The organism is Nocardia sp. NPDC059195, assembly GCF_042754695.1.
Lineage (GTDB): Bacteria > Actinomycetota > Actinomycetes > Mycobacteriales > Mycobacteriaceae > Nocardia.
This window is the reverse complement of sequence record NZ_JBHZBG010000010.1, coordinates 1-55,236: the sequence shown is the minus strand read 5'-3', so window position 1 is coordinate 55,236 and position 55,236 is coordinate 1. Positions and strand designations below refer to the sequence as shown.

Here is a 55,236-nt window from a genome sequence, read left to right as displayed (position 1 = left end):
CACGCCCGACGGCAAGGCACAAGCAACCGAGATGTTCGTCGCCCATCGCAATCTGCTGTTCACCGTCGCCTACGAGATGCTCGGCTCGGCCGCCGACGCCGAGGACGTCCTGCAGGAAACATGGCTGCGATGGGTACGCGTCGACCTCGACACGGTTCTGGACCAGCGCGCCTACCTGGTCAGAATCACGACCCGTCAGTCGCTGGACCGGCTGCGCACGCTCGGTCGGCGCAGGGAATCCTATGTCGGCCCCTGGCTACCCGAACCGCTGCTGACCACCCCGGACGTGGCCGAGGACGTCGAACTGGCCGAGAGCGTCTCGATGGCGATGCTGCTGGTCTTGGAAACACTCACCCCGATCGAGCGAGCGGTGTTCGTACTCCGCGAAGTATTCGACCTGGACTACGACGAAATCGCCGACGCCGTCGACAAAACCCCAGCCGCTGTCCGCCAACTGGCCTACCGAGCTCGTGCCCACGTCGCAGCCCGCCGACCACGCGGAATCGTGTCCCCGAACGAGTCCCGCGACGCGCTCGCCGCCTTCCAGCGGGCGATCGAAACCGGCGACCTACAGCATTTGCTCGACCTACTGGCCCCTGATGTCGTCTTCCTCGGCGACGGCGGCGGAATCAAGCAGGCCGCCCTGTCCCCCATCATCGGAGCCGACCTGGTCGCCGCGTTGCTGACAGCCGGGCTGCCCAGAATCGGCGCCGAGATGACCGTCGAACCGGCCCAGCTCAACGGCCACCCGGCACTGATTCTGCGCCTCGACGGCACGATCGACACCGTAGTCGCGGTACGCATCGACGACGGACTCATCACCGGGCTCTACTCCGTGCGCAATCCCGACAAGCTGTCGCGAACGGAGACGGAGACCGCGCTACGGCGCTGAGCCCGATCGACGTTCCCTCCCGATGTCAGGACATGCGGCGGCGGAGTTCGGGGAGCCCGCCACCGGTGAGGTCGTCGAGCGCGACGGTGCGGCCGACCACGGCCAGGGCGATGGCCTCGCCCGGGCCGCGAACTTCCGGGCCGTCGCCCGAGGACCAGTCGATATCGGTGGCGACGAAACGCAGGCCCTTGGTGAATCTGCCGGGTAAGGCGAACGGGTCGGGGTAGTCGAGGACCGCGGTGAGACGGTCGGCGGGGATCGTCCGCGGGCGGGCGAGCGGGCGTCGGATGTCCTGGTGGTGGACTACGAGGTCGGAGAGCATGAGCCGGGGCGAGTACTTCGAAAGACGACCCGACTCCTTGTCGAGTTTGTCCACCAGCTGCCCGGTCGTCAGCCCCGAGAATGACTGCGCGAGTGCGTTATTGGTGCGCTCCACCGAGCCGCGACTCTTCACCACGACCGCCGCATAGCTCAGTGGACTCAGCGTGTCCTGCAGCAGGTGCCCCACCACATCGCGAACCCGCCACCCCGCGCACAGCGACGGCGTCTCCCATTCCTGCTCACTCAAACCCCGCAGCAGTTCGACAAGTTCGGCCCGTTCGTCGAGCAACATCCCCCGATAACTCATACCACCACCCTAGTCGCACCGACCGCCGTCCGAAATCATTCCACGGTCGGATTCTCGTGGGCGAGCATCGATTACATAATCCGCTATCCACCCGGCTCGGCTGACCTGCTCCGACCCTTCGAAGTCGAACGAACGACCGTGCCGCCCCGCTGCGACAATGGACGCCGCGAACTTCTCGCCGCTGCCCACCCCATCGCAGGGCAGCGCCTCCACGAACAGGATCGGCACACCTTGGCCAAGCAGAATCGTCGGCGTCGCACCGGTCGCAAGCCGGCGGCCGCTCCCGGACTTCCGGTCGATGCCGCGTTGTCGGGTGACCCGTCGCAGGTCGCCGATGCGATCGCGACCGTCGCCTTCCTCGCCGCACAGGGCGACAAGAACGCGATCGAGCGGTTCGCCGAACAGGTAGCGGCAGCGGAGCCGGGTACGGGGGTTGCGCTCGCCGCTGCGCGAATCATCGCCCGCGCCTTCGAGTTCGGCTGGTTGCCGAGCGACATACACGAGGCCGCGCGCAGGCGGTTGGACGAATTCGCGATCGGGTATCTGACGGACCTGATCGCCGGCCACCGCGCCGACTTCGCACCCGAATCCGTCGACGAGATCTGGCAGACGCAACTGAACGAACTGGGCGCCACGGTGTGGTGGACCTCCGATCGGCCGCACCTCGAGCAGTGGGCCGACCGCGCGCTACTCACCGACGAAGAGGCCCTCACCGCGGCCCTCACCGCGCTCGCCCTGCTCATCCAACTCCCGAAACTCGAGCAGATCGTGCCGCTTCCAGGCACCCGCGGACAGACCGCCACCCACCACCACGTCGACGAGAAGACCCTCGGCCGAGTCCGCGGCCTCCTCGCCAAGGCTGAGTCGACGTCCTTCGCCGAGGAAGCCGAGACCCTGTCCGCCAAGGCGCAGGAACTCATGACCAAGTACGCGATCGACCGCGCCCTGATCGATGCCGAGCGCACCGACCGCGATCTCCCCGCCGCCCGCCGAATCTGGCTCGAAACCCCCTACACCGACGCCAAAGCCCTGCTCATCGACATGGTCACCCGAGCCAACCGCGCCCGCGCGATCTTCGTCGCCGACTGGGGTTTCGTCACGATCGTCGGCGACGACCCCGACCTCGACGCCGTGGAAATCCTGTCCACCTCACTCCTGGTCCAAGCCACCCGCACCATGATCGACAACGCCACCACCGAGGAATCCCGCTCCCGCCATTACCGCAAGGCCTTCCTCACCGCCTACGCCTCGAGGATCGGCGAACGCCTCGCCGAGGCCGCCGAAGCGACGATCGCCGACTCCCCCGACCGCGCCCACCTACTCCCGGTCCTGGCCAGCCACCAGCAACGAGTAGACAAAGCCTTCGACACCTACTTCGCCACCGTCCGCACCCGAGGTATCACCATCCGCTCCGCCGAAGGCTGGACCGCGGGCACCGAAGCCGCCGACCGAGCCGACGTCGACAACCCCTGACCCGATCGTCCCGTTGCCAGGCCGACAACAACACTCGTACGCTCAGCAGATGCGGCCGATCATGTCCGAACGGGAGCTGGATGTCGGCTGGGACCTGGCGCGGTCGACCGGATCGGCCATGGCGGGCGTCGTGCTGGCGGGGTTTCGCGATCGCGCCGCGACGGGGTGCGATATGCGAATCTTCGCTCGGCCTGAGGTCACTGTGGTGATCCAATTCGGGGATAGCCGGTTGACTGTGGAGGGTTCCACGTTCGATGGCCTGGTCGCCGGCCTCACCCCGGGAATTCGCCATGTTCAGGCCGCGCGGGTCGAATGTGTCGAATTGCGGATGTCGCCCATCGCCGCGTTCGGCCTGCTCGGTGTCGCACCGGCCGACCTGAACGGCACGATGATCGGGCTGGACGATATCTGGGGTTCGGCGGCACCATTGCTGCGCGAGCAGCTGTCCGAAACAGCAACGTGGGCGGACAGATTCGCGGTGACAGCGAAATTTCTCACCGCACGGGAAACGCCGAAGAGGACGGCAGATCCCGAGGTCGCCGCGTGCTGGGAGCGAATCGTCGCGGACAAAGGCGCCGTGCGGGTGTGGGAGCTGGCCGACCTCACCGGGTGGAGTCGTCAGCGCCTGTGGTCGAAGTTCACCGCTCAGGTCGGCGTGACACCCAAACGAGCAGCGATGGTGGTCCGATTCCGATGCGCGTTCGACCTGCTGACGGCAGGCCGCTCCGCCGCCGAAGTCGCTGTGACATGCGGCTATTCGGACCAATCGCACCTCCACCGCGATATGTCGGCCTTCGCCGGAATCACGCCGGGCGCACTCACGGCGCCCTGACGCCGAACATTCGTCCAAGACTGCGACGGCACCCACACCCGACAGTGGTTGCATGAGCAATTCCCAGGGACTCGAGCTGCGGATCCGCGCGGCCGAACAACGCGTGGCCGACACCTACGGGCTGACGATCACCGAACACACACTCACATTGAGCGCTCCTTCGGTGCAGGTGCGCGTTCTGACAGCAGGCGAGGGTGAGCCGCTGGTCCACATCAACGGCATCTCCGCGCCTGCCATGGGCATGGCACCGCTGATCGCCGGGTTGCCCGGCTTCCGCCATATCCTGATCGACCTGCCCGGCCACAGCCTCGCGCCGCCGTATAGGTGGCAGGAGCGGACCGTCCGCGAGCTGGCGGTCGGCGTACTTACCGGAACTCTCGACGCACTCGAATTCGACCGGGCCGCGTTTGCCTGCAGCTCCCTCGGCGGCTTGCTCACGCTCTGGGCGATGCTCGACGCACCCGACCGAGTGTCGCGAGCAGCGCTTGTCGGCACCCCCGCCACAGCCCTACCGGGATCGCGAGGCATCGCCGAGATGGAATCCTTGACGTCCCCGATCCGGGGAAGGCTCGACCAGAGCCTCATGCAACTACCGTCGCCTCGGTTCGTCGCGCGTTTCGCCCTCACGGAGGCACTCGGAGTGAATGCGACGCGCGCGATGTCGGACGACCTTCTCGACCTGCACCGCCTGCCACTGCGCCTACCAGGACAAGCCGCGTCCTACCGGGCCCTCCTGTGCCGACTGATGCAGGGCCGCACTCCACGCCCGGAGAACGTCCTGACCGACGACGAGCTCGCACGGATCAGCACCCCGACCCTGTTCGTCTGGGGTGAGCACGACGTATTCAGCTCACCCGACCAGGCACGACCGTCCGTAACGAAGATCCCCGGCGCGCATCTCGCCGTCGTACCCGGCGGCCACAACCCGTGGTTCGACGACGCACCTCGCTGCGCGGCCCTGGTCCGCGACTTCCTGGCCGCCGAACCGGTCCGCTCCACGACGGAGGAGCGGAACCACCGGACGTAGTCACGGCCTCGACACCGAAGAACCCGCGCACCGCCTGAACTACAGCGATCCGATCCAGTTGCGCAGCAACTGCGCACCCGCGTCCCCGGACTTCTCCGGGTGGAACTGAGTCGCCGACAACGGCCCGTTCTCGACGGCGGCCAGGAACGGCACACCGTGCTCGGCCCAGGTGAGCTTCGGGGGTGCGATGTGCTCGTTCGCGGGCAGCTCCCACTGCTGGGCCGCGTAGGAGTGGACGAAGTAGAAGCGGGTGTCGGCGTCCATGCCGGCGAACAGGGTGCTGTCGGCAGGCGCCTTGACCGTGTTCCAGCCCATGTGCGGCAGGACGGGCGCGTCCAGGCCTGCGACCGTGCCGGGCCATTCTCCGCAGCCTTCGGTCTCGATACCGAACTCGACGCCGCGGTCGAACATGATCTGCATGCCGACGCAGATGCCGAGCACGGGACGACCACCTGCGAGGCGCTGCCCGATGATGCGTTCACCGCGCACCTCGCGCAGGCCCGCCATGCATGCGGCGAACGCGCCGACACCGGGGACGACAAGTCCGTCAGCGGCCAGCGCGGCCTCGGGATCGGCGGTGACCTCCACCTGCGCACCGGCACGCACCAGCGCGCGCTCGGCGGAGTGCAGGTTGCCGGAACCGTAGTCGAGCAGAACGACGGATTTCACAGCACACCCTTCGTGGACGGCACACCACTGACCCGGGGGTCGATTTCGACGGCGGCGCGCAAAGCCCGTGCGACAGCCTTGAATTCGGCCTCGGTGATGTGGTGCTGGTCGCGGCCGTAGAGCACCCGCACGTGCAGGGCGATGCGGGCGTTCTGCGCGATCGACTCGAAGACGTGCTTGTTGAGCACGGTCGAGTACGAGGCGCCGGGGCCCGCGCTGGGAATGATGGTGTGCATCAGGTGTTCCGGCTCGCCGGTGAACACGCAGTACGGCCGGCCGGACACGTCGACGGCGGCGTGCGCGAGGGTTTCGTCCATCGGGATGAACGCGTCGCCGAAGCGGCGGATGCCCTTCTTGTCGCCCAGCGCCTGCCCGAGTGCCTGGCCCAGCACGATGGCGGTGTCCTCGACCGTGTGGTGCGCTTCGATCTCGATATCGCCCTCGGCCCGCACGACCAGGTCGAATCCGGCGTGCGCGCCGAGTGCGGTCAGCATGTGGTCGTAGAACGGCACCCCGGTGGAGATCTCGGTCTGCCCGGTGCCGTCGAGGTTCAGCTCCACCAGAATCGAGGACTCTTTGGTGACGCGTTCCACCCGCGCTGTTCTGCTCATGATGTGTTCCTGCTTCCTACTCAGCGCTCAGAGTCGAGCATTCGGATATTTCGCTCTCCGCACGCACACAGTGACGTGCTGGAGCCCTGGACCGGCAGTCTGGTCCGATGGCGATCGGTCCGATCCTGGAGGATCTGCTTCACCAGCGTGTGCTTGGTGTGCAGGGAGATGTCGGGATCGCCGTCTCGCTCCTGGATGTTGATCGCTGCGGCGTGGTCTGCTTGCCATACCGCCCTGCACTCGGTGCAGTGAAGCCGGTCCCCTTTGCGAACACCAAGGATATTCGTGAAGGGAACGACCTGAGAGGTATAGGCAGCGTTGACCAGCCGCACCGCAGAACCTCTGCGGTCCGACACGGCCTGAAGTGCTTCCGCGGTGACACCCTTGGTCCACGCGGCAAGCCTTCGGTTCGTGTTCTTCCCCAGCTTCTTGCGGCCGGCGAAAGTCTTGGTGAGGTCTTCGGCCACGATCACCGCTGCTTTGTCGGCGACTTTGTGGACGGCTTGGAAGGTGATGTCGCGGACCCGGCACTGCCAGGCGTTCGAACGCCGCTCACGCTTGCGGGTACCGAGGTTGTTACCACGGATACGCTGGGCCTTCGCCAGGTCGCCGCGTTGCTCGGCCTTCTCCGCGACGCTGCGGAGCTTGGCGCGCCGGGCGTTGTTGGTTTTGCGATGGTCGGACTCGGCTGTCAGCAGATCACCCAACTCGGGTCCGTGATGCTCGCCGTCGGAGTCGGTGAGGACTTCGGTGTATCCCTTGTCGACGCCGACCGTGCGGTCGCCGACCGGCCGATTCGAAGACTTCATCGCCTCGGCGTCGACCTGGTAATGCACTTCGACCCGGTTGCTGCGCAGGATCAGCCGCAGCGTGCCGGTGGGCGCTACGGTGGTGTTCAGCGGGATACGCACGAGCTCTCGGCGTTCCAAACCTGGCACGGCCAGCCAGAGGTTGCCGCCCTCAGCGAGGGTGAACGTTTTGTAGTGATCGGCGCGGACCACGATCTGATTCGTCGTCCTGTTCCGGCCGCGCCGCCAGTGCCGACGCATGAGCCTGGACAGGTACGGGTCTCTGACCCAGGTGTCGCGCTTCAGGGCGGTGTACAGGCGCTTGCGCTCGGTCTCGTTGTCGGTGCGCCGGTTGATCGCCCGGCGTACGTTGACTTTTGCAGCCTCGCGGTTCGCGGTGATATCGGCGACCGCGTCGCGCACTGTCTCTTTCCAGGCGTTGGCCAGCACGTCGAAGGATTGCGCGGTGCCGTCGACGATCCACACATCGCGAATCTGCCGATCCGACCACGCCAGACCCTGGATCGAACCGAACTGCCGCCACACCAGCGACCGCACCACACCAAGACGCCGGGCCTGCTCTTGAAGCTGCCCATACTTTCCGTCGTTGAGGTGGCTGCTGTACGCGATTCGGGTGACCTTCACGCGCCGCCGCCGGTCAGCTCGATCTTCAACGCCTCCTCGTAGCGGCGCAGACCGGATAGACGACAGGAAAAGGTGTGCACGATCGCGAGAAGGTCCTCGACCATCTCTGCCTGCGGCGACAACGATTCCTGGTTCGCCACTACGGTGGTGCAGCCGTTCTTCTCGGTTACGTGGGCCAGGTAGAGCCACTAGACCTCGCCTCCACGGGTAGATTCAGTGAGTAAGGTCGGTGCCCGCGATGTCGCGGCTCACGCGCAGGAATTCGTCGTTCTCGGCGGCGAGGCCGATGGTGGCGCGCAGGTAACCGGGGATGCCGACGTCGCGGATCAGCACGCCCGCGTCGAGGTAGTGCTGCCACGCGGCGCCCGCATCGGTGAACCGGCCGAACAGCACGAAGTTGGCGTCGCTGGGGATCACGTCGAAGCCGAGCGCAGCCAACGCGGCGGCGACCCGATCACGCTGGGCCGCCAATTCCGCGACGCTGCCGAGGGTTTCGTCGGCATGGCGCAGCGCGGCACGCGCGGCGGCCTGGGTGACGACCGACAGGTGATACGGCAACCGCACCAACAGAATCGCGTCGATCACCGCGGGCGAGGCGGCCAGGTAACCCAGGCGCCCACCCGCGAAGGCGAACGCCTTGCTCATGGTCCGAGTGACCACGAGTTTGGTCGGGAACCGGTCGATCAAGGTGATCGCACTCGGGGCCGCCGAGAACTCGCCGTACGCCTCGTCCACAACGACGATGCCGGGCGCGGCATCGAGAATCCGCTCGAGCTCATCGATCGGGATGCTGTGCCCGGTCGGATTGTTCGGACTCGTCACGAACACCACATCGGGGCGACGTTCGACGATCTGCGCCACCGCGTAGTCGATATCCAGGGAGAAGTCACCGCTGCGCTTGGCCTCGACCCACTCGGTATCGATGCCCTCGGAAATGATCGGGTGCATCGAGTACGACGGCACGAAACCCAGTGCGCTGCGGCCCGGTCCGCCGAACGCCTGCAACAGCTGCTGCAGAATCTCGTTGGAGCCGTTGGCCGCCCACACATTCGCGGTGTCGACAGCGACACCGGTCTGGCGGGTCAGGTACTCGGCCAGGTCGTGACGCAGTGCGACGGCATCGCGATCCGGGTACCGATGCAGGTCCGCGGCGGCGGCACGCACCGATTCGGCGACGTCGTCGATCAGTGCCTTGCTCGGCGGGTGCGGGTTCTCGTTGGTGTTGAGCTGCACCGGCACCGTCAATTGCGGTGCGCCATACGGTGATTTGCCCCGCAGGTTGTCGCGCAGGGGAAGTTGGTCCAGGGTCGCCGAGGCGCCGGGCACGGTGGGTGTACTCATGCCTCCGCCTCGCTGGCGCTCGGCTGCGGCATGCGCACCGCGCGCTGGCACATGATTCGCTCGCTGCGCTCGCTCATGACAGCGCCTCGAAACGCGCCTGCACAGCCTGCCCGTGTGCGGGCAGATCCTCCGCATTGGCAAGGGCGACAACGTGTCCGGCGACATCCTTCAACGCCGCCTCGGTGTACTCCACGATGTGGATGCCACGCAGGAACGTCTGCACGCTCAGCCCCGAGGAGTGCCGCGCGCAACCCGCGGTCGGCAGCACGTGATTGGAGCCCGCGCAGTAGTCACCCAGGCTGACCGGCGCCCACGGCCCGACGAAGATCGCGCCCGCACTGCGCACGCGCGCGGCCACCGCGGCGGCGTCGACGGTCTGGATCTCGAGGTGCTCGGCGGCATAGGCGTCGACGACGCGCAGACCCTGCGCGATGTCGTCGACGAGCACGATCCCGGACTGCTTGCCGCTCAATGCTTCCCGCACTCGATCGTGGTGCTTGACCACGGCGAGTTGCGCGTTCAGCGCAGCGTCGACCGCATCGGCCAGCGCGACGGAATCGGTGACCAGCACACTGGCGGCGAGCACATCGTGCTCGGCCTGGCTGATCAGATCAGCGGCCACATGCCCCGGATCGGCCGTGGCATCGGCCAGCACCGCGATCTCGGTCGGGCCCGCCTCGGCATCGATGCCGACCAGCCCACGGCACAACCGCTTGGCCGCGGTGACATAGATATTGCCCGGCCCGGTGATCAGGTCGACAGGCTCGAGCGCGCCGCCATCGGTATCGGTACCGCCATAGGACAGCAGCGCCACCGCCTGCGCGCCACCGACAGCCCACACCTCGTCGACACCGAGCATCGCGGCGGCCGCCATGATCGTCGGGTGCGGCAGCCCACCGAACTGCGCCTGCGGCGGCGAGGCCACCACCAGCGACTCGACACCCGCGGCCTGCGCCGGGACCACATTCATCACGACCGAGGACGGATACACGGCATTGCCACCGGGCACATACAGCCCGACCCGCTCGACCGGCAGCCACTTCTCGGTCACGGTGCCGCCCGGCACGACCTCGGTCACCGTGTCGGTGCGCCGCTGATCGGCGTGCACCTTCCTGGTCCGCTCGATCGCCACCTCGAGCGCGGCGCGCACGGCCGGGTCCAGCTCGGCGAGAGCCTTGGTCAGCTCGGCAACGGGCACCCGCACCACGGCGGGACGAACACCGTCGAACTTCTCGCTGTATTCCAGCGCCGCCTCGGCTCCGCGGTCACGAATGTCCTCGACGACCGGCCGCACATGATGCAGCACCGAGTCCACGTCGACCCCTCCGCGCGGCAGCGCGGTGCGCAGCTCGGCAGCGGAAGGAGTACGACCGCGCAGATCGACGCGGGCGAGCTCGATGCGGGAAGTCATATCGGGGTACGGTCCTGTTCTGTGCTGGGGCTCAGGTCAGGTACCAGCCTAATGGTCGCCTGCCATCGGTTTTCCAGCGCTCCTCCCCCGCCCCGTCTTGCGGTCTCCCTGCGCATCGGTCACCGACCCAGCCCCACACGCAGGCAGCGGACTCGGCATGATCACCGAGTCCGCTGCCGGGTGGCTCATTCCGCGACGAGCCGATCGATCACCATGGGTTCGGCGAGCACCAGCTCGAGCACCGCCGACACGTGACGGAAGTGCGGTGTCGCGAAGTGCGCGTCGAGCGCGTCGGGTCCGGTCCACTGTTCGATCACCACCATGGTCGCGGCGTCGTTGGGATCGGCGAAGGGCTGGTAGGACAGGCACCCCGACTCGGCCAGACTCGGCTCGATCATCGCCTCGAGCGCCGTACGCAGCCGGTCTTCCCGGCCCGATTCCGCGCGCAGCCGAGCGATCACATGCAGCGTCATGCCGACAGCACCCGCGCAGGACCGACACCCGCACCGGTCGCGACAATCGCGGCGGCGATATCAACGAGATCCTCATCGGTCAGCACGCGCGCACCGGCGCCGATCCAGCCATCGATCTGCGCGGGAGTGCGCGCACCGACGATGGCACCGGTGACGCCCGGCCAGGCGATGTTCCACGCCAGCGCGACCTCCGCGACCGACATACCGCGGCGGGCCGCGATCGGCCGCAGCGCCGCGACGAGAGCCAGGTTGGCGGTCAATCCGGTGGTGAAGTCGGCACTGCTCGAGCGCCAGTCGTCAGCCCCGAGCGCCGCCGCACGTTCGGCGGTGAACGCACCGGTCAGCAGCCCCGACTGCAGCGGCGAGAACGTGATCACGCCGGAGCCGTTGGCGTGAGCCCAGGCGATCTCGGGCGCGGCCGAACGGTTGATCGCCGAGAACGGCGGCTGGATGGCGTCTACATGGGCGACCTGCTCGGCTTCGGCGAGCTGAGCCACGTCGTGGTTGGACAACCCGATCGACCTGACCTTTCCTTCCTTCTTCAAGTCGGCCATCACCTGCCAGTACTCGGCTAGCGGGGTCGCGGCATCGGTCGCCTCGCCCTGCTCGCCGTAGACGAACGCGGCGCCGGTGTCCGGCCAATGCACCTGGTACAGATCGACGTGGTCGACATTCAGTCGCCGCAGCGATCCCTCCAACTCCTTGCGCACGCTCTCCGGGCGCATGATCCGACGCGGCGGCCCCGTCGGATCGTCGCCTTCTTCCCAGATCAGCCCCACCTTGGTGAACAGATACGGGCGATCAGCGGCAGGCAACCCGGCCAGCGCGCGACCGACCAGTTCCTCGGCATGCCCGTGCCCATAGGCGGGGGCGGTGTCGATCCAGTTCAGGCCGCCCGTGACGGCATGTTCGATGGCAGCGACCGAGTCCGCGTCGTCGGTCGCACCCCAGGAGTACTGCCAGCCGAGGCCGGAGATCACCCAGGTGCCGAAGCCGAGCGGAGTGAGGTCCATACCGGTGTCGCCGAAGGGGCGAGTGGTGTTTGTCATGACCACTACTTTTCGTCGCCGCGGCAATCGGCGACAGTGCGCGCGATGCCTGGGCACGGCGTGCCCACCCTCGCCCCGCCGAGCCCGGCGATACTGGACAGGTGACCTTGGATCGACGCGCCGAACTCGGCGAATTTCTGCGCTCCCGCAGGGCCAGACTCAACCCGACAGAAGTCGGCCTGACCGATTTCGGCGGGCACAGGCGCGTGCCCGGTTTGCGCCGTGAGGAGCTGGCGATGGTCGCCGGGGTGAGCGTCGACCACTATGTGCGCCTGGAGCAAGGCCGCACATTGCATTTCTCGGAGTCCGTTCTGGACGCGGTCGCCCAGGCGCTGCGCCTGAACCCACTCGAACGAGATCACCTGTATCGCCTCGCCAGACCGTGGTCGGGTCCCGAACCGCAGCCGACGCAACATGTTCGTCCCGGCCTGCGCCGCCTGCTCGACTCGGCGTCCGATGTTCCGGCTTACATCGTCGGCCGCGGCACCGATGTGCTGGCGTGGAACGCGCTGGCCGCCGCACTGATCACCGACTTCTCCGCGCTCGCACCCTCACAGCGCAATCTGGCCAGGCTGGTGTTCCTCGACGAGGGCATGCGCGAGCTCTACGAGGACTGGCAGGCCAAGGCCGATGATGTCGTGGCGTACTTGCGTCTGGATGCCGCCCGCAATCCCGGTGATGCCGGGATCGCCGCGCTCATCGACGAACTCGCCACTGCCTCACCCGAATTCGGCGAGCTGTGGGCTCGGCACGAACTGCGCGACAAGACCCACGGACGCTACGTGTACCTGCACCCGGTGGTCGGGCGCCTCGATCTCGGCTATGAGACGCTGCGCCTGCCCGACGACCCCGATCAGGCGCTCATCGCGCACACGGCGGAACCGGGCTCCCCCACCACCACTGCCCTGCGACTACTGGCGACCTGGGCGGCGGGTAGCCGGGCGAGCCGCTGACCGGGCTCGCCCGCCTCCCACTAGCGGGTATCCCCGTCGATGCGCAGACTGCCGCCCGAGCTCACCACGCGCATGACCATGGCCTTGGTCGAGCCGTTGATGGTGATGCTGGCCAGGCGCATATTCGTGGAACCGTCGGCATTGTTGCCGCTCACCGCGGTGATGCTGGCGAAGGTGTCGACGGTGCGGGCGTTCCAGTACTCACGGAACGCGGATTCACTGCCGTAGACCTGCTGTGCGGCGGGGGTGAGCAGCGACCACGAGCCGGCCGGGTTACTGAAGAAGTCCTCGACCAGCAGACCGGCCGATCCGATATCGACGGTGCCGACATTGCTGGCCTGCCCGAGCGGGGGAACAGCCGCGCTCGGCTTGGGAGCCGCCGAGGCCTGCACCGAAGTCTGCGGACCGGCCTGCACCTTCGGCGAGTCCGAGTCGGAGGTGCTCAGCGCGCTGACGGCGACGGCGATCGCCGCCACTACCGCGCCGACACCGGACCCGATCAGCACCGCGCGTCCCTTGCCTGCCTGCTTGCGCGGGGCGGGCATGGGCTGGGCCTGGGTGCGCGGGTGCGCGGCCGTGTCCTGACGGACCTGTGGACGCGGGTTCGAGCGGATCTGGCGGGTGGTGGCCGTGGACGCGCCCGCATGCGAGGCCCGGCGACCGGACTGCCGGATCACCTGGGTGGTCGCCGCGGAGTTGCGGCGATTGAAAGCCTCACTGGCAGGCACGAATCCGGCGGGGACCGCGTTCTCGTCGTCGGCGAAGGCGGCCAGCGCGTCGCGGGCCTCGGTCATCGTCGGACGGTCGAGTGGGTCCGGGCTGAGCAGGTCGAGCAGGAAGTCGGTGGCCGGGCCCGCGTTGTGGGGCTCGCGCACCTGCCCGTTGGCGGCGGCGTAGAGCACCGCTAGGGGGTTGGCGTTGGCGCCGTAGGGCGGTTCACCTTCCAGCGCGTGGAAAAGCGTTGCGCCGAGGGCGAATACGTCGGCGGCGGGCGTCGGATCGGAGCCGCGCGCCACCTCGGGTGCCAGGTAGGCGGCGGTACCGCAGATCAGGCCGGTCTCGGTGAGCGTCACGTCGCCTGCCGCGCGGGAGATGCCGAAGTCGGTGATCTTCACCTCACCGTGGTCGCCGAGCAGGATATTGCCCGGTTTCACGTCGCGGTGCACCAGGCCGGCCTGGTGGGCGGCGATCAGGGAGGAGGCCACCTTCTCGCCGATGCGGGCGACCTCGAGCAGCGGCAGCGGGCCCTTCTGGCCCAGCTCGCCCGCGAGGCTGACCGACTTGAGGTACTCCATCACCAGGCACGGATCACCGTTGTGCTCGGTGATGTCGAATACCACGATGGCGTTGGGATGCTGGAAGCGTGCCGCGTTGCGGGCTTCCCGAATCGCGCGCTGGCGCAACACATCCCGCTCGCCCTCGGGCAAGCTGGGTTTGATGTGGATCTGCTTCACTGCCACGGAGCGTTGGAGGCGTTCGTCGACAGCACGCCATACAACGCCTGTGCCGCCGCTACCAATACGCTCGACCAGGCGGTAATGCTCCGCGATCTTCTGACCGGTATCGATGGCGCCTACTCCGAACCTTCTCGAAATTGTGACATCCCGCGTATTGACCATGGGTATGGTCCGCCGCCGAGTGTAGCTGGCTGGGTGATGACCGCGTGCGGCAGCGGGGGGATTGCTCGCCTGCGGGGGGTAAGACGACTCATGGTGTCACACGTAGCATCCGTCCCGCTGCCTCGACCGCCGGTCCGGAGCTGCCGGCGTCCGCGACGAACACCGCGAACGCCAGGTCGTCCTTGATGCCGACGAACCACCCGTGGGCGTGGGTGTCGTCGAGGTACTCGGCGGTACCGGTCTTGCCGAGCAGACCGGGGATATCGCGTAGCGCGGTGGCTGTGCCCGCACTCACCGTCTCCCCCATCATGGTCTCTAGCTGCGACGTCACCGTCGCGGGCACCGGCGCCGACGGCCGATCCGGGGTGCCGGGACGGCCCCGGATAACGCTCGGCGCGGGCGCGGAACCGTGCGCGAGGGAGGCCGCGACGAGCGCCATCCCGAACGGCGAGGCGGTCACCGTGCCCTGTCCGATGCTCGATTCGACCCGTTGCGCGGGATTTTCAGCGGATGGAACTTTCCCTGTGACAGTCGTCAAGCCGGGTGTCACATAGTCCACCCCGAGACCCAGCTGTTGGGCGGCCGCGGTCAATCCATCGGCGGGCAACTTCACTCCCAACTCGGCCATCGTGGTGTTGCAAGAGCGCGCGAACGCAGTGTGCAGGGGCACCATACCCAGGTCGAAGCCGTTGTCGTTGGGAATCGTGCGGCCCTCGATGGTGGCGCGGCCGGGGCAGGGCAGCACGGTGTCCGGCGTGACGCCGCCCGCTTGCAGTGCCGCCGAGACCGTGACGGTCTTGAACGTGGATCCCGGCGGGTAGAGCCCGGTCAGCGCGATCGGGCCCTGGGCATCGGCGGGCGCGTTCTGCGCCACGGCCAGCACCTCGCCGGTCGAGGGGCGCAGTGCGACGATGGCGGACGGGGTGGCGATCGGGGTGAGCGCGTCCTCCGCGGCGTGCTGTAGGTCGATGTCGATGGTGCTGGCGATGTCAGTGGTCGGCAACGCGGCGGGTCCGGCGATGCGCTGGGTGCCTTCGGCGGTCTGGGCGCGGATCGCCCAGCCCGCGGCGGCGTCGGCCTGCTCCTGCCAGATCTCGGCAAGGCCCCCGATCGTGGGTCCGGCGAGGGTTTTGTCGACGGTGAGCAGCCGGGTCTGTGGCGCGAGCGTCACCCCGCGCACGCCGGTCAGCGCCTGCTGCACGGGCGCGATGTCGGCATCGCGCAGGGCGATGGCGGTGATCGGTTTACCCTGTGCCGCAGCCAGATCCGTACGCAGGGTGGCCTCGGCGATGCCCTGTGGCGCGAGCAGCGCGGCGACGGCGGACAGGTCGGCATCGGGGGCGACGTTCACCAGCGTGACCACCTGCTGGGTCATCAGGTCACCACCGGAGGCATCGAGGACTCTGGCCGGTTTCGCGGCGACCGGGCTGTAGCTGAGCGCGCCGAGGTCGAGGCCGGGCGCGACGGTGGTCGGCTGCCAGGCGATCTTCCACTCATCGTCGCCGGTGGTGGTTCCGGCACTCGAGTAGGTCCACGCGTTGCGGCCGTCGGGGCCGAATTTCCAGGTGGATTCCAGCGTGAAGGACTTGTCGTCGGTGGACGACACCCGGACCGTGTCGTTCTTGCCGAGGTTGTCGAACAGCGCGGTCAGAACCGGGCGGGCTTGCTCCGGTGCGTCGGTGAGTGCGGCGGCGGCGGACGCGTCTCCGCTGGTCAGCGCGGCGGCGAAGGACTCGGCGACGGTCTGCGGTTGGTCGGGTCCCGACGAGCAGGCCAGCGGCAGCGCAGCGAGCGCGACGAGCAGGACCGATGCCTTCCGTGGTGTGCGCACGGGTCCGAGACTAGCTCGATCCGTGGTGCCGGTGGGGTTATCGTTTCTGCTGTGACGAGCCCGTCCGCTACCACCACCCGGTGATCGCCCCGATCTGGCGGCCGAGTTCGGGAGCGAGCGAGCGAGCGTAGCTGGCAGTCAGGTGGTGCTCGTCGCGATAGATGAGCACATTGCCCTCGACCACCCGGCAGCGCTGCGGTCGGCAGACGGCGTCGGACAGGTCGAGCGGATGCACATTCGGGTAGCCGGCCGCCGGTTCCTCGGCGGGATCTTGCGGGTCGAGGACGTCGGCGCGATCGAGTCCGCAGCTGTCGGGGTCGCCGCGGTGGGCGAGGCAATCGGTCGCGCGGTAGAGGACACCGTCGCGGCGCAGCCGTGGTGTGTCACGCAGCGCGAGCACATTGAACCCCCGGTCCTGCATCGCCGTCCACACCTCGAGGTATTCGGCGGGCACCTCGTCGCCCAGACCGTTCATGCGGTAGCGGGTGGACAGGGTCAGCACCCAGTTCGGTGGCTCGGCGGAGAGCCGGTCGAGCACCTCGACGGACCATTCGTGGCATTCGGGGAACGGCCACTCCGCGTAGGACGGCTGATCGGCGAGCACGACCGGACAGCCTTCCTTGAGATAGGAGACCACCCGGAACCCGTGTTCGACGGCGAGCGGTTCCAGCGCGGGCAGCCAGTGCTCGGAGTGCGAGCCGCCGACCAGCGCGATCGAGCGGGTGGCGGTGGGGTCGCCGTAGGTACAGACGCGCACTTCGCGGTTGGGCGTGATGCAGCCGTCGGTGGTCGGCGGTGGGGTGTCGGCGTGTCCTTCGAAGATCGTGGGGCGCATGGGTTCCGGTGAGTATTCGGCGCCGGAGAACAGGGCCGCGGCGCCCGGATAGCGGTGGTTGTCCAGTGCCCGCGGCGGCGCCGCCGGGTTCGCCACCAGCACCACCTGCCATCCCAGCGAGGCGATCAGCACCGCGACCGCCGTGGCGGTGACCAGAGTGCCGGTCACCTTGCGGTTTTCCGCTCGCTGACCGCGAGGCGGCATCCGCAGGGGCGTCTCGATCAGGCGGGCGGTCGCATACGCCAGGACCAGCGAGACGCCGATCACCACCAGCCCGTCGACGACCCCGGCATTCGCACGCCCGGTCTCGCCCAGATAGAAGATCAGGATCGGCCAGTGCCACAGGTACAGCGGATAGGCCAGCGCGCCCAGTTCGGTGCAGAACCGTCCGGCCAGCAGCTGGTTCGGCCACGCCTGCGTCGCAGCCGCGAACCCCGAGGCGATCACCAGGCAGGCGGCCGCCACCGGCCACAGTGCCGCGACACCGGGAAACTGATTCGCGCCGTCGAACAGCGGCCCGCACGAGGCAACCATGGCCAGCCCGAGCGCGGCCGCGAGCCCACGCAGCCGGTTCGGCATCCGCAACCAGGGTGCCGCGACGGCCAGAATCGCACCGGCCAGCAACTCCCAGCCGCGCGCGACACTGTCGTAATAGGTCCACGCCTGGTGCTGCGCGCTGCCCGATGCCGCGTACCAGAACGACAGCGACGCCAGTCCGGCCAGCACGATCACCAAGGTGCGGCGCCCCGCCGTTCCGCGCCTGCGCAACCAGGCCCACCCCGCCAGGAGCGCGAAGATCACCAGGTAGAACTGCCCCTGCACCGACATCGACCACAGATGCTGCAACGGGCTCACCGACGGATCGGGTGAGAGATAGTCGAGTTCGGCGGTGGCCAGATACCAGTTCTGGCCGTAGAACATCGAGGCCAACGTCTGCGCGGCGGCCTCGCCCAGCTGGGTATACGGCCGCAACACCACTGTGGCCAGCAGAACTGCCGCTAACACCACGACCAACGACGGCATCAACCTGCGTACGGTCCGTCGCGCCGTCTCCCTCGTCGACACCCCGCCACTGCGCTCCACCCCGCGCACCACAGCGCCGGTGAAGAAGAACCCCGACAGCACCAGAAAAACGTCGACACCGCCGGATACGCGGCCCGCCCACACGTGGAACGCCACCACGAGCGCGATCGCTACCCCACGCAGCCCGTCCAGATCCTGCCGCCGTTCGGCGGTGCCACGGACCGCCGCACCCGGTACAACCGGCGATGCGGTCCGAACATTCGGCACCAACGACCCCACAGAATCGGCCCCCACAAAGGAATTGTTTCCCGGCAAGTAACCATCAATTTGCCGTAGGGACATCCAGGAAGCAAACCGCCGTGCCGTGGGGTGCGGGTGCTATCCCGTTCGCCAGGGCATGGTCGCGAGGGTGGTGGCGTCGGTTTCGGCCAGGTCGATATCGAACACTTCGGCCAGCACCTTGGTCAGCTCGGTGGGATCGATGTCACGCGAAGTGGCGGTGCCGTCGGGATATTCCGAGCTGAGCGTCAGGTCGTCGAGGACGTGGTGGACCTCGGGCAGGAATCGCTGGAGAAACGGTCGAGTGGTGAACGGCGAGCGTGGCGATGTCGACACGTAGTGGTTGCCGACCGCGTAGTCGATGCGGAACTGTGGGTTCTCGGTGAAGGTGTAGCGGTCGATCCAGCCGTCGCGGCCGAACTGGAACAGCACCCACAGATCACCGGCCCGGTGCTCCAGCCGGTAGCGCCAGTCGCCGAGCGCGAATTCGCCGCCGCTGTCCACCAATTCGAACGGCTCCAGTGGTCCGAAACCGAAACCGACATCGCAGATCCAGACGCGATCGTCGTCAGGAGTGCGCACGCGAAGCAGGGCATGGGTCGCGGGCCGCAGCGCGCCGGTGTCGGCCACACCGTAGGTGACCCGGCCGCTGAGTCCGGTGACACCGAACCCGAACCGTTCGAGCGCGGCGGCGAAGACTCCGACATTCTCGTAGCAGTAGCCACCGCGACGGTGACCGATCATCTTGTCCTGCAAGGAATTCAGGTCCAGCGCGATGCCACGGCCGAGGATGATCTCGAGATTCTCGAACGGGATCGTGGTGGTATGGGCACGCACCAGTGCGCGCAGGGTGTCGACCGAGGCGGTGCGCGGCCCGTCATAGCCGATCCGCGCCAGATAGGCGTCCAGATCGAGCTCGCCACCCTGCCAGCCGTGATCGTCGGGCACTACGTCGGTCATCGCATCCTCGTTCCGGTCGGTGTCCCTCGCACAACCCCCGTTCGGCAAACGTTGTTCCCACGCCCTCAGGCCGCGCACTTCGCGCCCGCGGGCGCCGGGGGCGCCGTCACCAGGCCGTGCCCGACATCGACGACATAGTCACTGACCTGCGGCGCGAGCGGCTCGGTCCCCGCGAGCAGCCGCAACACCACGCACCCGCCCTCGAACAGCGCGGGCCCGACCGAGTGATCGCCGGGGACGATCGCGCCGGTGAGGTCGCGCCCGCTGACCACGGTGTAGAAGGAGAACGGTTTGCCCGCCGCGGTCAGCGCCGCGCGCAATTCCACGCTGGTGACGAAGGGCACGACGGCATCGGCGGTGCCGTGGATCAGGAAGGCCCTGCGCATGCTCATCCGGTCGGCGAGCAGCGCGGGCGAGCGTTCGATGTAGGCGAGCGGGCAGATCATCGGCGTACAGCCGCCCGCGTCACGTTCGATCTGGCGCGGCAGTGCCGGATTCACCGACCCACTGGCCGCCCACATGGTGAAATCGTCGGCGGGACCGTAATTGTCGACCCAGTAGTCGAACAGTCCGGGCGGCCCGTGTGCCACCGCGAGCCCGCTGGTGATGCCGCCCTGACTCCATCCCCACAGGACGGTGGACGCGATACCGGGATGCTCGCCGCGATACCACTGCGTCGCCGCCACCAGGTCGTGCCAGCCCGCCCACAGATTCCAGTCACCGGTGCGCCACGGTCCGTCGGCGTCGCGCAGGTCCATGAGCAGAATCGGCGATCCGCCCGTCGCCGCGAGCGAGGTCATGTACGGCGCGAAATCGGCCGACGACCCACCGTGCCCGTGCACGGCGACCACCAACTTCGTCGCCGAGATATCGCCCGGGACACAGTGATACGGCTCGTACACGCGCCCGGTCGCCCGCTCGCCGTCCACCGTGATCGCGACCTGGCGCAGGTCGACACCCGCGGTGCACACCGGTTGCGCACGCGAGCCGGGCCCGACCCCGGCCGGCACGGCGAACAGCAACGCGCACACCGCCACGACGAACCCGACCCGTTTCATGTCGCGATTGTCCCCGCACCATGGGCGGGGGTCCAGCACATCCTCGCGCGTTCCATCGCCCACATGACACGGTCCTCGCAGCCCCTACCGTCGCAGGGGTCGCGAGGACCGTCGGAACCACGTGTCGGCGCGGGTCCGTCCGAGGCGTCAGCGCAGCGCGACCTCCGACCCGCGATGCAGCTGCACCGGCGCCGTTTTGCTCGCGGTGTCGGCGTTGATCCCCTTGGCGGCCGGATTCGCCTGTTCCAGTTGGGGTTTGCGATCCAGCAGCGTCTCGGTGAGCACGCAGGCCAGATTCGCGTCGAGGTCCTCACGCACGACGAGCAGGTTGGGCACCACGATGGTCGGCGCGTCGGCGGTCAGGCCGTAGGTGGCGGCCGGGATCGACCCCGTCTCGTAGACCGGGTTGATCTCCTTCAGTTTCGGCAGCACCCCGGTGATGTCGAGGAAGCGGACCTTGTCCTTGGCGGTGGTGAACAGGTCGGTGATGCCCGGCGTCGGCAGGCCACCGGACCAGAACATGGCGTCGATGGACCCTTCCTTGAGCCCGTCGACGGTCTTGGTCAGGTCGAGGCGCTGCGCGGCGACGTCGCTGTCGGGGTCGAGGCCGGCGGCTTGCAGGACGCGCTGGGCGATCACCTCGGTGCCCGATTTGGGCGAGCCGGTGGAGACCCGTTTGCCGCGCAGGTCGGCGAGGGAGTTGATACCGGCGTCGGTGCGCACGATGACCTGGGTGTAGTTGTCGTAGAGCCGGGCCAGTGCGCGAATCGGCTGCGCGCTGGTGAAGCTGCCCTTGCCCGCGACCGCGTCGGCCGCGGAGTCGGCGAGCGAGAAGCCGACCTGATAGGTGCCGCCGACAACCTGCCCGATGTTCTGCACCGAGGCGCCGGTCTCGGCCGCGGTCGCCTTCACGGTGCCACCGGTGGCGGCGGAGATCTGCTCGGCGTAGGCGTTGCCCAGCGCGAAGTACACGCCGGTGGCGTTGCCGGTGGCGATGCCGATCCTGGTGTCCTGCTTCACTTCACAGGTCACCTCACCACCCGCGTCGGCCGTCGGGGTGTCCTGCCTGCCACCGCAGCCGGTGAGCAACGCGGCGGCCGCGACCACGGCGACAATTGTTCTGACCATGAGGTTCCCTTCCGTCGACGGCCGGGCCGCCTGCCGATTCCCGCGGATCACGGTGTGTCCGTGGATGTTCTGTTCGCCCGTTCGACCAGGCCCGCCACCGCGGCGACGACCAGCAGTCCGAGCCCGATCCCGGTGGCGACCGGATTCGGGTACAGCAGCGTCAGCCCCGCCGCGGCGGCGATCACGCGCGCGATCGGGCCGATCGCGCCGATTCCGAACAACCATCCGCCCGTCGCCGCCGCCAGCGCCGCGACACCGACGCAGGCGGCCGCGCTGACCCAGAGCACGTCGAGCACCGCACCACGGCCGAGCAGATGCTGCCCGGAATCGGTGAGCACGAACATCAGTGGCACCAGGAAGGCGGGCAGCGCGTACCGCAGGGCGTGCCACATCGTCGGCATGGCCTTCGCGCCGGTCACCGCGGCCGCACCGACAGCGGCCAGCGCGGTCGGCGGCGTCACCTCCGAGAGCACCGAGAAGTAGAAGACGAACATGGCGGCGGCGGGGGCGGCGACGTGCAGGTCGAGCAGCGCGGGCCCGATGATCACCCAGCCGATGACGAACGACGCCGTCACCGGCACCGCCAGGCCGAGCAGCGACAACGCGATCGCCGCCAGCACCGCGGTGGTCGCCAGGACGACGGCGGGATCGTCGGACAGGACCGATCCGGCCTTGACCAGTAGCGAGGCCAGTTGCGCACCGAGGCCGGTCTTGGTGGTCATCGCGGTGATCACACCCGCCGCCGCGCATACCGCGACCACCGGTAGCGCCGAGCGCATTCCATACGACAGCGAGCGCAATGCCTCGATCACGAACTGCCCCACGCTCTTTCGCGACCAGCGGGGCCCGTCCGCCTTCGATGCGACGCCACGGTCAGCAATCGTAGTGCCAGTTGACTCCGTAATACCCTGCCCAGCCGACGTTTTCGTGAGGTCGGTACCCACAGGCGAGTGACTCTTACCCTCGTCGGTCGCCGAGGTACTGCGCAGCATCCGGTCCGGGATCGCGAGCAGCAGCGCGAGCGCCGTCGCGTAGACGACCGCGCGCGTCGCGCTCATCCCGACGAGCAGTAGCACGACGATCACGATCAGCGACGAGAAGTGATACCCGAAGCGCCCCAGCAGTTTCCACCATGGCGTCGGCAGCGGACCATCGGCCGGATCCGCGGCCACGCGCCCGTCCGCGTGGAAGCGGCGCGCGTCGATCTCGACCGAGAGCAGGATGCCGAGGTAGTACAGCAACGTCGGGATCAGCGCCCACCCGAGCACCGTCACATACGACACGTCGAGATACTCGGCGACGATGAACGCCGCGACACCCAGCGTCGGCGGCGACAGAATCGCACCGACTCCCGCCGCGGCGAGCATCCCGCCCGCCTGTTCGGGCCGGTAGCCGGCCTTGCGCAGAATCGGCCAGGTCACCGCGCCGGTGCTCACCGCGGTCGCGGTGCCCGACCCCGAGACCGTCCCGAGCAGAAATCCCGACGCCACCGCCGTCCGCCCCGCCGCACTCTTCGAGCGACGGAACAACGACACCGACAGATCCACGAAGAACCTTGCCGCACCGGAGAATTCGAGTACCGCCCCGTAGAGCGTGAACAACACGATGTAACTGGCGGCCACATCGAGCGGGGTGCCGTAGAAGCCGCTGCCGGAGTTGTACAGCGCGTCGACGATCTGATCGATATCGAGCCCCGCGTGCGCGATCGACCAATCCTGCGGCAGCAGACCGCCGTAGTACCCGTACCCGAGGAACACCAGACACACCACCGGCAAGATCACCCCGGTGGTACGCCGACATGCCTCGAGCACGAGGACCAGCAACAACCCACCCATGACGACATCGAGCGGCGCCAGCATCCCCTGCCGGTCGAGAAACGCGTCGTATCCCCCACCCGCGTCACCGATTCCGATCGGCAGCACCGGATACAGACACACCACCAGCGTGATCCCGGCCAGCACCCAGTCGAGCACCGAGGGCCCATCAGCCCGATCGAGTGGACCCCACCACGACCGATAGCTCAGATACACCAGCGGTAGCGCGACCGCCAGGAAAATGACCAGGTAGTACTGACTGCCCTGCGCCAACGGCCGGAACACCTGCCACACCGACAACAGCGCGAGCCCGAGCGCGACAACACCGACCAGCCGACCGGGGAATCCGGAGAGCACCCGCGCGGGCCGCTCCTCATCGTCCACCCCCAGCTCAGCCGCAGTAACAACCGGTGGCGCTGCGCTCATGAGCGGACGATAGCAACGAGATTCACCCCCGGTGACAGAATCGACAACCGCACACTCTGTACAAAATGGACACTACGCACGACCATTCACCCCTGCCGCGCCGGTTGGGCTTACATCGCGAGGCTGCCACGTCTCGGCGGTGGCAGGTAGCTCGCCCTCGCCATCAGCCCAGTCGGCCGGGCTCGCGCCACAAGTGCGCGTGGGTTGTCGGTGCCCGCGCATACCATCCGCTCATGCTCTCGATCGATATCGCGCAGCGTCGCGCCCGCCTGGCGACCAGGCATCGCCTCGCGCCGTCGGCCCGTTCGGACGACCCTGTCGACATCGCGCGTTCGATGGTGGTTCTGCACGCCACCGATCCGGCGACGGTGTTCCTTTCGGTCGGCGCTCGGGGCGTCGACCTCACCCCGGCCGATGTCGAGAAGGCGCTGTACGACGACCGTGCTCTGATTCGCATGCTGGCTATGCGCCGCACGATGTTCGTCGCACCGACCGAGTTGCTACCGGTTCTGCAGGCGTCCACCTGCGATGCGCTGGCCCACAAGCAACGCCGCACCTACGGCCGCTATATCGAACAGGCGGGCGCGGTCGACGGTGATATTTCGGCATGGCTCGCCGATGTCGAAGCCGAGACCCACGCGGCGCTGCTGACCCGCGGCGCGGCGACCGGCGTCCAGCTGAGCAAAGATGTGCCGCGCCTGCGCACCCAGATCGACACCGCCCCTGGCAAGCCCTATTCCAAACCGACCAGCATCACCACCTGGGTGCTGGTGGTGCTCGGCGCCGAGGGTCGCATAGTGCGCGGCCGCCCGAACGGCAGCTGGACCAGCAGCCAGTACACCTGGGCGCCAGTGGAAACCTGGCTACCCGAAGGGTTTTCACCATTGCCCGCCGCACAGGCGCGTGTCGAACTGGTGCGTCAGTGGTTGCGTGCCTTCGGCCCGGCGCCGATCACCGATCTGAAATGGTGGACCGGCTGGACACTGGGCGAAGTCCGAAAAGCCTTGGCGGAACTCGACACAGTCGAAGTGGACCTCGACGGCACCCCCGGCATAGTCCTCGCCGACGACCTCGCCCCCGTCCCCATCCCCGAACCCTGGGCGGCCCTGCTCCCCGCCCTCGATCCCACTCCCATGGGCTGGCAATCCCGAGACTGGTTCCTCGGCCCCCATACGTCCGCCCTCTTCGACACCAACGGCAATATCGGCCCTTCCATCTGGGCCGACGGCCGCATAGTCGGCGGCTGGGCCCAACGCCCCGACGGCGAAGTGGTAACCCGCCTACTGGAAGACGTCGGCACCGACACCGAAAAACTCATCGATGCCGAAATATCCCGCACCGCAACCTGGTTCGGCGAAGTCCGCGCCATCCCCCGCTTCCGCACCCCGTTGCAGCGCGAACTCACCGCCTGAGGAGCGGAGCGCACCTGGCGACAACGCAGACGATCACGTGCAGCAGTTGGGATCCAGCACCGTGCACAACGCGGAGAGTGCGTCGCGGCGGGCGCGGTGGATCGTGTTCATCCCGCGCCGCTCGGAGTCGACCAGACCCGCCTTGCGTAACTGGCCGAGATGATGAGAGACCGTGGACTCGCTCAGACCGACCGCGGCGGCGAGGTCGCCACCGTTCTCCTCGCCGAGCGGACTGGTCAGCAGCAGTGACAGCAATTTGACCCTGGCCGGGTCGGCGATCGCCTTGAGCCGCAACGCCACCTCCAGCGCGGCGGCGTCGTCGACGGGCCCCGCCGCGACGGGGGCGCAGCAGACGGGGGCTGACATGTCGATCATGGGTAGCGCCTTGGGCATGAAATCAACCTTACCCGCGGTATTGACATATGTCGAAAAGGTGAGCAGAATCGGCACCACAAGTTCTTCGATATATGTCACACAAGTGGAGGTTCGATCATGTCTCGTATCCAGCTCGCCCTCAACGTCGACGACCTCGACACCGCCGTGCGGTTCTACTCCACCCTGTTCGCTACCGAACCAGCCAAGCGCAAGCCCGGCTACGCCAACTTCGCGATCGCCGAGCCCCCGCTCAAGCTCGTACTGATCGAGAACGCGGGCCAGGGCGGCTCCATCAACCACCTCGGGGTCGAGGTCGAATCCTCCGAGCAGGTACACGGGGAGATCGCCCGCCTCTCCGACGCGGGCCTGTTCACCGAGGAGCAGATCGCGACCACGTGTTGCTTCGCCACCCAGGACAAGGTGTGGGTGACCGGACCAGGTGCCGAACGGTGGGAGGTCTACACGGTGCTGGCCGACAGCGAAACCTTCGGCACCGCACCCGAACTCGGCCTCACCGACGCCGAATCCGTCGACGTGTGCTGCGGCACCGCCGCCGAAGCCGAGGCCGAGGGCGCCTGCTGCGGTACCGCGGCCAAGACGCAGGCCGTCGATTCCGGCGCGAGCTGCTGCGGCTGACCCTCGTGAGTGAGCGAGTTCACCCGATGTTCGCTTGCCTTCCTGATTAGACATCGATCAATATCGACATATGTCGAATCAGGATCTGCCGCTGAGTGTGGCCTCACCCCCGTGTGAGGCCACACCCCGCACCCGCGCACCGATGACCGGCGAGACCGCCACCGAGCTGGCCGTGCTGTTCAAGGCGCTCGCCGACCCGGTCCGGTTGCGGCTGCTCTCAGCGATCGCGTCCCGCGCCGACGGCGAGGCATGCGTATGCGACCTGTCGACAGGTATCGACGTCACCCAGCCGACCATCTCCCACCACCTGAAGGTGCTGCGTGAAGCCGGTTTGCTGACCAGCGAACGCCGCGCGTCCTGGGTGTACTACCGGGTCGTCCCGCATGCGCTGCGACAGCTCTCGGATGTGCTCGCGACCGAGGCAGGAGCGGTGACCGTATGAGCACCACGACCGACCATCCCGCTGTCGTGGGCAAACTGTCGACGCTCGACCGTTTCCTGCCGGTCTGGATCGGCGTCGCGATGGCAGCCGGACTGCTGCTCGGACGGATGATTCCCGGCCTCGGCGATGCGCTGTCCGCCGTGGAGATCGACGGCATCTCGCTCCCGATCGCGGTCGGGCTGCTGATCATGATGTACCCGGTGCTGGCCAAGGTCCGCTACGACCGCCTCGACTCCGTCACCGGCGACCGCAAGCTCCTGGTCAGCTCCCTGGTGTTGAACTGGGTGCTCGGACCCGCACTGATGTTCGCCCTGGCCTGGCTGTTCCTGCCCGACCTGCCCGAGTACCGGACCGGTCTGATCATCGTCGGTTTGGCTCGCTGCATCGCCATGGTCATCATCTGGAACGACCTGGCCTGCGGCGACCGCGAAGCCGCCGCGGTACTCGTCGCGTTGAACTCGGTGTTCCAGGTCTTCATGTTCGCCGCCCTCGGCTGGTTCTACCTCTCGGTCCTGCCCGGCTGGCTCGGCCTCGAACAAACCACCATCGACGTGTCACCGTGGCAGATCGCGAAATCGGTCCTGATCTTCCTCGGCATTCCCCTGCTGGCGGGGTTCTTGACCCGCCGCCTCGGCGAACGCGCCAAGGGCCGCGAATGGTTCGACGCGAAGTTCCTGCCGGCGATCGGTCCGTGGGCGCTCTACGGGCTGCTGTTCACCATCGTGATCCTGTTCGCCCTGCAAGGCGACCAGATCACCGCCCGCCCGCTCGACGTGGTCCGCATCGCGATCCCGCTGCTGGCCTACTTCGCGATCATGTGGGGCGGCGGCTACGCCATGGGCGCGGCCATCGGCCTCGGCTATGAACGCACCACCACCCTCGCCTTCACCGCCGCGGGCAATAACTTCGAACTCGCCATCGCCGTAGCGATCGCCACCTACGGCGCCACCTCCGGCCAAGCCCTCGCCGGTGTCGTCGGCCCCCTCATCGAGGTCCCCGTCCTCGTCGGGCTGGTCTATGTCTCCCTGGCGCTACGCAAACGGTTCAACAACGTCCCCACTTCGTCTGCCATCTGAAAGGCATTGCCCCACATGACCACCAAGCCCAGCGTGTTATTCGTCTGCGTCCACAACGCCGGACGATCTCAGATGGCCGCCGGATTCCTTGCTCACCTCGCCGGCGACGCCATCGAGGTCCGCTCCGCGGGCAGCGCCCCCGCCGAAACCGTCAACCCGTCCGCGGTCGCGGCGATGGCCGAACTCGGCATCGACATCGCCGACCAGGCCCCGAAGATCCTCACCTACGACGCCGTGGAAACCTCCGACGTCGTCATCACCATGGGCTGCGGCGACACCTGCCCCGTCTTCCCCGGCGTGAGCTACCGCGACTGGGTCCTGGAAGATCCCGCGGGCAAAGGCGTGGAGTCGGTGCGCCCGATCCGCGACGAGATCAAGTCCCGCGTCGAAGCCCTTGTCGCCGAATTGCTGCCGACCCGAGCCTGAAACTCCCATTCGCCCCGGAGCCTCGCAGCCGACCTGCCGGATGCGAGGCCTCGATGGCGAGCGGCTCGCGCTCAGGTCGGTGGGCGTAGCGCGGCGAATTCGTCGGTGACGCGCAGGCCGGAGTCGGTGAAGCGGTAGAGAGCCGCCGGGCGCCCTCCCGCTCGACCGGAGGGCGCGGTGACACCGGTGGGGGTGATCACCTTGCGGCGGGTCAGTACTCGTTGGAGGTTGGTGGTGTCGACGTCGTAGCCGAGTGCGGCGCAATAGATCTCGCGCAGCGTCGACATGGTGAACAGGTCCGGGGCCAGCGCGTAGGCGATGTTGGTATAGGAGAGCTTGGCGGCCAGGCGGGTGCGGGCGTGGTCGACGACGGTGCCGTGGTCGAAGGACATGTCGGGCAGATTCGAGACCGGGTGCCAGGTGGTGTCGGACGGAAGTTCGGGTTCGGTGGCGAGGGGAACCAGGCCGAGGTAGGCCGACGCGATGCGGCGGGGAGCGGGGACTCGGTCGGGGTTGCTGAACACCGACAACTGCTCGAGATGGGCCAGTTCTCGCACGTCGACCTTTTCGGCGAGCTGGCGCCGAGCGGAAGTGTCGAGGTCCTCGTCGTCGCGTAGCCGCCCGCCCGGCAGCGACCAGGTGCCCTTCTGCGGATCGAGCGCGCGTTCCCACAGCAGAACCGCCAGCTCGGGATGCTTGGCACCTCTACCTGCGGAAATACCCGGGGGAAAGCGGCGAACCTGGAACACCGCGGTGAGCGATTCGTGGATGGTGTTACTATGGGGCACGTTTTCGATTATAAGTCGAAAACCTGGTTTGGTGCGAATCGCGGCGATGGAGCCGCTCGCATGATGAAGGGAGCCACCATGGCGACGACGACTGCGCAGCGGACGCTGATGGATTCGGTCTTCGATGGACCCACGGGCTACGCGGGTGTCGAGGCGACGCCGGAATGGGCGCAGGAGGTGCGCCGCCTGGCGCGCGAACGCAATGCGACCATCCTCGCGCACAACTACCAGCTGCCCGAGATCCAGGACGTGGCCGACCACGTCGGCGACTCGCTGGCGCTCTCGCGCATCGCGGCCGAGGCCGAAGAGGGCACCATCGTGTTCTGCGGCGTGCACTTCATGGCCGAGACGGCCAAGATCCTCAGCCCGGCCAAGACGGTGCTCATCCCCGACCAGCGCGCGGGCTGCTCGCTGGCCGACTCGATCTCCGCCGAGGAACTGCGCGCGTGGAAAGCCGAGCACCCCGACGCGATGGTGGTGTCGTATGTGAACACCACCGCCGAGGTGAAGGCGCTCACCGACATCTGCTGCACCTCCTCCAACGCCGTCGACGTGGTCGACTCGATCGACCCCGACCGTGAGGTGCTGTTCCTGCCCGACCAGTTCCTCGGCGCGCACGTCAAGCGCGAGACCGGGCGCGAGAACATGCACATCTGGGCGGGCGAGTGCCACGTGCACGCGGGCATCAACGGCGACGAGCTCACCGAGCAGGCCCGCACCCACCCCGATGCCGAGCTGTTCGTGCACCCGGAGTGCGGTTGCGCCACCTCGGCGCTGTATCTGGCCGGTGAGGGCGCGTTCCCGGCCGAGCGGGTGCACATCCTGTCGACCGGCGGCATGATCGACGCGGCGAAGGCGTCGCGCTCCAACCAGGTGCTGGTGGCGACCGAGATCGGCATGCTGCACCAGCTGCGCAAGGCGGCGCCCGGGATCGACTTCCAGGCGGTCAACGATCGCGCGTCCTGCAAGTACATGAAGATGATCACCCCGGCCGCGTTGCTGCGCTGCCTGGTCGAGGGTGCCGACGAGGTGCAGGTGGACCTGGCGATGGCCGAGGCCGGTCGCGCCTCGGTGCAGCGGATGATCGCCATCGGCAACTCCGGCGGTGGCGAATGACCGCCACCGCGGGGTCGAGCCGGTAACGACCATGACGATTCCGGTTTCCTGGGAAGCCGAGGTCGACCTGGTCGTCATCGGCGGTGGCGTCGCCGGTCTCACCGCGGCGCGCACGGCGTCGTTGCGTGGGCTGCGGGTGCTCATCCTCAGCAAGGGCGGTCCGACCGACACGTCGACCCAGTACGCGCAAGGCGGCATCGCGGTCGTCGCACCGCTCGGTGATTCGGTGGACTCGCACGTGCGTGACACGGTCGAGGCCGGTGCCGGGCTGTGCGAGGTCGACGCGGTGCGTTCGATCGTCGAGGGCGGGCAGGCCGCGGTCGCCGCGCTGACCGACCTCGGTGCGGTATTCGACCTCGGTCGTGACGGACAGATCTCGCGGACCCGCGAGGGCGGGCACAGCACGCGTCGGATCATCCACGCCGGTGGCGACGCTACCGGCGCCGAGGTACAGCGCGCGCTCAATGCGGCCGGGCTGCCGGTGCTGTTCGGTGCCGCCGCGCTGCGTGTGGTGACCGGCCCCGACGGCGTGCGGGGCGTTATCGCGGTGTCGGACAACGGATTCGGCGTCGTGCACACGCCCGCTGTGCTGCTGGCCACCGGCGGGCTCGGGCACCTCTACGCGCTGAGCACCAATCCGCCGGGGGCGACCGGCGACGGTGTGGCGCTGGCATTGTGGGCCGGGGCGGCGGTGGCCGATCTCGAGTTCGTGCAGTTCCATCCGACCGTGCTCTACACGCCGGGCGGGGTGGGCAGGCGGCCGTTGATCAGCGAGGCGGTTCGTGGAGAAGGCGCGATACTCGTCGACTCCCAGGGCAATTCGGTGACCACCGGCGTGCATCCGCGTGGCGACCTGGCGCCGAGGGACGTGGTGTCGCGGGCGATCGCGGAGCGCATGCGGGCGTTGGGCACCGACCATGTCTTCCTCGATGCGCGTGCCGTCGAGGGGTTCGCCCAGCGGTTCCCGACGATCACCGCCTCGTGCCTGGCGGCGGGAATCGACCCTGCGGCGCAACTGATTCCGGTCGCGCCCGCCGCGCACTACCAGTGCGGCGGCGTTCTCACCGATACGCACGGACGGACCGGTGTCGCGGGGCTCTACGCCGCGGGCGAAGTCGCCAGGACCGGGCTGCACGGCGCGAATCGACTGGCCTCCAACAGTTTGCTCGAAGGGCTCGTGGTGGGCGAGCGGGCAGGCGCGGCGGCGGTCGAGCGCGCCGGGGTGCGCGCTCGGGTCGATGAGATCTCGTCGTGGACACTGGAATTCGCCGATCGTTCGGTAGTGCAACAGGCGATGACCGAGCATGCTTCCGTCGTGCGTGACGGCGTCGGACTCACCGAGGCACTGGGTCGAATCGATGCGGCGACTTCGACGGTGCCGATGCTCGACAGTGTCGAGGATTCGGTGACCGCCGCGCCGCACCTACGACGTATCGAGGACGCGGCGCTCACCGTGACGGCGCGGGCGCTGCTGCTCGCGGCGGCAGCCCGTCAGGAGAGTCGCGGCTGCCACACACGCTCGGAGTATCCGGGGACCGTCGACCAACAGCGGCACAGCACCGAAGTCCGCCTCGACGAGCACGGCGGACTGGAGCTATCCACTGCGGCAGTCGCTTTCGAGCCCGTGCCGGCAGGGATGCGGTAACAATCGCCGCCATCCGGTGGCCCGGTTCTGTTGTTCAAGCAATTCCGGCGGAGCGAAGGTCGCCCGCCCGATCGATCGGCGCGGCGCACAGTCGCCCGAGAACAGGAGTGCAGTGATGGCTCTGGACGCCACCCTGGACCGTGACGAGCTGCTCACGCTGATCCGTACCGCTCTCGACGAGGACCTGCGCTACGGGCCCGACGTCACCACGGTCGCCACCGTTGCCGAAGACGCCGTGAGCAAGGCCTCGGTGGTGTCGCGCCAGCACGGCACCGTCGCGGGCATCGACGTCGGGCTGCTCGTGCTCGACGAGGTCCTCGGCGCGGGCGCCTACGAGATCACCGCGCGTGTCCCCGACGGCACCCGGGTGGAGCCGGGCACGTCGGTGCTGAGCATCGTCGCGCCCACCCGCGGCCTGCTCACCGCCGAACGGACCATGCTCAACCTGGTCTGCCACCTGTCCGGTATCGCCTCCGCGACCGCCGCCTGGGTCGACGCCGTCGACGGCACCGAGTGCAAGATCCGCGACAGCCGAAAAACGTTGCCCGGCCTGCGCGCCCTGCAGAAGTACGCGGTCCGCGTCGGCGGTGGCGTCAATCATCGGATGGGGCTCGGCGATGCCGCGCTGATCAAGGACAACCACGTGGTGGCCGCGGGTTCGGTCGTCAACGCCCTGCGCGCGGTCCGCGCATTGGCACCTGATATCGCCTGCGAGGTCGAGGTCGACAGCCTCGAACAACTCGAGGCGGTGCTCGCCGAGAACGTCGAACTGGTGCTGCTGGACAACTTCCCGCTCTGGCAGACGCAGGCCGCCGTCCAGCGCCGCAACACCACAGCGCCCGACACGAAACTCGAGTCCTCCGGTGGGCTTTCGCTCGAACAAGCCGCCGACTACGCGGGCACGGGTGTCGACTACCTCGCTATCGGCGCCCTGACGCACTCCGTGCGCGTGCTCGATCTCGGGCTCGATATGTGAGCGCGAACCGCGCTGACGGCCGAAGTTGTCGGTGCCCGGTGTCACACTGCCTGCATGGACAACAACCCCGTGGACGCGAAAGAGATCACCTCGTACGACGACCCGGACGCACCGTGGAACCGGGAGTACTCGGCCGACGAGATGGCCGGCTGGAACGATGGCGTGGTTCGGGAATTCCGGGAGAACAGCGGGCAGGTCGGCGGCGACTACGCGGGTGCCACGCTGTTGTTGTTGACGACGACGGGCGCCAAAAGCGGTAAACCGCATGTGGTTCCGTTGGGGGCGCTGTATCGCGGCGACGTGATGTATGTGAGCTCGTTCATCGAGGATCGGTATCCGGCCTGGTATCACAACGCCAAGGCTGATCCGCGGGTGACGATCGAGTTGGGTGGGGAGAAGTTCACGGCGATGGCCGACGTTCTCACCGGCGCGCGATACGACGAGTTCGCGGCGTGGGCGCTGGCGGAGAATTCCCTGCTGGCCGAGTATCAGGCCAAGGTCGACAAGCCGTTGCCGCTGGTGGTGCTGACTCGGACGGAACCGGAATAGCCCGGCCCCGTTCAGGAGTCGTGGCGGCGATCGCGATGCTTCGACGAGCGCCGATAGGTGCGTCCGCTGGGTACCGCGGTGGCGGCCGACGAACTGCGCAGGGCATGGCGGCGGCGCCAGGCGACCAGATCGGGTCGCTCGGTGGGCTGCGCAGTGGCCTGCTCGGCTGCGGTTCTCATGTCAAGGTCCTCCCCCGAAAATAACGATGCTGCCAGGATAGGGAGCTGGTACGACCACATTCCACCGGTTTTCCGGTGAACCGATGCACGGCGGTCGCTATTCCCTGTCTCCCACTGCGTCGGCACCGGCGGACCTAACCGGTTCCTGCTGCGGCGCAGCCTTTTTGTCCATCGGTGCACCGATCAACACATCCGCCCACCGCGTCGTCGGGTCGATATCGAGCAGCAGCGCCTTCACCAGCAACGTCAGCGGAATCGCCAGCAGCGCACCGAGCGCACCGAGCACCCACGCCCAGAACACCAGCGACAGGAAGGTGATGGTCACCCCGAGACCGACGGCATCACCGACGAACTTGGGCTGAATGATCGACTGGATCACGAAGTTGATCGCCGAATAGACCACGATCACCCAGATCATCAGCACCGGCCCGCTGTCGAGCAGGGCGAGCAGCGCAGGTGGGATGACACCGACGACGAACCCCACATTCGGGATGTAGTTGGTGATGAACGACAGCAACGCCCACAGGATCGGCAGCGGCACCCCCATCAACCACAGCGCCCCGCCATCGATCACGGCCACGATGGCGCCGAACACCGTGGACACGATGAGGTATTTGCGTGTCCCGGTGACGAAACTGCCCAGTGCCTGCGCGATCGCGGGCCGCTCCCGGGCCACCATCGCCAGCCGACGGTCCATCGTCATCCCGTCGACGGCCATGAACAGCAGCAGCGCCAGCACGAAGAACAGATTCGAGAAGACCCCGAGCACACCACCCAGCACCTGCTCGATCCAACCGGCGGCCTTGCCCACATCGATCCCGCTGAGCGCCTTGTGGATCTGATCGGAGCTCACCCCGAGATCGGACAGCCAGCCGCGCGCGTGGTCGAGCAGGTCGTTGAGTTTGTCGGCGTAGTCGGGCAGCAGCGAGGCCAGCTGCACCGCCGACAGTGCCAGCGCGCCACCGATGCCGAACAGAATCGCGACCACCGCCACCAGCGCCGCGGCCATGCCGAGCCAGGCGGGCCAGCCTTTGCGCCGCGCCCAACTCTGGACCGGTTGTACCGCGATGGTCAGCATGAGGGCGAGGAATACCGGTCCGACGATGCCGGAGAAGGCCTTCAGACCCGCGATGGTGACCACCGCCGCCCCGAGCGAGAGCAGCACGATCAGGCCGCGCGGAATCGACCATTCGGCGGGCGGGGCCGGGGTTGCGGTGTCAGTGCTCGGCTCGGACATGCGCCGAACGGTAGCCACGCGAAGGTGGCGCCACCTCCCCCATTCCGGGTGAGATCCGAGCTCAGGCCGTCTTCATCTGCGGCTTCGGCGGCGGCGCCGCGGTGCGGCGCGTGACCCGGCCCAAGGCCCAGAACCCCAGCTCGACCACCCAGAACACCAGCAGCGCCGCGGTCACCACCAGCACGGGGACCGCGAGAAACACCAGGGAAGGCACCGCGATCAGCAACCAGCCGAGCACATCGACCGCACGCGCCCCGCGTAACCGGCTGCCGAGGCGAACCGCCGCCCACATCATCCAGCGCCGGGGCACTGATACCCCGGCCTCGTGCAGGCTGCGCCGGAATATCCCGTCGGCATCTGCGGGCCCGACTTCGGCTGTGCGGCAGAGATAGTCGTGCAGGATCGCGCCCCTGGTGTAGGCGCCGTAGCGCGGGATCAGCCACACCAGCGCACGCGGCACCGAGGCGAAGTCGGTGCGGAATCCGGCAGGCACCGTGAAGGTTTCGACCGCGCCCTGATAGATGAGCGGTTCGGTGAGCCGCCAGAATTTCGCGTCCAGTTCCTCGACGACCGGACCACCACCGATGAATGCCACGACCGTTCCTCTCGCACCACTACCTGCTGTTATGCAGAAATGGTATCGCGCGGAGGTGGCTCAGCCGCGTGGTTGCGAACTCGGATCGAAATCGCTGCTGGGCCGATACTGTTCGGCACCGTACGGCAGGCGGTAGTCGTCGGACTCGTCACCGAAATCGGCCGGGCGTAGGTCTCCGAGCAGTCCGGCAGCGCCGGAATTGAGATCGACGGCCGGGTGTAATGCGGCGAGGAACAACAGCACAAGGGCAGCGAGGAACGGCTGGATCAGCAGGGCGAGATCGGTCCCGACTTCCGCTGGCAGCGCGACGATCTCGCCGATCGCCGGATCATCGGGACGCGGATGACGCACGCCCGCAACCCATTCCCCGATCCACATCATCAGCGCGGCGCCCAGCCCCGAGGCGAACAGCATGCCGAGCACGAGAGCGGGCCCGCGCGTGATCCGAATCCGCCAGGCACCGGCCGCGCTCACTACCGCGACCACCGCGCCGATGCACAGGAACATCCCGACCGCGTCGAACAGGTGCAGACTCTCGCCGGTGAGCACCGCGGCGCGGCCGGGCTGGGTCACCCGCAACCGCTCGGTCGGTGCGAGCAGACCCCACACCACCCCGGCCACCGCACTCGCCACCAGCACCACCGCGATGACGACGCCGACGCCGATCACCTCGCGACGCAACACCTCCGGACGTTCCCCGCGGCCGAGCACTAGCGGCGTTCCAGCTGTGCCGATTCGATGACACCGTGCCGCGAGCACTTGGCCCACCAGCCATCCGGGCTGATCTGCACGATCATCCGGCGACCACACTGCTCGCAGAATCGCGGCGGTTCCAGACCGAGCGCCGCCGACGCGGGCATCGCGTCGGCGAGCCCGGCCACGATCCGCTTACCCGTGAACGGGTTGTAGCGCTCGCTGTCGAGTCCGGGCGCGATCGACTCACGCTGCACCGGGTTGTCGCGCTCGTCCAATGCTGTTACCGCCTCTGCGAAGTGCGACTCGACGGCCGCGACCTGGGTCGATACTCGATCGTACACAGCGTTTCAGAGCGTTTCGTTGAACGCCTTGATCGGCATGCTCAGCTCACCGAGCAGATCGAGATCGGACTCGGCGGGACGGCCGAGGGTGGTGAGGTAATTGCCGACGATGACGGCGTTGATCCCGCCGAGCATGCCCTGCTTGGCACCCAGGTCGCCGAGGGTGATCTCGCGACCACCGGCGAAACGCAGGATGGTGCGCGGCATCGCGAGCCGGAACGTGGCGATGGCGCGCAGCGCGTCGGCCGCGGGCAGCACCTCCAGGTCACCGAACGGGGTGCCGGGCCGCGGGTTGAGGAAGTTCAGCGGGACCTCGTCGGGGTTCAGCGACGCCAGCTGCGCGGCGAACTCGGCGCGCTGCTCGATGGTTTCGCCCATGCCGAGGATGCCGCCACAGCACACCTCCATGCCCGCTTCGCGCACCATCCGCAGGGTCTCGAAGCGCTCCTCGTAGGAGTGGGTGGTGACCACCTTCGGGAAGTGCGACTTGGCGGTCTCGAGATTGTGGTTGTAGCGGTGCACGCCCATCGCGGCGAGCTGGTCGACCTGCTCCTGGTTGAGCATGCCGAGCGAGCAGGCGACCTGGATGTCCACCTCGTTGCGGATGGCCTCGACACCGGCGGCGACCTGGGCCATCAGGCGCTCGTCGGGACCGCGCACCGCGGCGACGATGCAGAACTCGGTGGCGCCGGTCTTGGCGGTCTGCTTGGCCGCCTCGACCAGGCTGGGAATGTCGAGCCAAGCCGCGCGCACGGGCGACTGGAACAGGCCCGACTGCGAGCAGAAGTGGCAGTCCTCGGGGCAACCGCCGGTCTTGAGGCTGATGATGCCCTCGACCTCGACCTCGGGGCCGCACCACTTCATCCGCACATCGTGGGCGAGCTCGAGCAGTGCTTCCAGGCGGTCGTCACCCAGGCGCAGTACCTCGACGGCCTGCTGCTCGGTGAGGCCCTCGCCGCGCTCGAGCACCTGCTCACGGGCGATGGCCAGAATATCGGTCTGGACGGGTGCCTGCGTCACGACGTGATGTCCCTTCGACGGGGTGTGCGCACGAGCCGTGGGTGTGATCCACCCGGCGTGGCCGTGCAACTTGAACGGTGTTCAGGATAGGGTAGCGGCTACGAGTGAGTCACGACACTCGGGTCGGACATTCGGACGGAAGGACGCGCGTGCAACTGCGGAAGACGGATGTGGTCGATGCCGCCGTCGCGATTCTCGATCAGTACGGTCTCGCCGACCTGACGATGCGCCGGCTCGCCGGCTCGCTACAGGTGCAGCCGGGTGCGCTGTACTGGCACGTCAAGGACAAGCAGACCCTGCTCGGCGCGGTGGCCGACCGGATTCTCGCGCCGATGGACGAGCCGATCACGGCCACCGAATGGCCCGCGCAGCTCACCGAACTAGCGCATCGCCTGCGTGACTGCCTGCTCGCCTATCGCGACGGCGCCGAGCTGGTCTCGGCCACCTACGCCTCGCGCCTGACCACGAGCAAGGCGCGTGAACGCCTGGCGGGCATCGTCATTCGGGCCGGCATGACCAGGGAGGAAGCCGATCTCACGGCCTACACCCTGCTCTACTACGTGCTCGGCCAGACCGTCGACGAGCAGTCGCGCATGCAGATGGACTCCGTCGGCGCGCTGCCCGAGGACAACACCCCCTTGCTCGACACCCCCGACCCCACCGCACGATTCGACTTCGGCTTGCAGCTGTTCATCGCGGGCGTGCGCACCATTCTCGGGGCCCGTATGCGCTGATCAGGGCGGATCGTTGCGATTGGCTTCCTGATAGCGGCGCACGAACGGCAGTACCTGCGTTTCGATGACCTCGTTGTATTCGCGGGGCCGCTGAATCGGATTCGCATGCTCGATCCGAGTCGGCCGCACCACCGAGAGGGTGCCGTCGACGCCACCGGAATGCTCGATCAGCACCTTGTGCGAATACTCCACGTCCACCACGTCATCGCGCGACCCGTCGCGGGGCCGGATGAACACGATCGCCGGGTTTCGCTTGTCCGGATTCGGCTTGCCGAGCGCCCGTAGATCCGCGGCGCCACCGCCCGCGACGATCGCCAGGAACTGCGCTTCGATCAATCCGTTGCTGGCAGCATCGCGAGAGAAGATCTTGTCGCGCAACACCTCTGCGGACACCTCGCGCGCGGCAGTGAAGTCGATGTCGAAGAACAGCCCGTCGCGCTGCGCGAAACGTTCACGCCGAGCCGATATCTCGACCGCGAAGCGCAGCAGCCTGCTCTCCCTCGCGCCGGGCAACCAGCCCACCCACCGCACCAGATCGGCACCGCGACTCCGATTCTCGGGTCGAACCGCGTCCAGGTCCATCGGTGTGCAGTCCAGCACAACGGCCACCAATCGCCGATCGCTGCCCAGGTGGATATGCCGTGCCACTTCCAGCGCGATGATCCCGCCCATACTGTGACCGACCAGCACGATGTTGCGCACATTGCCGTACCGCGCCGCCCGCACGATCATCTCGGCGATGACTTTGGTGTCGATACCCGCGTTGTCGTAGCGCACCGCCCACACCACCCCGAGGCGGCTGAGCGCGGGCAAGGCTGTGGCGGTCGGGGCCGCGTTGACTCCCCCGAGCCCGACCATATCGACCACCGCGGTATCCCAATCCCGCGGGTCGGCGGGCAGATGAACGGGCAGCAGTTCCGGCGCGGTCTGCGCCAGGCGCGCACGCTCGGGGACGACATCGTGGACCCAATACTGACCGAACGCGATCATCGCGACCCCCAGCACCGCGATAATGCGCAGCACCACCAGCCTGGGCAGGCGCCAGCGACGCCAACCGTGTCCGAGCCGGGTTTCGCGCAACCGTTCCCGCCGCCGCGCATCGTCGAAATCCGCGACGGTAGACGGATGCCGATCGAATGACGACATTCTTCCACTGTAGGGGCGCCCGCGGAGTGCCCTGATCTACCTGTCGCCGCTCCTCGGTTCACACGGGCCGGGGCCGGTTACTGCTCGAACGACCCGTACCGCTTCGCGTAGCTGGTCGGTGCTTCGCCGAAGATCTTGCGGAAGTCGCGACTGAGGTGCGGCTGGTCCGCGTACCCGAGGTCGGCGGCCAGTGCCGCCCAGTCGATGTCGACGCCGTCGGCGAGCCGCTCGGTGATCTCGTGCAGGCGGTAGCGGCGGATCACCCATTTCGGCCCGATGCCGACGTGCTCGGCGAACAACCGCTGCACTCGACGGACACTCATCCCGCAGCGCCCCGCGAGCGCATCGACCGTGGTGATGCCCGTGTCGTCGGCGATCATCGCCACCATCCGCCCTGCCCGCTCGGCCTCCGGGTCGGTGACGGGCAGGTGCGCGCGGAGGTAGCCCTCGACCGACCCGACATCCACCGGATCGGGCAACTCCGGGCCGAAAACTGTTGCCGCGTCGACCATTCGATCCCGCAGGTCGGCCACCGGACCGTCCAGGAACGGACGGAACACGCCGGGCCGGAAGGCGACACCGAACACCGAACCCGAGCCGGTGAGCTCGCGGTAGACATGCGAGGACGAGGGGCCGTGCAGTTCGGCGCGACCGTCACGGAAAGTCAGGTGCACGTTCGGCAGCGGCACGACCAACTGCCGATACGGCCGCTCGTAATCCCAGGTGACGACCCAATACCGATCGACATACCGCGCCAGGTCAGCCGACGGTGCGATGAACCTGTGGCGCTGCGACATCTGCCAGGCACCGCCCAGTTCGCGCGGGTCGCGTTCCACCCGGCGAGTCTATGTCGCGTTTGTTCAAGACACCGCCGCGTCGCGGTGGTTACCTCGGTACATGTCCGAAAACGAACGCGTGGCTCGCGCCGCGACACCACTGTCGAAGCTCATCCGCACGGTCGATCCCGCTCGGCTGTCCGACCCGACTCCCTGCGCCGAGTTCGATGTCCGGGCCCTGATCAACCACCTGCTCTTCTGGGGCCCGTCGCTGGTCGGCGCCGCGCACAAGGAAGCCGTCGCACCCCCGGCGACCGCCGAATCCGATGTCGACCTCAGCGCGGGCGATTGGGTCGCGGCCCTCGACGCGCACCTCGACGCGCTCACCACCGCCTGGCGTGACCCCGCCGCGTGGCAGGGAGTGACCCACATGGGCGGACCCATGGAACTCCCCGCACCGCTGGTCGGCGGGATGGTGGTCGGCGAACTGATCGTCCACGGCTGGGACCTCGCTCGCGCCCTCGGTACCACGCCGCACTGGGACGACGACCTGCTGCGCGAGACCTACAACGAGACGGCCGCCACCGCCGAACAGGGGCGCCAGATGGGCATCTACGGCCCCGAAGTGCCCGTCGCGGCCACCGCTCCTCTCCTTGACCGCATCCTCGGCCTCACCGGACGCGACCCCGCCTGGTCGTAGGCCCGGTCAGTTGCTGTCCACCGACTCCCGGGGCTCGCGAAGATCCGCGGCCTTCGGTTCGGGCACCGTGACCGGGGCCACCGGGAGCCCGGGGAACCAGCGATACATCGCGGCCGCGCCGCCAAGGCCCGCCACCGCGAGCGCGCCCGCCGCCGCGCCGAGCACCGTCACCGCGCTGATCGCGCCGACCGCGATCGGGCCCGCGAACATCCCGATGTCGTGGGTGAGCCGCCAGGCGCCGAGGAATTCCGCGCGCTGACCGGGTGGCGCCACATCGGCGCCGACGGTCATGATCACGCCGTTGCTCAACCCGTTGGCGAAGCCGAGCAGCACGGCGACCGCGGTCAGCCCGACCACCGACCCCGCGAACGGCAACGCAGCGTACCCCGCGGCGAAAGCGATCATCGCGGGAACGCCGATCGCCCTGCGGCCGTAGCGATCCAGCCAGATTCCGGCCGGATACGACATCAGCACGTCGACAGCGCCCGCGATACCGAACACGATGCTGGTGGTCGCCGCGTCAGCACCGATGTGCACCGCCCACAACGGCAGCAGCGATTGCCGTGCCGCCCGTGCCGCTCCCATGAGCAGGGCGCCGAGTCCGAGCGTGCTCAGCAGTTTGCGATGCTCGGCCACCACGGCGCGAATGGTGTTGTCGCTGACCACCGTCGGCGACCCATCGGTCTCCGGCATGGCGAACACCAGCGCGCCCGCGACGAGCATGGCGACGAGCTGGATCCACAGCCCGCCGACCGGGCCGAGCCAATGCACCGCACCCGCGCCGAGGAAGGGTCCGGCGAAGAACCCGAACCGCATCCACCCGGCCAGCGCCGAAAAGGCCCGTCCCCGATCGACGCTCGGCACCACGGCCACGATGTAGGTCTGTCTGGCCAGGCCCCACACCGCACCCGAAGCACCGTTGATCAGCAGCCCGACCGCGAACACGGCGATATTCGGCGCGAGAATGGCCACGAGCAGGCCCAGTGCGCAGGTCAACGAGCCGAGTGCGATCGCCTTGCGCTCACCGGTGCGCGCCACCAGCCACCCCGCGGGCAGATCACCGAGAATGAGCCCGAAGCCCATCATCGCGACCACCACACCCGCGGTTCCGACCGATGCGCCGAGTTCGAGCGCGTGCAGCGGCAGCATGGGAGCCGCCGCGCCCGAACCGATTCCGTACACCGCCGACGGCACGAACACCGCCAGTGCCATGGACCGCAACCGGGTCGGCGGTCCGCCCACATCGTTCGTCAGATCGGACCGCGCGGTCACGTTCACCGGGTCGCCGCCGACCGGCGGGCCACCGCAGGTCCCCGGCCACGTCGTGATCGCGCCGATGCCGTCATCGCGTCCCCACTACGACAGCCCACCGTCATCCCGCGAGCGCGGCAGGACGAGCGAATCTACTCTCCGGGCGGGCCAATCCGAAGTGGTCACGCAGCGTGGTCCCGGTGTATTCGGTGCGGAACAGCCCGCGCTCCTGCAGGATCGGCACCACCGTTTCGGCGAACACCTCGAGCCCACCGGGGTAGTAGGGCGGCATCACGTTGAAACCGTCTGCCGCGCCCTGGGTGAACCACTCCTCGATGGTGTCGGCCACTTGCTCGGGCGTCCCCGCGAACACCCGGTGCCCGCGCGCACCCGCCAGCCGGTGCAGCAGCCCACGCAGGGTCGGCCGTTCCCGCTCGACGATCCCCGCCACCACCTGCAATCTGCTGCGCGCGTTGTCGGTGACATCGCCCGCCCCCGCGAACACCTCCACGGGCACCGGCTCGTCGAGCGCGAAGGTGCGCAGCGAGGTGCCGGTGATCGATTCCAGCTGCTTGATCCCGTACTCGGGCACGGTCAGCTCGTTGAACTCGCGCTCCAAACGCAGTGCGGCGGCCTCGGTATCGGCGATGAACGGGCTGATCCCCGGTAGAATCTTCACCTCGTCGGCAGTACGGCCGAACTCGGTGGCCTTCGACTTGATATCGGCATAGAAGGACTGCGCGTCCGAAAGTCGTTGGTGTGCAGTGAAGATCGCCTCCGCGTACTTGCCCGCGAAGGCGCGACCCTCGTTCGATGCCCCCGCCTGCACCAGCACCGGACGTCCCTGCGGTGTTCGTGCCGAGTTGAACGGCCCACGCACACTGAGATGTTCGCCGACGAAGTCGATCGGATGGATCTTGGCCGGATCGGCGTACACCCCGGCGGCGCGGTCGAGCACGATCGCGTCGTCCTCCCAGCTGTCCCACAGCCCGACCACCGCGTCGACGAATTCCCGTGCGCGGGCGTAGCGTTCGGCGTGATCGGGGTGTCGTTCGAGCCCGAAGTTGGCTGCGGCGAGGTCGGTTCCGGTGGTGACGATGTTCCAGCCCGCGCGTCCACCGGAGATGTGGTCGAGCGAGGAGAACAGCCGCGCCAGGTTGTAGGGCTCGTAGTAGGTGGTCGACGCGGTCGCGATCAGGCCCAGATGTGTTGTCACCGCGGCGATCGCGGTGAGCAAGGTGATCGGCTCGAGGCCGGGCGCGGCATTGTGACGCACGTCGGTGCGCAGGGCAGGACCGTCGGCGAAGAACACCGCGTCGAGCTTCGCCGCCTCCGCGGTGCGCCCGATCTCCTGGTAGTAGGAGACGTCGTAGATGCGGTCGGGCCTGCTGTCGGGATGCCGCCAGGCAGCCTCGTGGTGCCCGGACGGGTAGATGAACGCGTTGAGACTCAGTTGACGCGGTGCACTCATGACGCCTGTTTCACTTTCTCTGATTCCGTTGTGTCGACACCGAGCCCGGTCAGCAGCGCCTCCCGCAGCCGGACGAACTCCGGGTGCGCGTGCCTGCGCGGGCGCGGGGTCTCGATGCGCTGGTCGATCGTGATCCGGCCCTCGTCGAGAACCAGCACCCGATCGGCGAGCAACACGGCCTCGTCCACGTCGTGGGTCACCAGCAGCACGGCGGGCCGGTGCCGCTCGCACAGCGCCTGGAGCAGGGCGTGCATCCGAATCCTGGTCAGTGCGTCGAGCGCGCCGAACGGTTCGTCGGCCAGGAGCAGTTCCGGCTCACGCACCAGTGATCTGGCCAACGCCACCCGCTGCTGTTCACCACCGGAAAGCTCACGCGGCCACGCCTTCTCGCGACCGGCCAACCCGACCTCGGCCAGTGCCGACCGCCCGCGCCGGTCCGCGTCGCGCCCGGTCAACCCGAGCACCACATTGTCGAGCACCCGCGCCCACGGCAGCAGCCGCGAATCCTGGAACACCACCGCGCGCTGCGTCGGCACCGTGAGCTCGCCGGAACCGGGTACCTCGGAATCGAGTTCGGCCAGCGCCCGCAACAGGGTGCTCTTGCCCGAACCGCTGCGCCCGAGCAGCGCGACGAACTCACCGCGCCGGATCTCGATATCGATGCCGTTCAACACGATTCGCTTGCCGAAGCCGCGGGTGAGCTCGCGGGTGCGTACGACTGCCCGCTCCTCGGAGCTCAGTCGCCCAGTGTCTGTCGCCATGCCAGCACCTTTCGTTCCGTTGCCCGCACGGCGAGGTCGCCGAACAGTCCGAGCAGTCCGTAGATCACCAGACCCACGACGATCACGTCGATCTGGCCGTAGGTGCGCGCCTGCGTCATCAGGTAGCCGATGCCGCTGGTCGCGTTGACCTGTTCGACCACCACCAGCGCCAGCCAGGAAATCGTCACCGCCAGCCGCAACCCGAGGAAGAACCCCGGTAGCGAACCCGGCAGCGCGATCCGCCGCAGGAAACCCCACCGCGACAGCCCGACCGTCTCGGCCAGTTCCACATAGCGCGCGTCGACGCTGCGCAGGTAGGCATGGGTATTGATATAGATCGGGATGAGCACGCTGGTGGTGATCACGATCAGCTTCATCTGCTCGCCGATCCCGAACCAGACGATGAACAACGGGATCAGCGCCAGCGTCGGGATCGCCCGCTTGATCTGCACGGGACCGTCGACCACCGCCTCACCGAGCCGGCTCAGCCCCGAGACCAGCGCGAGCACCACGCCGATCGCCACACCGAGGACGAGGCCGATCACGGCCCGCTGCAACGAGGTCAGCAGGTTGGACTGCAACCGGCCGTCGGCGATCAGCTCACCCGCGGTCTGCGCGACCGTCCATGGCGCGGGCAGTGTCTCCGGGTCGATGGCGCCGATCGCGGATCCGACCACCCAGGTGCCGATGAGCAGGACCGGTCCGAGGGCGAAACCGAACGGGATGGGCTTGCCGGGTCCCAGCCTGCGCCTGCCCCGTCCACGCGGGGCGAGCGCCTCGACCGGGGCCGCGCTCGTCCTGATCCGGCGCAGCACGCCGATATCGAGGGTGGCCATCAGCCCGCCGCCGGCGCGAACGCCGCCCCGCTGGCCGTGACGGCCTCGGTGACCGCGGCATCGAAGCGCAGATCGAAACCGTCGACGGCCTTGATCTTCTTGGGCAGCTCGCCCACGGCGTCGATCGCGTCGATGGTGCTCTGCTGCCGGGCGATCAGCTGCTGGTCCAGGTGCGGGAAGGTGAAGGTGCCGAGCGATTCGACGATCCGCGCGGCATCGTCGGCGCTGACCTTCTGGCTGTCGACGTAGTAGCGGCTCGCCCATTCCTCGCGATGGGTGTTGGTCCACTGCCAGGCCCGCACGAACGCGCCGACCAGGGCGCGGGTCGCGGCGGCCTTCGCCGGATCCTGGACCACCGCCCGACGCGCGTACACATAGGCGAGGCCGCTGTAGATGCCCGTGGTCTCGGAGTCCGGGATCAGCGAGGTGCCCTGGGTGCGCAGGAACCTGGTCACATTGGGTTCGATCAGCGGCGCGACATCGACCTGACCGGTGCGCACCGCGTCCGGGAATTCGGCCAGCTGCAACCGGACCAGCTCCACATCGGTGGGCTTCAGGCCCGCCTTGGTGAGTGCCTTCAGCACCGACGCCTGCTGGGCGGTGCCCTCGGCGTAGGCGATCTTCTTGCCCTTCAGATCTGTCAGCTTCGAGATCGAACGGCCCGGTGCGACAGCGAGTTTCATCGCCTTCGGGTTGGTCTGATAGGAGCCGATGATCGGCACGTCCTGCCCCGCGGCCAGCGCGTGGATCGGCGGCACATCGCCGACCTGGCCGACATCGGCCGCGCCCGCCCGGAAGGCCTCGAGGATGGCCGGACCACCGACGAAGTTCGCGAACTCGATCGTGAACGGTAGCTTGTCCAGCTCGCCGGACAGCCGCAGCGCCGATTGCAGCCGTTCCTGCTGATCGGCGACGACGAGCGTGGTCCCGGGCGGAACCTCGGTCGGCAGCGGCGCGTCGGGGGTGCCGACCGGTGCGTCGTTGCCCGGTGCGCAGCCGGTCAGGCCGAGCGTCGCAACGGTTGTCATCGCGAGCAGTGCGGCGGTGGCGCGGCCACGCAGGCCGGGTCGAAAGGTGTTCGGTCGGTACATAGAGGGATTCAAGCAATCACGATCGCCCCCGAACACCATTAGCCTTTCCATGATTCGAAGGGCCCGGCTCCTGGTTGGCACTGAGTGCCGCGTTAGAGTCTGGGCGTCATTCCCTGCGGGTGCGGGAATCCGGTGTCACTCCGGAACGGTCGCGCCACTGTGATCGCCTCGCGGCGAAAGTCAGACCTCCCTCGCCGGGACACCCTCTGAAAGGGCCGCGCCTTGCCTGTGGAGAATTCGCGATGATCCGTACCCGGATCTCGCTCGCACTGCCCCTGCTCGGGGTGCTACTGCTGGCGGCCATGATCGGTGCCACCGGATTCGGCGCGGAGATCGTGCCCGTGTCCGCGGTGCTCGACACCCTCATCGCCCGGCTCACCGGCGCGACACCCACCGATCTCGGCCTCGACACCATCGTCTGGCAGCTCCGGGTGCCACGCACGCTACTGGCGGCGGTGGTCGGCGCCGGATTGGCACTGGCCGGTGCGGCGATGCAGACGTTGGTGCGCAACCCACTGGCCGATCCCTTCCTGCTCGGCGTCTCCTCCGGCGCCGGTGTCGGCGCGGCCGCGGTCATCACCTCCGGGTTGTTCGCCGGTGCGGGCATCTGGGCGCTGTCCGGCGGTGCGCTGGTCGGCGCGTTCGGCGCCGCGACCCTGGTGTTCCTGATCGCGTTCGCCCAGGGCGGTCTCACCCCGCTGCGGCTGGTGCTCACCGGCACCGTGCTCGGTTCGGCGTTCGCCGGGTTCAGCAGTTTCCTCGTTTTTCGCAGCACCGATCCCGCGGCGGCGGAGTCGGTGCTGTTCTGGTTGCTCGGTAGTCTCGCCAGTGCCGATTGGACGACCCTCGCCCTGCCGTTGACCGTGGTGGTGGCCTGCGGCGCGATCCTCATGGCGAGCGCGGGCTGGTTGGACGCGCTCACGCTCGGCGCGGACACCGCGTCGTCGGTCGGCGTCCCGGTGCAACGCCTGCGCATCGGCCTGTTCGTGCTGCTCGCGGTGCTCGTCGGTGTCCTGGTCGCGGTGTCCGGCGGCATCGGCTTCGTCGGTCTGGTCGTCCCGCACGCCGCACGGATGATCGTCGGCCCCCGCCACCGCAACCTGCTCCCTACCTGCGCGCTGGGCGGTGCGCTGTTCCTGGTGGTCGCCGACGCCGCCACCCGAATACTGGTGCGCCCCACCGAGATCCCGGTCGGTGTACTCACCGGCCTGATCGGCGCTCCGACCTTCCTGCTGCTGATGGGCAGGCGCCGCTACCAGTTCGGCGGATCATGAGCGGCCGCCTGTACACCTTCGGCCGACGTGTGCCTGCCCGCGATGACGAACCCCGACCGCGACCTGCGCCGACCGCCGCCGCCCCGGACGATCGGGAGCCGAACCGCGCCACCAACCGACCGCAGACCCCAGGACCCCTTACGACGGAGCCCGATTCGCACGCTCGGGCCGAGCCCGGCCGATTACGAGCCGTCGGGCTCACCTGCACGGTCGGCCGACGGAATATCGTGGTCGGCGCGGAATTCTCGATCGAGCCCGGGGAGACCATCGGGATTGTCGGGCCCAATGGCAGCGGCAAGTCGACATTGCTTCGCGTGCTGGCAGGGGTGCGAAAGCCCAGGCAAGGCAAGGTGCTCGTCGACGGGCAAGTGCTGCATTCTCTCGGACCTCGACAGCGCGCCGCGGCCGTGGCATTGGTGGCGCAGGACGAGGACCCGCCCGCCGACATGCTGGTCGGCGAGGTAGTCGCCCTCGGCTTGACCCCTTATCTGCCGCCATGGGGACTCGGTGGTCCGCGCGAACAGCGCCGTGTGGCACAGGCCTTGGCGGCAGTCGACCTCGACGGCTTCGCGGGCAGGCAGGTGCAGCAACTCTCCGGCGGCGAACGGCAACGGGTTCTGTTGGCACGGGCGCTGTTACAGGACACCCCGGTACTGCTGCTCGACGAACCGACCAACCATCTCGACGTCACCCATCAGCTCGAGCTGCTCACCCTGATGCGGAACCTGAACCGGACCGTCGTCGCCGCCCTGCACGATCTGTCGCTGGCCGATCGCTACTGCGACCGAATCATCGTGCTGCACAACGGTTCCACCCGAGCACCGGCACCACCGCCACAGGCGCTGGCAGCCGATGTCGTCGCCGAGGTATTCGGTGTCGACGCCACGCGCGTCCAGCACCCGCTGACCGGCGAAAACCACCTGTTGATCACCCCGCGAGAGGCGCGATGATGAAGACCCACGGCCGGATCCTGGCCACCACCGCCCTGGCCGCCGTTCTGACGGCGTGCACCGGCACCACCACGCAGTCCGCGACGACGATCCCGATCCTCAACTGCGGCAAGGAATCCCAGTTCCCCGCCCCCGCACAGCGACTGTTCGTCAACGACGGCAATCTCATCTCGATGGTGCTCGCGCTCGGTGCGCAGAACCAGGTCGCCGCGGTCTCGAGCATCCAGCGCGACGCCGACACCCTGCGCGCGCACTACGGCGCCGACATCGTCGACGGCCTGAACTCTGTTGCCCCCGAGTATCCCTCGCGCGAGACGGTGCTCGCCCAGCGCCCGGATGTGATGGTCGCCGGCTGGAGCTACGGCTACGACGAGGCGAGCAACCTCACCCCCGCATCACTGCGCAAGGACGGCATCGCCGCCTACGTGCTCACCGAGAGCTGTCGCCAACTCGACGGCGCCGCCGCACGCGGCACCGTCGAACCATGGACCGCGTTGCGCACCGACCTCACCGACCTCGGCACGATCACGGGCCACCCCGACCGCGCGCGGGAGGTCACCGCCGACCTCGACCACCGGCTCGCCGCCCTGACCGCCGCCCCGAAACCGGCGCGAACCCCGACCGTATTCCTGTTCGACAGCGGCACCGACACCATCTTCTCCAGCGGGAGATACGGTGCGCCGCAAGCGATCCTCGAAGCCGCGGGCGCCCGCAACATCCTCGACGATGTCGACGACACCTGGACCAAGGTCTCCTGGGAGCGGCTCGCTGCCGCCGACCCGGACGCGATCATGTTCGTCGACTACCCCGGCCAGAGCTACGCGCAGAAGGTGGAAATGCTGCGTTCCAAGCCCGGTATCAACGGTCTGCGCGCGGTCCGCGAGAGCCGGTTCTTCAATCTGCCGTACGCGCTGTGGACGAGCGGACCACTCAATATCGACGCGGCCGAACAGATCCGCAGGCAGCTCGAAACGTGGAACCTCGTCCCCGCCTCGGGAATCACACCCCGCGCGGACGACGCCGTACGTTGACCTCGAGCCCGGAGCCGGGTCGGCCGGTGCGCTGACCCGTGCTGTCGGTAGGGGAACTCAGTCGGTCGTGCCCCGCTCGGCGAGCGCTACCAGCTTCGTCAACGCCATCTGCCAGCCGACTTGGTTCTCGGCGGAGCTGAGCCCTGGCGGTACCCCCTCGTGCAGTACGTCGAGGTGGGTGCCGCCGTCAGCGTCTGTCAGGGTGAAGGTGATGGTCTGCGCCCCGGTCATGCCCGGCTTCTCCGTGACGAATTCCAGCACCTGGACCACTTGCTCATCCGGGGTCAGCGAGCGGAACGTCCCGAAGTAGGCGTCGTGCTGCTGGCGCACCGTTCCCGCATCGTGGGGCTGCCCCGTCTCGCCCACGTTGGTGGGATCGTCGTGGGTGAGGGTGATCGAGAACGATCCGCCCTCCACCGGCTCGAACCGGTGCACATCGACAGTTATCCCGTCGGGCATCATCCAGGCAGCCACCGCGTCGCCATCGAGCAGCAGCCGGTAGACGGTCGAACGAGGCGCGTTGATCTGCGTGCCGATCCTGGTGGTCGTCGCCATGTCTTTCACGATAGCCGCCCTGCCGACGCCGACCGGTCAACCTGCGGAGCTACGCGCCAGTGTCTGCAACGGGTCGGTCAGCACGTCGGCGAACGCCAGTTCAGCGGCCCCGATCAGTGGCGCGTCGTCGGCCAGCGCCGAGGTGCGCAGCCGGACCCGTTCACGGACCGCGAGCAGTCCGTTCTCGGCCAGCCTGCTGCGGACCTGGGCGGCCGAGGCGAGATAGACCTCGCGCAGCACCCCGCCGAACACAACCATCGTCGGGTTGAAGATATTGACGAGGTTAGCCACCCCGTAGCCGAGCCAGTCGCCGACCTGGTGCAGCGCGTCGCGGGCGGTGGCGTCGCCGCGGGCGGCCGCGTCGACGATCGCTTCGACCGCCGCCCGCCCACTGAGGTCGGCACGCCCCGCCGCCGCGATCAACGCCAGCTCCCCCGCCTCGGCCTCGAGGCAGCCGCGCGACCCACACCGGCACGCCCGCCCGCCGGGGTTCACGATCATGTGCCCGACCTCGCCGCCGTAGCCACCCTCACCGCCGAGCAACTCGCCGCCCATGATCACGCCACCACCGATGCCGACTTCACCGTGCAGGTAGATCAGGTCCGACACCCCGGCGCCGACCCCGCGTTCGCGCTCGGCCAGCGCGCCGAGGTTGGCATTGTTGCCGACCACGACCCGAACACCGAGCCGCTCCGACAGTTTCGCACCGACCGGCACATCGACCCAGCCGATATTCGGCCCGTACCGCACAACACCGTCACCCTGACGGACCATGCCACAGAACGCGAGACCCACACCGACGCGAACGCTGTCGGGCCCCGCCGCGGCGACCAAGGTCTGCGCCATCACCGCCAGCGATTCGATCACTTCCTCTGGATCGAATGCCGCACTGTCACGCGGTGTTTCGCGACGGTCGAGAATCACCCCGCCCAGACCAACCCGCGCCACCGCGAGCCGGTCCGCGCCGACATCCAGCGCGAGCACGTACACCCGCTCCGACTCCGGCCGCACCACCAGCGACGGCCGCCCGGCTCTGCCGGTCTGGCGTGGCAGTTCCTCACTCACCAGCCCGGCAGCGGCGAGATCGGTGGTCAAAGCCAGAATCGTGCTGCGATTGAGGCCCATTCGCTCGGCCAGCTCCGCCCGCGATACCGGGCCGCTCAGATGGACGTGGCGCAGCAGCACGGCGAGATTGCGCGTTCGGATCTCGTCCGGGGCGGGTGCAGCCCTCATCCGGCCCAGCCTTCCCGGTCGATGGTCAACTACCTGGCAGCGAACGCTTGCGCGAGAGCGCGTCCACCCCCGCCGCGAGCAGCAGGACAAATCCTGTCACAACGAATTTCGTGCCCGCGCTGTAGCCCATCAGCCCCATCCCGTTGTTGATCACCGCCACCACCGCGGCGCCGAGCAGCGCGTCGAGCATCCGGCCGCGACCACCGAACAGGCTGGTACCACCGATCACCGCAGCACCGACCGCCGTGAGCAGAACGTCGGAACCACCGGTGTTCGGATCGACGGAATTGGCCCGCGACGCCGCGATCAATCCGCCGACGGCAGCCATCGTCGAACAGAGCACGAAGGCGCTGATCTTGATCCGATCGACCGGGATGCCCGCACGCCGAGCCGCTTCCACGCTGCCGCCGACCGCGTAGATATGCCTGCCGAACGGGGTGCGATTGAGCACGAAAGTCCACAGCAGCAGTAGCGCGATAATGATCGGCACCACGATCGGCATGCCCTGCAGCGAGTTGACCTCCGGATTGCGACTGCGCTCGTCATTGAGCACCAGCACCGCAATCCCCGCGATGAGCGCGACCGTCGCGATCCGCAACGCGACCACCGGCGCCGTCTCGCCGGTGAGCCCGAGTATGTTGCGCGCCCGCAACTTTCGGTACTGCACGAACGAGAACCCGGCAAGCAGCACCAGGTACATGACCCAGCCGAGCAGGGGCGGCACATTCTTGTTGGCGATCGCCAGGATCGTCTCGTCGTGAATGGAGATATTGCGGCCGTTGTCCATGATCTTCAGCGCGACACCCTGCAGCGCCAGGAACGCGGCCAGCGTCACCACGAACGACGGGACACCGATCTTCACCACGATCGCACCGATGGTCAGCCCGATCACGACACCGGTGAGCAGCGACACGAGCACCGCCGCGTACCAGGGCAAGCCCTTGTCGGTGAGCAATACCGCGAGCACCGCGGCACACACACCACTGGTGAAGCCGGCCGACAGGTCGATCTCCCCGAGCAGCAGCACGAAGATCAAACCCATCGCGATCACCGCGATGGCGGCACCCTGGGTGAGCAGGTTCGCGATATTGCCCTGGGTCATGAACACCGGCCGCGCGATCCAGAACACGACCGACAGCACGACCAGAGCGATGACCGAGGGCAGTGCGCCCATGTTGCCACTGCGAATCCGCGCGACATAGCCGGTGACCAATTCGGTTACCGGTGCGGCAGGCTCGGCGGCCTTGTCTTTGACGACCACACTCATGCCTGCACTCCGATTCCGAGGCTCCCGCTGCGGCCGGAAGTGATCAGTTCGACGACCTGCGAATGGGTCACATCGGCGGTCCGTACCTGCGCCGCCATCCGGCCCAGATACAGCGCCGCGATGCGATCCGAAACCGCGAAGACGTCGTTCATGTTGTGCGAGATCAGCACCACCGCAAGGCCTTTGTCGGCCAGGCGGCGCACCAGTTCGAGTACCTGCTGAGTCTGGGCGACACCGAGCGCCGCGGTCGGCTCGTCCAGAATCACCACCTTGCTGTTCCACAGCACGGCCTTGGCAATGGCGACGGTCTGGCGTTGCCCGCCGGACAGGCTCGCTACCTTCTGCCGCACGGATTTCACCGTCCGCACCGACAGACCGGCCAGTGTCGCGCCCGCCAGTTCCTCCATGCCGTACTCGTCGAGCACGATGCCGTGCTTCTTCTCGCGGCCGAGGAACATGTTCTGCACGATGTCGAGGTTGTCGCACAGCGCGAGATCCTGATAGACGATCTCGATTCCCAGTTCCGCCGCGTCCCTCGGATTGCCGATCTGCACCGGCTCTCCGTCGAACAGCACCTCACCCGCATCGATCGCATGGGTGCCGCCGATGCACTTGACCAGGGTGGACTTGCCCGCGCCGTTATCGCCGACCAGTGCCGTCACCTCACCGCGGTAGGCGGAGAAGTCGATATCGTGCAGCACGTGCACCGGGCCGAAGCTCTTCTCTAATCCGCGCAATTCGATGAGCGGGCTATCGGTCATCAGCGGACGCCGTTATCCGCGCAGAGCTTCGCGAATTCACCGGTGCACAGCTCCGCCTTGTCGACGAAACCGTCCGCCACGACGTCGTTCACGTTGTTCTTGAAGATCGCCTTGGGTTCGAGCAGCACCGCGGGCACCTTCGTCTTCGCCTCGGGATCGTCGACGGTGCTCGGTGCCTCGCCCTTCTCGCCATTGGCCAGCGCGATCGCCAGCTTCGCGCCGGCGGCGGCCTCGAGGTTGATCGCCTTGTACACGGTCATGCACTGGTCACCGGCCAGCACATTCTGCAGACCCTGCACGGTGGCGTCCTGACCCGTCACCGGGATCTGACCGTTGAGCTTCTGCTTCTTCAGCACGGCGATGGCGGCATTGGCCAGACCGTCGTTGGCCGCGACGGTACCCTCGAGGTTCGGGGTGCCGGTGAGCATCTGTTCGAAAATGGTGCCCGCCTTGGTGTTATCCCATTCCGGGACGGCCTGATCCGGGCCCTTCACGTACTCGCCCGCGTCGAACTTCGGCTTCAGCGCGCCGTCGTAACCGCTCTTGAACAGGGCGGCGTTGTTGTCCGTCGGACCGCCGTTGAGGTAGGCGACCACCGGCTTCACCGCCTGCTTGTCGGCCAGGCACTTCGCGAGTCCGTCGCCCATGAGCTGGCCGACCTTCACGTTGTCGAACGACACGTAGTACGGCGCACCGCCGCCGAGGGTGAGCCGGTCGTAGTCGATCACGGTCACGCCCTGCGACTTGGCCTTCTGGATGACCGCCTTGCCGGTGCCGCTGTCGAGGTTGGTGATCATCAGCACCGAGGCGCCGTTGGTGATCATCTGATCCGCGATGGTCTGGAAGGCGTTCTTGTCGCCCTGGGCATTCTGGATGTCGGCCTTGACCCCCGCGGCGTCGAACGCCTGCTGGAGATACTTGCGATCCGCTGTCTCCCACCTCGCCGAAGTCTTGCTGTCGGGCAGGATCACGCCGATCTTGGCGCCGCCTCCCGAGGAGTTCGTAGTGTCGTCGCCGCAGGCGGTGAGCGAAGTGGTGAGAAGTGCGAACGAGACGGCCGCGATGCCGAAGATCCCCTGACGCATGAGCGTGGGCCTTTCGTGGAACCACCGCCTGTGGGCGGTCGAGCTGGAGCGAATGTTGTTCTCGACAACATACTCCAGCGTGACGTGGCCCACATGAGAATCGGACATCAGTCGAGCGCTATCGACGCAACGGGCTCTGGACCAAAGATCACAAGCTGACCGCCGCCGAACGGCGCTCCGACGAATCTCCGGCTTTTAGCTGACCTTGGTGTTGCGCTTCAGCAATGGACGTCGCCGCCGGGCGCGGTCAGCTGTGACGGCATACTCCTCCGCCAGCACGCCGTAGAGCATGAGATCGCTGTGTTGGCCGTCGACGAACCGAGCCTGGCGGGCGACGCCCTCTCGGACCGCACCGACGGCCGCGCAAGCTGCAATCCCGGCGCGGTTTCGGTCGAGGATCCAGGCATACATCCGGTGCAGCCCCATCACGAGGAGGCCGAGAACCGGCTGCGCAGGGCGGCGCGGGATCACCTCGACAGACCCGCTGTCGGCCGGGCAAGAAGCAGCTGTGCACGGGCTACTGCAGGTGCTGCGGACAGCGGAACCCAACCCGTGACGCAGCTCAGCCTCGAGGGACAAATCCGCTGCAACAACCTGTTCGTTCACCGACACCCCGTACGGCTGCAATGTTGCTTGTGCTCCGGAGACGCGAACGCAAAAAGGCCCTCCAACCGAAGTTGGAGGGCCTTTCGCAAAGATGTTCCGGCAGTGTCCTACTCTCCCACACCCTGTCGAGTGCAGTACCATCGGCGCAGGTGGCCTTAGCTTCCGGGTTCGGAATGGGACCGGGCGTTTCCCCACCGCTATAACTACCGTAACTCTATGAAACTAGACAGCGCTCCCCAATAACACCAAACCCCACAAAATATGGGACCCGATGATCAGGTTTGCTGCAGTGTCTGTTGCTTCAGAAACCGCACAGTGGACGCGTAACACCTTCGTCAATAAGCCCTCGGCCTATTAGTACCAGTCACCTACACACGTTACCGTGCTTCCAGTTCTGGCCTATCAACCCCATGGTCTGTAGGGGGCCTTAACCC

Annotated in this window: 55 protein-coding genes, 2 rRNA genes, 1 pseudogene and 1 riboswitch (1 of these 59 only partly in view); of the genes and pseudogenes, 19 read left to right on the top strand and 39 right to left on the bottom strand. The window is 67.8% G+C overall.

Translation table 11 applies throughout. From position 1 onward, the window contains the following. Nucleotides 1–892: the 3' portion of an RNA polymerase sigma-70 factor gene (locus ACFXKN_RS15130; RefSeq protein ID WP_379433165.1), read on the top strand. 14 nt of this gene lie to the left of the window's left edge; the window shows 892 of its 906 coding nt (coding positions 15–906); its start codon lies off the left edge, out of view; it ends in the stop codon at nucleotides 890–892. A gap of 25 nt (nucleotides 893–917) precedes the next feature. On the opposite strand, the gene ACFXKN_RS15125 is transcribed toward ACFXKN_RS15130, so the two are convergent. Further along, nucleotides 918–1,520 carry a maleylpyruvate isomerase family mycothiol-dependent enzyme gene (locus tag ACFXKN_RS15125; protein ID WP_379433164.1) on the bottom strand — a complete coding sequence of 201 codons (603 nt, stop codon included), beginning with the start codon at nucleotides 1,518–1,520 and terminating at the stop codon, nucleotides 918–920. A gap of 231 nt (nucleotides 1,521–1,751) precedes the next feature. Here ACFXKN_RS15125 and ACFXKN_RS15120 point away from each other — a divergent pair, with 231 nt between their 5' ends. The 3 genes from ACFXKN_RS15120 to ACFXKN_RS15110 are packed head-to-tail and all read left to right on the top strand — an operon-like array spanning nucleotide 1,752 to nucleotide 4,852. After that, nucleotides 1,752–2,993 (top strand): DUF2786 domain-containing protein, encoded by a 1,242-nt coding sequence (locus ACFXKN_RS15120; RefSeq protein WP_379433163.1) that lies wholly within the window; start codon nucleotides 1,752–1,754, stop codon nucleotides 2,991–2,993. Nucleotides 2,994–3,042: 49 nt separating this feature from the next. Then, complete coding sequence (locus ACFXKN_RS15115) at nucleotides 3,043–3,825, top strand: helix-turn-helix domain-containing protein (RefSeq protein WP_378957414.1); 783 nt, start codon at nucleotides 3,043–3,045, stop codon at nucleotides 3,823–3,825. 52 nt (nucleotides 3,826–3,877) lie between these two features. Further along, nucleotides 3,878–4,852: an alpha/beta fold hydrolase gene (locus ACFXKN_RS15110; RefSeq protein ID WP_378957419.1), complete on the top strand. Its 975-nt coding sequence runs from the start codon at nucleotides 3,878–3,880 to the stop codon at nucleotides 4,850–4,852. A 39-nt stretch (nucleotides 4,853–4,891) separates the two neighbouring features. Here ACFXKN_RS15110 and hisH read toward each other — a convergent pair whose 3' ends face one another. The 8 genes and pseudogenes from hisH to ACFXKN_RS15070 all read right to left on the bottom strand — a co-directional run bounded on the left by hisH (nucleotide 4,892) and on the right by ACFXKN_RS15070 (nucleotide 11,839). Then, entirely contained in the window at nucleotides 4,892–5,521 is a 630-nt protein-coding gene (gene hisH / locus ACFXKN_RS15105) for an imidazole glycerol phosphate synthase subunit HisH (protein WP_378957425.1), read from the bottom strand. Beyond that, entirely contained in the window at nucleotides 5,518–6,132 is a 615-nt protein-coding gene (gene hisB / locus ACFXKN_RS15100; RefSeq protein ID WP_378957430.1) for an imidazoleglycerol-phosphate dehydratase HisB, read from the bottom strand. The genes hisH and hisB overlap by 4 nt, the downstream gene beginning before the upstream one ends. Before the next feature lie 20 nt (nucleotides 6,133–6,152). Then, nucleotides 6,153–7,565, bottom strand: a complete 1,413-nt coding sequence (locus ACFXKN_RS15095) for a zinc ribbon domain-containing protein (RefSeq protein ID WP_379433162.1) — start codon at nucleotides 7,563–7,565, stop codon at nucleotides 6,153–6,155. Then, nucleotides 7,562–7,744: pseudogene (locus ACFXKN_RS15090) on the bottom strand (hypothetical protein); the annotation flags it as partial. The gene ACFXKN_RS15095 and the pseudogene ACFXKN_RS15090, both read right to left, overlap by 4 nt. Before the next feature lie 34 nt (nucleotides 7,745–7,778). Further along, nucleotides 7,779–8,906, bottom strand: a complete 1,128-nt coding sequence (locus ACFXKN_RS15085; protein WP_379433161.1) for a histidinol-phosphate transaminase — start codon at nucleotides 8,904–8,906, stop codon at nucleotides 7,779–7,781. Between the two features lie 73 nt (nucleotides 8,907–8,979). Next, nucleotides 8,980–10,317: a histidinol dehydrogenase gene (hisD, locus tag ACFXKN_RS15080; RefSeq protein ID WP_379433160.1), complete on the bottom strand. Its 1,338-nt coding sequence runs from the start codon at nucleotides 10,315–10,317 to the stop codon at nucleotides 8,980–8,982. Between the two features lie 185 nt (nucleotides 10,318–10,502). Further along, complete coding sequence (locus tag ACFXKN_RS15075; protein ID WP_379433159.1) at nucleotides 10,503–10,790, bottom strand: putative quinol monooxygenase; 288 nt, start codon at nucleotides 10,788–10,790, stop codon at nucleotides 10,503–10,505. After that, nucleotides 10,787–11,839, bottom strand: a complete 1,053-nt coding sequence (locus tag ACFXKN_RS15070) for an aldo/keto reductase (RefSeq protein ID WP_378957450.1) — start codon at nucleotides 11,837–11,839, stop codon at nucleotides 10,787–10,789. Before ACFXKN_RS15070 ends, ACFXKN_RS15075 begins: the two co-directional genes overlap by 4 nt. A gap of 101 nt (nucleotides 11,840–11,940) precedes the next feature. Between ACFXKN_RS15070 and ACFXKN_RS15065 the strand changes: the two genes are divergently transcribed. After that, on the top strand, nucleotides 11,941–12,792 hold the full coding sequence (locus ACFXKN_RS15065) for a helix-turn-helix transcriptional regulator (RefSeq protein WP_378957451.1): 852 nt from the start codon (nucleotides 11,941–11,943) through the stop codon (nucleotides 12,790–12,792). A 20-nt stretch (nucleotides 12,793–12,812) separates the two neighbouring features. Here the strand turns inward: ACFXKN_RS15065 and ACFXKN_RS15060 are convergent, their stop codons facing one another. The 7 genes from ACFXKN_RS15060 to ACFXKN_RS15030 all read right to left on the bottom strand — a co-directional run bounded on the left by ACFXKN_RS15060 (nucleotide 12,813) and on the right by ACFXKN_RS15030 (nucleotide 23,765). Then, entirely contained in the window at nucleotides 12,813–14,312 is a 1,500-nt protein-coding gene (locus tag ACFXKN_RS15060) for a protein kinase (RefSeq protein WP_379433265.1), read from the bottom strand. A 187-nt stretch (nucleotides 14,313–14,499) separates the two neighbouring features. Continuing rightward, complete coding sequence (locus ACFXKN_RS15055; RefSeq protein WP_379433158.1) at nucleotides 14,500–16,242, bottom strand: penicillin-binding transpeptidase domain-containing protein; 1,743 nt, start codon at nucleotides 16,240–16,242, stop codon at nucleotides 14,500–14,502. A gap of 67 nt (nucleotides 16,243–16,309) precedes the next feature. After that, nucleotides 16,310–18,442 carry an acyltransferase family protein gene (locus tag ACFXKN_RS15050; protein ID WP_379433157.1) on the bottom strand — a complete coding sequence of 711 codons (2,133 nt, stop codon included), beginning with the start codon at nucleotides 18,440–18,442 and terminating at the stop codon, nucleotides 16,310–16,312. 36 nt (nucleotides 18,443–18,478) lie between these two features. Further along, nucleotides 18,479–19,339, bottom strand: coding sequence for an arylamine N-acetyltransferase (locus tag ACFXKN_RS15045; protein ID WP_379433156.1), 861 nt, complete (start codon nucleotides 19,337–19,339; stop codon nucleotides 18,479–18,481). 65 nt (nucleotides 19,340–19,404) lie between these two features. After that, the gene (locus ACFXKN_RS15040) at nucleotides 19,405–20,397 is read right to left on the bottom strand and encodes an alpha/beta hydrolase family protein (RefSeq protein WP_379433155.1); all 993 of its coding nucleotides are present in this window, start codon (nucleotides 20,395–20,397) and stop codon (nucleotides 19,405–19,407) included. Between the two features lie 147 nt (nucleotides 20,398–20,544). Continuing rightward, nucleotides 20,545–21,525 carry a TAXI family TRAP transporter solute-binding subunit gene (locus tag ACFXKN_RS15035; RefSeq protein WP_379433154.1) on the bottom strand — a complete coding sequence of 327 codons (981 nt, stop codon included), beginning with the start codon at nucleotides 21,523–21,525 and terminating at the stop codon, nucleotides 20,545–20,547. A gap of 47 nt (nucleotides 21,526–21,572) precedes the next feature. After that, nucleotides 21,573–23,765: a TRAP transporter permease gene (locus ACFXKN_RS15030; RefSeq protein ID WP_379433153.1), complete on the bottom strand. Its 2,193-nt coding sequence runs from the start codon at nucleotides 23,763–23,765 to the stop codon at nucleotides 21,573–21,575. A gap of 233 nt (nucleotides 23,766–23,998) precedes the next feature. Here ACFXKN_RS15030 and ACFXKN_RS15025 point away from each other — a divergent pair, with 233 nt between their 5' ends. Then, complete coding sequence (locus ACFXKN_RS15025) at nucleotides 23,999–25,177, top strand: winged helix DNA-binding domain-containing protein (protein ID WP_379433152.1); 1,179 nt, start codon at nucleotides 23,999–24,001, stop codon at nucleotides 25,175–25,177. A gap of 33 nt (nucleotides 25,178–25,210) precedes the next feature. On the opposite strand, the gene ACFXKN_RS15020 is transcribed toward ACFXKN_RS15025, so the two are convergent. Beyond that, complete coding sequence (locus ACFXKN_RS15020) at nucleotides 25,211–25,570, bottom strand: Rv2640c family ArsR-like transcriptional regulator (RefSeq protein WP_378957533.1); 360 nt, start codon at nucleotides 25,568–25,570, stop codon at nucleotides 25,211–25,213. Nucleotides 25,571–25,669: 99 nt separating this feature from the next. Here ACFXKN_RS15020 and ACFXKN_RS15015 point away from each other — a divergent pair, with 99 nt between their 5' ends. The 4 genes from ACFXKN_RS15015 (at nucleotide 25,670) to ACFXKN_RS15000 (ending at nucleotide 28,132) form a co-directional block, all read left to right on the top strand. Continuing rightward, complete coding sequence (locus tag ACFXKN_RS15015) at nucleotides 25,670–26,188, top strand: ArsI/CadI family heavy metal resistance metalloenzyme (RefSeq protein ID WP_378957459.1); 519 nt, start codon at nucleotides 25,670–25,672, stop codon at nucleotides 26,186–26,188. A 70-nt stretch (nucleotides 26,189–26,258) separates the two neighbouring features. Beyond that, complete coding sequence (locus ACFXKN_RS15010; protein WP_378957460.1) at nucleotides 26,259–26,630, top strand: ArsR/SmtB family transcription factor; 372 nt, start codon at nucleotides 26,259–26,261, stop codon at nucleotides 26,628–26,630. After that, complete coding sequence (gene arsB / locus ACFXKN_RS15005) at nucleotides 26,627–27,706, top strand: ACR3 family arsenite efflux transporter (RefSeq protein ID WP_378957461.1); 1,080 nt, start codon at nucleotides 26,627–26,629, stop codon at nucleotides 27,704–27,706. Before ACFXKN_RS15010 ends, arsB begins: the two co-directional genes overlap by 4 nt. Nucleotides 27,707–27,721: 15 nt before the next feature. Next, nucleotides 27,722–28,132, top strand: coding sequence for an arsenate reductase ArsC (locus ACFXKN_RS15000; protein ID WP_378957462.1), 411 nt, complete (start codon nucleotides 27,722–27,724; stop codon nucleotides 28,130–28,132). Nucleotides 28,133–28,203: 71 nt separating this feature from the next. On the opposite strand, the gene ACFXKN_RS14995 is transcribed toward ACFXKN_RS15000, so the two are convergent. Next, complete coding sequence (locus tag ACFXKN_RS14995) at nucleotides 28,204–28,920, bottom strand: NUDIX domain-containing protein (protein WP_378957463.1); 717 nt, start codon at nucleotides 28,918–28,920, stop codon at nucleotides 28,204–28,206. A gap of 78 nt (nucleotides 28,921–28,998) precedes the next feature. Between ACFXKN_RS14995 and nadA the strand changes: the two genes are divergently transcribed. The 4 genes from nadA (at nucleotide 28,999) to ACFXKN_RS14975 (ending at nucleotide 33,206) form a co-directional block, all read left to right on the top strand. Further along, nucleotides 28,999–30,036, top strand: coding sequence for a quinolinate synthase NadA (nadA, locus tag ACFXKN_RS14990; RefSeq protein ID WP_378957464.1), 1,038 nt, complete (start codon nucleotides 28,999–29,001; stop codon nucleotides 30,034–30,036). Nucleotides 30,037–30,067: 31 nt separating this feature from the next. Then, the gene (locus tag ACFXKN_RS14985; RefSeq protein ID WP_378957465.1) at nucleotides 30,068–31,681 is read left to right on the top strand and encodes an L-aspartate oxidase; all 1,614 of its coding nucleotides are present in this window, start codon (nucleotides 30,068–30,070) and stop codon (nucleotides 31,679–31,681) included. Between the two features lie 115 nt (nucleotides 31,682–31,796). Then, a complete protein-coding gene (nadC, locus tag ACFXKN_RS14980; protein ID WP_378957466.1) occupies nucleotides 31,797–32,657 on the top strand; it encodes a carboxylating nicotinate-nucleotide diphosphorylase in 861 nt (286 codons plus the stop codon). Nucleotides 32,658–32,711: 54 nt separating this feature from the next. Beyond that, complete coding sequence (locus ACFXKN_RS14975) at nucleotides 32,712–33,206, top strand: nitroreductase/quinone reductase family protein (RefSeq protein WP_379433151.1); 495 nt, start codon at nucleotides 32,712–32,714, stop codon at nucleotides 33,204–33,206. Nucleotides 33,207–33,217: 11 nt separating this feature from the next. Here the strand turns inward: ACFXKN_RS14975 and ACFXKN_RS14970 are convergent, their stop codons facing one another. The 6 genes from ACFXKN_RS14970 to bioB form a co-directional block, all read right to left on the bottom strand. After that, nucleotides 33,218–33,385, bottom strand: coding sequence for a hypothetical protein (locus tag ACFXKN_RS14970; RefSeq protein WP_378957468.1), 168 nt, complete (start codon nucleotides 33,383–33,385; stop codon nucleotides 33,218–33,220). 97 nt (nucleotides 33,386–33,482) lie between these two features. Further along, a complete protein-coding gene (locus ACFXKN_RS14965; protein WP_379433150.1) occupies nucleotides 33,483–34,622 on the bottom strand; it encodes an AI-2E family transporter in 1,140 nt (379 codons plus the stop codon). A 61-nt stretch (nucleotides 34,623–34,683) separates the two neighbouring features. Then, nucleotides 34,684–35,217 (bottom strand): DUF1353 domain-containing protein, encoded by a 534-nt coding sequence (locus ACFXKN_RS14960; protein ID WP_379433149.1) that lies wholly within the window; start codon nucleotides 35,215–35,217, stop codon nucleotides 34,684–34,686. Between the two features lie 60 nt (nucleotides 35,218–35,277). Next, nucleotides 35,278–35,901: a DUF2567 domain-containing protein gene (locus ACFXKN_RS14955; RefSeq protein WP_379433148.1), complete on the bottom strand. Its 624-nt coding sequence runs from the start codon at nucleotides 35,899–35,901 to the stop codon at nucleotides 35,278–35,280. 26 nt (nucleotides 35,902–35,927) lie between these two features. After that, complete coding sequence (locus ACFXKN_RS14950) at nucleotides 35,928–36,152, bottom strand: hypothetical protein (RefSeq protein ID WP_378957535.1); 225 nt, start codon at nucleotides 36,150–36,152, stop codon at nucleotides 35,928–35,930. Nucleotides 36,153–36,260: 108 nt separating this feature from the next. Further along, nucleotides 36,261–37,274, bottom strand: a complete 1,014-nt coding sequence (bioB, locus tag ACFXKN_RS14945) for a biotin synthase BioB (protein WP_378957472.1) — start codon at nucleotides 37,272–37,274, stop codon at nucleotides 36,261–36,263. Nucleotides 37,275–37,423: 149 nt separating this feature from the next. Between bioB and ACFXKN_RS14940 the strand changes: the two genes are divergently transcribed. Beyond that, the gene (locus tag ACFXKN_RS14940) at nucleotides 37,424–38,008 is read left to right on the top strand and encodes a TetR/AcrR family transcriptional regulator C-terminal domain-containing protein (protein WP_379433147.1); all 585 of its coding nucleotides are present in this window, start codon (nucleotides 37,424–37,426) and stop codon (nucleotides 38,006–38,008) included. Here ACFXKN_RS14940 and ACFXKN_RS14935 read toward each other — a convergent pair whose 3' ends face one another. Next, nucleotides 38,009–39,154, bottom strand: a complete 1,146-nt coding sequence (locus tag ACFXKN_RS14935; RefSeq protein ID WP_379433146.1) for an alpha/beta fold hydrolase — start codon at nucleotides 39,152–39,154, stop codon at nucleotides 38,009–38,011. It abuts the gene before it with no gap. Between the two features lie 77 nt (nucleotides 39,155–39,231). After that, on the bottom strand, nucleotides 39,232–39,990 hold the full coding sequence (locus ACFXKN_RS14930) for a DUF6597 domain-containing transcriptional factor (RefSeq protein ID WP_379433145.1): 759 nt from the start codon (nucleotides 39,988–39,990) through the stop codon (nucleotides 39,232–39,234). Nucleotides 39,991–40,051: 61 nt separating this feature from the next. On the opposite strand from ACFXKN_RS14930, the gene ACFXKN_RS14925 reads away from it, so the two are divergent. After that, nucleotides 40,052–40,630 carry a TIGR03086 family metal-binding protein gene (locus ACFXKN_RS14925; RefSeq protein ID WP_378957476.1) on the top strand — a complete coding sequence of 193 codons (579 nt, stop codon included), beginning with the start codon at nucleotides 40,052–40,054 and terminating at the stop codon, nucleotides 40,628–40,630. A 6-nt stretch (nucleotides 40,631–40,636) separates the two neighbouring features. Here the strand turns inward: ACFXKN_RS14925 and ACFXKN_RS14920 are convergent, their stop codons facing one another. From ACFXKN_RS14920 to ACFXKN_RS14900, 5 genes are all read right to left on the bottom strand, one after another. Then, nucleotides 40,637–41,842, bottom strand: coding sequence for an MFS transporter (locus tag ACFXKN_RS14920; RefSeq protein WP_379433264.1), 1,206 nt, complete (start codon nucleotides 41,840–41,842; stop codon nucleotides 40,637–40,639). 160 nt (nucleotides 41,843–42,002) lie between these two features. After that, on the bottom strand, nucleotides 42,003–43,352 hold the full coding sequence (locus tag ACFXKN_RS14915) for an LLM class flavin-dependent oxidoreductase (protein WP_378957478.1): 1,350 nt from the start codon (nucleotides 43,350–43,352) through the stop codon (nucleotides 42,003–42,005). Continuing rightward, on the bottom strand, nucleotides 43,349–44,113 hold the full coding sequence (locus tag ACFXKN_RS14910; protein WP_379433144.1) for an ABC transporter ATP-binding protein: 765 nt from the start codon (nucleotides 44,111–44,113) through the stop codon (nucleotides 43,349–43,351). The genes ACFXKN_RS14915 and ACFXKN_RS14910 overlap by 4 nt, the downstream gene beginning before the upstream one ends. Continuing rightward, entirely contained in the window at nucleotides 44,089–44,949 is an 861-nt protein-coding gene (locus tag ACFXKN_RS14905; RefSeq protein ID WP_379433143.1) for an ABC transporter permease, read from the bottom strand. Before ACFXKN_RS14905 ends, ACFXKN_RS14910 begins: the two co-directional genes overlap by 25 nt. Next, nucleotides 44,949–46,040, bottom strand: coding sequence for an ABC transporter substrate-binding protein (locus ACFXKN_RS14900; RefSeq protein ID WP_379433142.1), 1,092 nt, complete (start codon nucleotides 46,038–46,040; stop codon nucleotides 44,949–44,951). The genes ACFXKN_RS14905 and ACFXKN_RS14900 overlap by 1 nt, the downstream gene beginning before the upstream one ends. Nucleotides 46,041–46,163: 123 nt before the next feature. Next, nucleotides 46,164–46,227: riboswitch (cobalamin riboswitch) on the top strand. Nucleotides 46,228–46,282: 55 nt separating this feature from the next. On the opposite strand from ACFXKN_RS14900, the gene ACFXKN_RS14895 reads away from it, so the two are divergent. From ACFXKN_RS14895 to ACFXKN_RS14885, 3 genes are read left to right on the top strand one after another with little or no spacing between them, the layout of a single operon-like run. Next, nucleotides 46,283–47,314, top strand: coding sequence for a FecCD family ABC transporter permease (locus ACFXKN_RS14895; RefSeq protein ID WP_379433141.1), 1,032 nt, complete (start codon nucleotides 46,283–46,285; stop codon nucleotides 47,312–47,314). Next, entirely contained in the window at nucleotides 47,311–48,264 is a 954-nt protein-coding gene (locus tag ACFXKN_RS14890; RefSeq protein ID WP_379433140.1) for an ABC transporter ATP-binding protein, read from the top strand. The genes ACFXKN_RS14895 and ACFXKN_RS14890 overlap by 4 nt, the downstream gene beginning before the upstream one ends. Then, on the top strand, nucleotides 48,264–49,295 hold the full coding sequence (locus tag ACFXKN_RS14885) for an ABC transporter substrate-binding protein (RefSeq protein WP_379433139.1): 1,032 nt from the start codon (nucleotides 48,264–48,266) through the stop codon (nucleotides 49,293–49,295). Before ACFXKN_RS14890 ends, ACFXKN_RS14885 begins: the two co-directional genes overlap by 1 nt. A 57-nt stretch (nucleotides 49,296–49,352) precedes the next feature. Here ACFXKN_RS14885 and ACFXKN_RS14880 read toward each other — a convergent pair whose 3' ends face one another. The 8 genes from ACFXKN_RS14880 to ACFXKN_RS14845 all read right to left on the bottom strand — a co-directional run. Then, the gene (locus tag ACFXKN_RS14880) at nucleotides 49,353–49,850 is read right to left on the bottom strand and encodes an SRPBCC domain-containing protein (protein WP_378957493.1); all 498 of its coding nucleotides are present in this window, start codon (nucleotides 49,848–49,850) and stop codon (nucleotides 49,353–49,355) included. A gap of 36 nt (nucleotides 49,851–49,886) precedes the next feature. Continuing rightward, on the bottom strand, nucleotides 49,887–51,083 hold the full coding sequence (locus ACFXKN_RS14875) for an ROK family protein (RefSeq protein ID WP_379433138.1): 1,197 nt from the start codon (nucleotides 51,081–51,083) through the stop codon (nucleotides 49,887–49,889). 25 nt (nucleotides 51,084–51,108) lie between these two features. Continuing rightward, entirely contained in the window at nucleotides 51,109–52,350 is a 1,242-nt protein-coding gene (locus tag ACFXKN_RS14870; RefSeq protein WP_379433137.1) for a sugar ABC transporter permease, read from the bottom strand. Beyond that, nucleotides 52,347–53,111, bottom strand: coding sequence for an ATP-binding cassette domain-containing protein (locus tag ACFXKN_RS14865; protein ID WP_378957502.1), 765 nt, complete (start codon nucleotides 53,109–53,111; stop codon nucleotides 52,347–52,349). The genes ACFXKN_RS14870 and ACFXKN_RS14865 overlap by 4 nt, the downstream gene beginning before the upstream one ends. Next, the gene (locus ACFXKN_RS14860; protein ID WP_379433136.1) at nucleotides 53,111–54,304 is read right to left on the bottom strand and encodes a sugar ABC transporter substrate-binding protein; all 1,194 of its coding nucleotides are present in this window, start codon (nucleotides 54,302–54,304) and stop codon (nucleotides 53,111–53,113) included. The genes ACFXKN_RS14865 and ACFXKN_RS14860 overlap by 1 nt, the downstream gene beginning before the upstream one ends. Nucleotides 54,305–54,391: 87 nt before the next feature. Continuing rightward, nucleotides 54,392–54,802 carry a GNAT family N-acetyltransferase gene (locus ACFXKN_RS14855; RefSeq protein ID WP_379433135.1) on the bottom strand — a complete coding sequence of 137 codons (411 nt, stop codon included), beginning with the start codon at nucleotides 54,800–54,802 and terminating at the stop codon, nucleotides 54,392–54,394. A 94-nt stretch (nucleotides 54,803–54,896) separates the two neighbouring features. Then, nucleotides 54,897–55,013, bottom strand: a 5S ribosomal RNA gene (rrf, locus tag ACFXKN_RS14850). Between the two features lie 123 nt (nucleotides 55,014–55,136). Then, nucleotides 55,137–55,236: ribosomal RNA gene (locus tag ACFXKN_RS14845) — 23S ribosomal RNA — on the bottom strand; the annotation flags it as partial.

Excerpts from the sequence above, each read along its gene's own strand:
- ACFXKN_RS15125 (WP_379433164.1), bottom strand. The coding sequence starts at position 1,520 with ATGAGTTATCGGGGGATGTTGCTCGACGAACGGGCCGAACTTGTCGAA.
- ACFXKN_RS15115 (WP_378957414.1), top strand. The coding sequence starts at position 3,043 with ATGCGGCCGATCATGTCCGAACGGGAGCTGGATGTCGGCTGGGACCTG.
- ACFXKN_RS15110 (WP_378957419.1), top strand. The coding sequence starts at position 3,878 with ATGAGCAATTCCCAGGGACTCGAGCTGCGGATCCGCGCGGCCGAACAA.
- hisB (WP_378957430.1), bottom strand. The coding sequence starts at position 6,132 with ATGAGCAGAACAGCGCGGGTGGAACGCGTCACCAAAGAGTCCTCGATT.
- ACFXKN_RS15085 (WP_379433161.1), bottom strand. The coding sequence starts at position 8,906 with ATGAGTACACCCACCGTGCCCGGCGCCTCGGCGACCCTGGACCAACTT.
- hisD (WP_379433160.1), bottom strand. The coding sequence starts at position 10,317 with ATGACTTCCCGCATCGAGCTCGCCCGCGTCGATCTGCGCGGTCGTACT.
- ACFXKN_RS15075 (WP_379433159.1), bottom strand. The coding sequence starts at position 10,790 with ATGACGCTGCATGTGATCGCTCGGCTGCGCGCGGAATCGGGCCGGGAA.
- ACFXKN_RS15070 (WP_378957450.1), bottom strand. The coding sequence starts at position 11,839 with ATGACAAACACCACTCGCCCCTTCGGCGACACCGGTATGGACCTCACT.
- ACFXKN_RS15050 (WP_379433157.1), bottom strand. The coding sequence starts at position 18,442 with ATGTCCCTACGGCAAATTGATGGTTACTTGCCGGGAAACAATTCCTTT.
- ACFXKN_RS15045 (WP_379433156.1), bottom strand. The coding sequence starts at position 19,339 with ATGACCGACGTAGTGCCCGACGATCACGGCTGGCAGGGTGGCGAGCTC.
- ACFXKN_RS15040 (WP_379433155.1), bottom strand. The coding sequence starts at position 20,397 with ATGAAACGGGTCGGGTTCGTCGTGGCGGTGTGCGCGTTGCTGTTCGCC.
- ACFXKN_RS15035 (WP_379433154.1), bottom strand. The coding sequence starts at position 21,525 with ATGGTCAGAACAATTGTCGCCGTGGTCGCGGCCGCCGCGTTGCTCACC.
- ACFXKN_RS15030 (WP_379433153.1), bottom strand. The coding sequence starts at position 23,765 with ATGAGCGCAGCGCCACCGGTTGTTACTGCGGCTGAGCTGGGGGTGGAC.
- ACFXKN_RS15025 (WP_379433152.1), top strand. The coding sequence starts at position 23,999 with ATGCTCTCGATCGATATCGCGCAGCGTCGCGCCCGCCTGGCGACCAGG.
- ACFXKN_RS15020 (WP_378957533.1), bottom strand. The coding sequence starts at position 25,570 with ATGCCCAAGGCGCTACCCATGATCGACATGTCAGCCCCCGTCTGCTGC.
- ACFXKN_RS15015 (WP_378957459.1), top strand. The coding sequence starts at position 25,670 with ATGTCTCGTATCCAGCTCGCCCTCAACGTCGACGACCTCGACACCGCC.
- ACFXKN_RS15010 (WP_378957460.1), top strand. The coding sequence starts at position 26,259 with ATGTCGAATCAGGATCTGCCGCTGAGTGTGGCCTCACCCCCGTGTGAG.
- arsB (WP_378957461.1), top strand. The coding sequence starts at position 26,627 with ATGAGCACCACGACCGACCATCCCGCTGTCGTGGGCAAACTGTCGACG.
- ACFXKN_RS15000 (WP_378957462.1), top strand. The coding sequence starts at position 27,722 with ATGACCACCAAGCCCAGCGTGTTATTCGTCTGCGTCCACAACGCCGGA.
- nadA (WP_378957464.1), top strand. The coding sequence starts at position 28,999 with ATGGCGACGACGACTGCGCAGCGGACGCTGATGGATTCGGTCTTCGAT.
- ACFXKN_RS14985 (WP_378957465.1), top strand. The coding sequence starts at position 30,068 with ATGACGATTCCGGTTTCCTGGGAAGCCGAGGTCGACCTGGTCGTCATC.
- nadC (WP_378957466.1), top strand. The coding sequence starts at position 31,797 with ATGGCTCTGGACGCCACCCTGGACCGTGACGAGCTGCTCACGCTGATC.
- ACFXKN_RS14975 (WP_379433151.1), top strand. The coding sequence starts at position 32,712 with ATGGACAACAACCCCGTGGACGCGAAAGAGATCACCTCGTACGACGAC.
- ACFXKN_RS14970 (WP_378957468.1), bottom strand. The coding sequence starts at position 33,385 with ATGAGAACCGCAGCCGAGCAGGCCACTGCGCAGCCCACCGAGCGACCC.
- ACFXKN_RS14965 (WP_379433150.1), bottom strand. The coding sequence starts at position 34,622 with ATGTCCGAGCCGAGCACTGACACCGCAACCCCGGCCCCGCCCGCCGAA.
- ACFXKN_RS14935 (WP_379433146.1), bottom strand. The coding sequence starts at position 39,154 with ATGTCGTCATTCGATCGGCATCCGTCTACCGTCGCGGATTTCGACGAT.
- ACFXKN_RS14925 (WP_378957476.1), top strand. The coding sequence starts at position 40,052 with ATGTCCGAAAACGAACGCGTGGCTCGCGCCGCGACACCACTGTCGAAG.
- ACFXKN_RS14920 (WP_379433264.1), bottom strand. The coding sequence starts at position 41,842 with ATGGCACTGGCGGTGTTCGTGCCGTCGGCGGTGTACGGAATCGGTTCG.
- ACFXKN_RS14915 (WP_378957478.1), bottom strand. The coding sequence starts at position 43,352 with ATGAGTGCACCGCGTCAACTGAGTCTCAACGCGTTCATCTACCCGTCC.
- ACFXKN_RS14910 (WP_379433144.1), bottom strand. The coding sequence starts at position 44,113 with ATGGCGACAGACACTGGGCGACTGAGCTCCGAGGAGCGGGCAGTCGTA.
- ACFXKN_RS14905 (WP_379433143.1), bottom strand. The coding sequence starts at position 44,949 with ATGGCCACCCTCGATATCGGCGTGCTGCGCCGGATCAGGACGAGCGCG.
- ACFXKN_RS14900 (WP_379433142.1), bottom strand. The coding sequence starts at position 46,040 with ATGTACCGACCGAACACCTTTCGACCCGGCCTGCGTGGCCGCGCCACC.
- ACFXKN_RS14895 (WP_379433141.1), top strand. The coding sequence starts at position 46,283 with ATGATCCGTACCCGGATCTCGCTCGCACTGCCCCTGCTCGGGGTGCTA.
- ACFXKN_RS14890 (WP_379433140.1), top strand. The coding sequence starts at position 47,311 with ATGAGCGGCCGCCTGTACACCTTCGGCCGACGTGTGCCTGCCCGCGAT.
- ACFXKN_RS14885 (WP_379433139.1), top strand. The coding sequence starts at position 48,264 with ATGAAGACCCACGGCCGGATCCTGGCCACCACCGCCCTGGCCGCCGTT.
- ACFXKN_RS14880 (WP_378957493.1), bottom strand. The coding sequence starts at position 49,850 with ATGGCGACGACCACCAGGATCGGCACGCAGATCAACGCGCCTCGTTCG.
- ACFXKN_RS14875 (WP_379433138.1), bottom strand. The coding sequence starts at position 51,083 with ATGAGGGCTGCACCCGCCCCGGACGAGATCCGAACGCGCAATCTCGCC.
- ACFXKN_RS14870 (WP_379433137.1), bottom strand. The coding sequence starts at position 52,350 with ATGAGTGTGGTCGTCAAAGACAAGGCCGCCGAGCCTGCCGCACCGGTA.
- ACFXKN_RS14865 (WP_378957502.1), bottom strand. The coding sequence starts at position 53,111 with ATGACCGATAGCCCGCTCATCGAATTGCGCGGATTAGAGAAGAGCTTC.
- ACFXKN_RS14860 (WP_379433136.1), bottom strand. The coding sequence starts at position 54,304 with ATGTCCGATTCTCATGTGGGCCACGTCACGCTGGAGTATGTTGTCGAG.